This window comes from Streptomyces sp. NPDC005551 (genome assembly GCF_042871785.1).
Lineage (GTDB): Bacteria > Actinomycetota > Actinomycetes > Streptomycetales > Streptomycetaceae > Streptomyces.
Map to the genome: position 1 here is coordinate 242,946 of NZ_JBIAJE010000010.1, position 56,322 is coordinate 299,267.

General features: G+C 72.0%; 50 protein-coding genes and 2 pseudogenes (1 of these 52 cut by a window edge). 11 read left to right on the plus strand and 41 right to left on the minus strand.

What is annotated here, in order from left to right:
* Window positions 1-141 precede the first annotated feature (141 nt).
* A pseudogene (locus ACFYP4_RS28270) lies at window positions 142-468 on the minus strand (methyltransferase domain-containing protein); the annotation flags it as partial.
* Between the two features lie 147 nt (window positions 469-615).
* Between ACFYP4_RS28270 and ACFYP4_RS28275 the strand changes: the two are divergent.
* Window positions 616-750, plus strand: a complete 135-nt coding sequence (locus tag ACFYP4_RS28275; protein ID WP_358855575.1) for a hypothetical protein — start codon at window positions 616-618, stop codon at window positions 748-750.
* Window positions 751-823: 73 nt separating this feature from the next.
* Here ACFYP4_RS28275 and ACFYP4_RS28280 read toward each other — a convergent pair whose 3' ends face one another.
* The gene (locus ACFYP4_RS28280) at window positions 824-1,294 is read right to left on the minus strand and encodes a GNAT family N-acetyltransferase (RefSeq protein ID WP_388789113.1); all 471 of its coding nucleotides are present in this window, start codon (window positions 1,292-1,294) and stop codon (window positions 824-826) included.
* 176 nt (window positions 1,295-1,470) lie between these two features.
* Between ACFYP4_RS28280 and ACFYP4_RS28285 the strand changes: the two genes are divergently transcribed.
* Window positions 1,471-2,523 carry a lytic polysaccharide monooxygenase gene (locus ACFYP4_RS28285; protein ID WP_358855573.1) on the plus strand — a complete coding sequence of 351 codons (1,053 nt, stop codon included), beginning with the start codon at window positions 1,471-1,473 and terminating at the stop codon, window positions 2,521-2,523.
* Between the two features lie 117 nt (window positions 2,524-2,640).
* Here ACFYP4_RS28285 and ACFYP4_RS28290 read toward each other — a convergent pair whose 3' ends face one another.
* Together ACFYP4_RS28290 and ACFYP4_RS28295 are read right to left on the minus strand one after the other, a co-directional pair.
* On the minus strand, window positions 2,641-3,501 hold the full coding sequence (locus ACFYP4_RS28290; protein WP_388789116.1) for an esterase/lipase family protein: 861 nt from the start codon (window positions 3,499-3,501) through the stop codon (window positions 2,641-2,643).
* Window positions 3,502-3,662: 161 nt separating this feature from the next.
* Window positions 3,663-4,109, minus strand: a complete 447-nt coding sequence (locus ACFYP4_RS28295) for a MarR family winged helix-turn-helix transcriptional regulator (RefSeq protein WP_358855571.1) — start codon at window positions 4,107-4,109, stop codon at window positions 3,663-3,665.
* Window positions 4,110-4,198: 89 nt separating this feature from the next.
* Here ACFYP4_RS28295 and ACFYP4_RS28300 point away from each other — a divergent pair, with 89 nt between their 5' ends.
* The gene (locus ACFYP4_RS28300) at window positions 4,199-4,573 is read left to right on the plus strand and encodes a cupin domain-containing protein (protein ID WP_358855582.1); all 375 of its coding nucleotides are present in this window, start codon (window positions 4,199-4,201) and stop codon (window positions 4,571-4,573) included.
* 21 nt (window positions 4,574-4,594) lie between these two features.
* Here the strand turns inward: ACFYP4_RS28300 and ACFYP4_RS28305 are convergent, their stop codons facing one another.
* Both ACFYP4_RS28305 and ACFYP4_RS28310 read right to left on the minus strand, forming a co-directional pair.
* Window positions 4,595-5,569, minus strand: coding sequence for a hypothetical protein (locus ACFYP4_RS28305; RefSeq protein WP_358855570.1), 975 nt, complete (start codon window positions 5,567-5,569; stop codon window positions 4,595-4,597).
* Window positions 5,566-9,078 carry a DNA polymerase III subunit alpha gene (locus ACFYP4_RS28310; RefSeq protein ID WP_358855569.1) on the minus strand — a complete coding sequence of 1,171 codons (3,513 nt, stop codon included), beginning with the start codon at window positions 9,076-9,078 and terminating at the stop codon, window positions 5,566-5,568. Before ACFYP4_RS28310 ends, ACFYP4_RS28305 begins: the two co-directional genes overlap by 4 nt.
* Window positions 9,079-9,234: 156 nt before the next feature.
* On the opposite strand from ACFYP4_RS28310, the pseudogene ACFYP4_RS28315 reads away from it, so the two are divergent.
* Window positions 9,235-10,297, plus strand: a pseudogene (locus ACFYP4_RS28315) (DUF3533 domain-containing protein).
* Window positions 10,298-10,496: 199 nt separating this feature from the next.
* On the opposite strand, the gene ACFYP4_RS28320 reads toward ACFYP4_RS28315, so the two are convergent.
* From ACFYP4_RS28320 to ACFYP4_RS28360, 9 genes are all read right to left on the minus strand, one after another.
* Window positions 10,497-11,399: a S1 family peptidase gene (locus ACFYP4_RS28320; protein WP_358855608.1), complete on the minus strand. Its 903-nt coding sequence runs from the start codon at window positions 11,397-11,399 to the stop codon at window positions 10,497-10,499.
* 235 nt (window positions 11,400-11,634) lie between these two features.
* Entirely contained in the window at window positions 11,635-12,417 is a 783-nt protein-coding gene (locus tag ACFYP4_RS28325; RefSeq protein ID WP_358855607.1) for a DUF1684 domain-containing protein, read from the minus strand.
* A 4-nt stretch (window positions 12,418-12,421) separates the two neighbouring features.
* Window positions 12,422-13,732, minus strand: coding sequence for an NtaA/DmoA family FMN-dependent monooxygenase (locus ACFYP4_RS28330; protein WP_358855606.1), 1,311 nt, complete (start codon window positions 13,730-13,732; stop codon window positions 12,422-12,424).
* Window positions 13,729-14,808, minus strand: a complete 1,080-nt coding sequence (locus tag ACFYP4_RS28335; RefSeq protein WP_388789122.1) for an LLM class flavin-dependent oxidoreductase — start codon at window positions 14,806-14,808, stop codon at window positions 13,729-13,731. The genes ACFYP4_RS28330 and ACFYP4_RS28335 overlap by 4 nt, the downstream gene beginning before the upstream one ends.
* A gap of 104 nt (window positions 14,809-14,912) precedes the next feature.
* Complete coding sequence (locus tag ACFYP4_RS28340) at window positions 14,913-15,884, minus strand: ABC transporter substrate-binding protein (RefSeq protein WP_388789125.1); 972 nt, start codon at window positions 15,882-15,884, stop codon at window positions 14,913-14,915.
* A 54-nt stretch (window positions 15,885-15,938) separates the two neighbouring features.
* Window positions 15,939-16,691 (minus strand): amino acid ABC transporter ATP-binding protein, encoded by a 753-nt coding sequence (locus tag ACFYP4_RS28345; RefSeq protein WP_358855609.1) that lies wholly within the window; start codon window positions 16,689-16,691, stop codon window positions 15,939-15,941.
* A gap of 47 nt (window positions 16,692-16,738) precedes the next feature.
* Window positions 16,739-17,629, minus strand: a complete 891-nt coding sequence (locus tag ACFYP4_RS28350) for an amino acid ABC transporter permease (RefSeq protein WP_358855603.1) — start codon at window positions 17,627-17,629, stop codon at window positions 16,739-16,741.
* A gap of 243 nt (window positions 17,630-17,872) precedes the next feature.
* Window positions 17,873-19,648: an FAD/NAD(P)-binding protein gene (locus tag ACFYP4_RS28355; RefSeq protein ID WP_388789128.1), complete on the minus strand. Its 1,776-nt coding sequence runs from the start codon at window positions 19,646-19,648 to the stop codon at window positions 17,873-17,875.
* Window positions 19,645-20,490 (minus strand): amino acid ABC transporter permease, encoded by an 846-nt coding sequence (locus tag ACFYP4_RS28360; protein WP_358855601.1) that lies wholly within the window; start codon window positions 20,488-20,490, stop codon window positions 19,645-19,647. Before ACFYP4_RS28360 ends, ACFYP4_RS28355 begins: the two co-directional genes overlap by 4 nt.
* A gap of 522 nt (window positions 20,491-21,012) precedes the next feature.
* On the opposite strand from ACFYP4_RS28360, the gene ACFYP4_RS28365 reads away from it, so the two are divergent.
* Window positions 21,013-21,972: an ABC transporter substrate-binding protein gene (locus ACFYP4_RS28365; RefSeq protein ID WP_358855600.1), complete on the plus strand. Its 960-nt coding sequence runs from the start codon at window positions 21,013-21,015 to the stop codon at window positions 21,970-21,972.
* Window positions 21,973-22,100: 128 nt separating this feature from the next.
* On the opposite strand, the gene ACFYP4_RS28370 is transcribed toward ACFYP4_RS28365, so the two are convergent.
* The gene (locus ACFYP4_RS28370) at window positions 22,101-23,306 is read right to left on the minus strand and encodes a DUF5685 family protein (RefSeq protein WP_358855599.1); all 1,206 of its coding nucleotides are present in this window, start codon (window positions 23,304-23,306) and stop codon (window positions 22,101-22,103) included.
* 291 nt (window positions 23,307-23,597) lie between these two features.
* On the opposite strand from ACFYP4_RS28370, the gene ACFYP4_RS28375 reads away from it, so the two are divergent.
* Window positions 23,598-24,035: a cell division protein SepF gene (locus tag ACFYP4_RS28375; RefSeq protein WP_355793185.1), complete on the plus strand. Its 438-nt coding sequence runs from the start codon at window positions 23,598-23,600 to the stop codon at window positions 24,033-24,035.
* Window positions 24,036-24,089: 54 nt separating this feature from the next.
* Here ACFYP4_RS28375 and ACFYP4_RS28380 read toward each other — a convergent pair whose 3' ends face one another.
* Window positions 24,090-25,280, minus strand: a complete 1,191-nt coding sequence (locus ACFYP4_RS28380) for an acyl-CoA dehydrogenase family protein (RefSeq protein WP_358855598.1) — start codon at window positions 25,278-25,280, stop codon at window positions 24,090-24,092.
* 102 nt (window positions 25,281-25,382) lie between these two features.
* Complete coding sequence (locus ACFYP4_RS28385; protein WP_388789133.1) at window positions 25,383-26,999, minus strand: MFS transporter; 1,617 nt, start codon at window positions 26,997-26,999, stop codon at window positions 25,383-25,385.
* 501 nt (window positions 27,000-27,500) lie between these two features.
* On the opposite strand from ACFYP4_RS28385, the gene ACFYP4_RS28390 reads away from it, so the two are divergent.
* The gene (locus ACFYP4_RS28390) at window positions 27,501-28,523 is read left to right on the plus strand and encodes a phosphatase PAP2 family protein (RefSeq protein ID WP_358855596.1); all 1,023 of its coding nucleotides are present in this window, start codon (window positions 27,501-27,503) and stop codon (window positions 28,521-28,523) included.
* A gap of 99 nt (window positions 28,524-28,622) precedes the next feature.
* On the opposite strand, the gene ACFYP4_RS28395 is transcribed toward ACFYP4_RS28390, so the two are convergent.
* Window positions 28,623-28,841, minus strand: a complete 219-nt coding sequence (locus tag ACFYP4_RS28395; RefSeq protein WP_358854141.1) for an I78 family peptidase inhibitor — start codon at window positions 28,839-28,841, stop codon at window positions 28,623-28,625.
* Window positions 28,842-29,241: 400 nt separating this feature from the next.
* On the opposite strand from ACFYP4_RS28395, the gene ctaD reads away from it, so the two are divergent.
* Window positions 29,242-30,972, plus strand: a complete 1,731-nt coding sequence (gene ctaD / locus ACFYP4_RS28400) for a cytochrome c oxidase subunit I (RefSeq protein ID WP_358854140.1) — start codon at window positions 29,242-29,244, stop codon at window positions 30,970-30,972.
* On the opposite strand, the gene ACFYP4_RS28405 is transcribed toward ctaD, so the two are convergent.
* The 5 genes from ACFYP4_RS28405 to ACFYP4_RS28425 all read right to left on the minus strand — a co-directional run bounded on the left by ACFYP4_RS28405 (window position 30,881) and on the right by ACFYP4_RS28425 (window position 35,758).
* Window positions 30,881-31,891: a YafY family protein gene (locus ACFYP4_RS28405; RefSeq protein ID WP_358854139.1), complete on the minus strand. Its 1,011-nt coding sequence runs from the start codon at window positions 31,889-31,891 to the stop codon at window positions 30,881-30,883. The two genes, ctaD and ACFYP4_RS28405, sit on opposite strands and share 92 nt — an antisense overlap.
* Before the next feature lie 192 nt (window positions 31,892-32,083).
* Entirely contained in the window at window positions 32,084-32,473 is a 390-nt protein-coding gene (locus tag ACFYP4_RS28410) for a hypothetical protein (protein WP_358854138.1), read from the minus strand.
* A 353-nt stretch (window positions 32,474-32,826) separates the two neighbouring features.
* A complete protein-coding gene (locus ACFYP4_RS28415; protein WP_388789138.1) occupies window positions 32,827-33,657 on the minus strand; it encodes a hypothetical protein in 831 nt (276 codons plus the stop codon).
* A complete protein-coding gene (locus ACFYP4_RS28420; RefSeq protein ID WP_358854136.1) occupies window positions 33,654-34,922 on the minus strand; it encodes a glycosyltransferase family 4 protein in 1,269 nt (422 codons plus the stop codon). Before ACFYP4_RS28420 ends, ACFYP4_RS28415 begins: the two co-directional genes overlap by 4 nt.
* A gap of 38 nt (window positions 34,923-34,960) precedes the next feature.
* Entirely contained in the window at window positions 34,961-35,758 is a 798-nt protein-coding gene (locus tag ACFYP4_RS28425) for a transglycosylase family protein (RefSeq protein WP_358854135.1), read from the minus strand.
* Between the two features lie 408 nt (window positions 35,759-36,166).
* Between ACFYP4_RS28425 and ACFYP4_RS28430 the strand changes: the two genes are divergently transcribed.
* The gene (locus tag ACFYP4_RS28430) at window positions 36,167-36,955 is read left to right on the plus strand and encodes a hypothetical protein (protein WP_358854134.1); all 789 of its coding nucleotides are present in this window, start codon (window positions 36,167-36,169) and stop codon (window positions 36,953-36,955) included.
* Between the two features lie 130 nt (window positions 36,956-37,085).
* A complete protein-coding gene (locus ACFYP4_RS28435; protein ID WP_358854133.1) occupies window positions 37,086-37,511 on the plus strand; it encodes a hypothetical protein in 426 nt (141 codons plus the stop codon).
* Window positions 37,512-37,566: 55 nt separating this feature from the next.
* Here the strand turns inward: ACFYP4_RS28435 and der are convergent, their stop codons facing one another.
* The 5 genes from der to aroH all read right to left on the minus strand — a co-directional run bounded on the left by der (window position 37,567) and on the right by aroH (window position 42,104).
* Complete coding sequence (der, locus tag ACFYP4_RS28440) at window positions 37,567-39,042, minus strand: ribosome biogenesis GTPase Der (protein WP_358854132.1); 1,476 nt, start codon at window positions 39,040-39,042, stop codon at window positions 37,567-37,569.
* 103 nt (window positions 39,043-39,145) lie between these two features.
* The gene (locus tag ACFYP4_RS28445) at window positions 39,146-39,856 is read right to left on the minus strand and encodes a lysophospholipid acyltransferase family protein (RefSeq protein ID WP_358854131.1); all 711 of its coding nucleotides are present in this window, start codon (window positions 39,854-39,856) and stop codon (window positions 39,146-39,148) included.
* Entirely contained in the window at window positions 39,814-40,509 is a 696-nt protein-coding gene (cmk, locus tag ACFYP4_RS28450) for a (d)CMP kinase (protein ID WP_358854130.1), read from the minus strand. The genes ACFYP4_RS28445 and cmk overlap by 43 nt, the downstream gene beginning before the upstream one ends.
* A 150-nt stretch (window positions 40,510-40,659) precedes the next feature.
* Window positions 40,660-41,745, minus strand: a complete 1,086-nt coding sequence (locus tag ACFYP4_RS28455) for a prephenate dehydrogenase (protein WP_388789144.1) — start codon at window positions 41,743-41,745, stop codon at window positions 40,660-40,662.
* Window positions 41,742-42,104 (minus strand): chorismate mutase, encoded by a 363-nt coding sequence (gene aroH / locus ACFYP4_RS28460; RefSeq protein WP_358854128.1) that lies wholly within the window; start codon window positions 42,102-42,104, stop codon window positions 41,742-41,744. The genes ACFYP4_RS28455 and aroH overlap by 4 nt, the downstream gene beginning before the upstream one ends.
* Window positions 42,105-42,347: 243 nt before the next feature.
* Here aroH and ACFYP4_RS28465 point away from each other — a divergent pair, with 243 nt between their 5' ends.
* Window positions 42,348-43,112: a DNA polymerase beta superfamily protein gene (locus ACFYP4_RS28465; protein WP_388789148.1), complete on the plus strand. Its 765-nt coding sequence runs from the start codon at window positions 42,348-42,350 to the stop codon at window positions 43,110-43,112.
* Here the strand turns inward: ACFYP4_RS28465 and ACFYP4_RS28470 are convergent.
* From ACFYP4_RS28470 to ACFYP4_RS28525, 12 genes are all read right to left on the minus strand, one after another.
* On the minus strand, window positions 43,017-43,787 hold the full coding sequence (locus tag ACFYP4_RS28470) for a DNA polymerase beta superfamily protein (RefSeq protein ID WP_388789151.1): 771 nt from the start codon (window positions 43,785-43,787) through the stop codon (window positions 43,017-43,019). The genes ACFYP4_RS28465 and ACFYP4_RS28470 overlap by 96 nt on opposite strands.
* Window positions 43,788-43,790: 3 nt before the next feature.
* Window positions 43,791-44,813 (minus strand): ADP-ribosylglycohydrolase family protein, encoded by a 1,023-nt coding sequence (locus tag ACFYP4_RS28475; protein WP_388789154.1) that lies wholly within the window; start codon window positions 44,811-44,813, stop codon window positions 43,791-43,793.
* Window positions 44,810-45,568, minus strand: a complete 759-nt coding sequence (locus ACFYP4_RS28480; protein ID WP_388789157.1) for an NUDIX domain-containing protein — start codon at window positions 45,566-45,568, stop codon at window positions 44,810-44,812. The genes ACFYP4_RS28475 and ACFYP4_RS28480 overlap by 4 nt, the downstream gene beginning before the upstream one ends.
* 268 nt (window positions 45,569-45,836) lie before the next feature.
* Window positions 45,837-47,072, minus strand: coding sequence for a pseudouridine synthase (locus ACFYP4_RS28485; protein WP_388789160.1), 1,236 nt, complete (start codon window positions 47,070-47,072; stop codon window positions 45,837-45,839).
* Window positions 47,072-47,728 (minus strand): SMC-Scp complex subunit ScpB, encoded by a 657-nt coding sequence (gene scpB, locus ACFYP4_RS28490; protein ID WP_358854122.1) that lies wholly within the window; start codon window positions 47,726-47,728, stop codon window positions 47,072-47,074. Before scpB ends, ACFYP4_RS28485 begins: the two co-directional genes overlap by 1 nt.
* Complete coding sequence (locus tag ACFYP4_RS28495) at window positions 47,725-48,828, minus strand: segregation and condensation protein A (RefSeq protein ID WP_388789163.1); 1,104 nt, start codon at window positions 48,826-48,828, stop codon at window positions 47,725-47,727. The genes scpB and ACFYP4_RS28495 overlap by 4 nt, the downstream gene beginning before the upstream one ends.
* A gap of 18 nt (window positions 48,829-48,846) precedes the next feature.
* Window positions 48,847-49,413, minus strand: coding sequence for a hypothetical protein (locus ACFYP4_RS28500; protein ID WP_388789166.1), 567 nt, complete (start codon window positions 49,411-49,413; stop codon window positions 48,847-48,849).
* Entirely contained in the window at window positions 49,398-50,534 is a 1,137-nt protein-coding gene (locus ACFYP4_RS28505) for a ParA family protein (RefSeq protein ID WP_388789169.1), read from the minus strand. The genes ACFYP4_RS28500 and ACFYP4_RS28505 overlap by 16 nt, the downstream gene beginning before the upstream one ends.
* A gap of 434 nt (window positions 50,535-50,968) precedes the next feature.
* On the minus strand, window positions 50,969-52,093 hold the full coding sequence (gene ald, locus ACFYP4_RS28510) for an alanine dehydrogenase (protein WP_388789172.1): 1,125 nt from the start codon (window positions 52,091-52,093) through the stop codon (window positions 50,969-50,971).
* Between the two features lie 221 nt (window positions 52,094-52,314).
* A complete protein-coding gene (locus tag ACFYP4_RS28515) occupies window positions 52,315-54,339 on the minus strand; it encodes a tetratricopeptide repeat protein (protein ID WP_388789175.1) in 2,025 nt (674 codons plus the stop codon).
* Window positions 54,340-54,508: 169 nt separating this feature from the next.
* On the minus strand, window positions 54,509-55,135 hold the full coding sequence (locus tag ACFYP4_RS28520) for an NUDIX hydrolase (RefSeq protein WP_358854116.1): 627 nt from the start codon (window positions 55,133-55,135) through the stop codon (window positions 54,509-54,511).
* Between the two features lie 132 nt (window positions 55,136-55,267).
* On the minus strand, window positions 55,268-56,322 hold the 3' portion of the coding sequence (locus ACFYP4_RS28525; RefSeq protein WP_358854115.1) for a CTP synthase. The gene runs 613 nt beyond the window's last position; 1,055 of the gene's 1,668 nt are visible here — the last part of the coding sequence; its start codon lies beyond the right edge, outside the window — the gene reads right to left on this strand; it ends in the stop codon at window positions 55,268-55,270.

Here is a 56,322-nt window from a genome sequence, read left to right on the forward strand (position 1 = left end):
GGACCCCCGCTTCGGCCTGGACGGCCTCGGGCGCAAAACCCCGCCCGGGGGGGCTCACCCCCCCCGGCCACAAAAACCCCCCCCCCCCCCCCCCCCCCCCCCCCCCCCCCACAACCCCCCCCCCCCCCCCCCCCCCCCCCCCCCCACGGGCGGAAGCGCAGCGTCACCGGCCATGAACACCGCGTCGCGTCCCGCGAGTTTCGCGCGGGACTGCGAGACCATGTACGGGGAGAGGCCGCCACCGGTGACCCCGTGCCCCTGCCCAGAAGCGAGGAGTGACAGGCTTCCCGCCCCGCATCCCAGGTCAAGGACGTCCGAGGCCCGCTCCGGCAGCCACTTCCGCAGCCGGGCGGCCCGGGAATCGCGCACCGGGGGATCACGCGGACCGTGATCCGGCGCGACGTCGAAAGTGACGGACTCCGCTACCCGATCGACGCCCGACGTTTGGCTGTGGCCGTTAATGGTCATGTGGCCAGGGTGACACCCACCACTGACAGTCCGACGGACCGTCGGATCGTGACCACCGCCACTGACAGATTCCGACCGATGAGGAACGCTCCCCAGCAGGGTCTACCTCCGTGGAGTCACGGAACCCGGTAGGCCAAGGAGGCAGCCATGCGCCGCGTGACCGTGCAGAAGCCCCTGAAGAGGTCGGACTCCCGTCGCGTGCGGGACGAGGCCGACGAGCGCCCCACGGAGCGCCCGGAGGTCCGCAAGGACATCCACCGCACCTGGTGGCCCGACGGCTGATCCACGCCGTCCGGACGCCCGCCCCTGCTGAGCCCCGCCGACCGTCGACCGCCCCGGACAACTACGGAGAGCGTCAGAGAAGCCGCTTTCGGTAGTGGACGCGGTCATAGGGACCGTCGACCCGACGCTCCACGACCTCGTAGCCGAATTTCGGATAGATCTTCTGGTTCTCCCACATCATCGCGTTGGTGTAGAGCCTGACCTCGGACAGCCCGAGCGCACGCGCGTGTGCGTCGACGAAGGCGAGCAGCCGTCCCCCGACGCCCTTCCCGTGGGCGTCGGGATGGACGGCGATGCTGTCGAGGAACAGATGGTCCGCGTGCGCCTCGATCACCACGAGGCCCGTGACGGGCTCCCCCGTGACGAACACCCGCCCCGCCGCCACCTGCGCCGCGTGGTCCGCCTCCATGGGCTGCGGCACCACACCGATGCGCGCGATGTACGGCCGGTACGCCGCGTCGGTCACGGCCGCGACGGCGGCCACGTCCGCGGCACCCGCCGGCCGGATTTCCGGCACCCCTGCGTCTGTCGAAGCCTCGTCCATATCCGGAACGGTACCTACCTGATCACCCGGAACGGTACCTACCTGATCGCAGTCTCAGCGCTCCCTTAACCGCACCATAAAGATCGCCGTCCCCCGCTCCCAGCAGGGGATTCGGCGGATTCCTCGGGCTAGCTTGCTGAACGCCCCACAGTTCAGGACCGTTTCGAGGAGTCTTCATGCCCGCTCGCCGCACGGCCGCCGCGGTCGCTTCCGCCGGTGTCGTCCCCCTCGCGCTGACCGTGCTCGCCACCGCGCCGGCCGCGGCGCACGGCACGATGGGCGACCCGGTGAGCCGGGTGTCCCAGTGCTACGCGGAGGGCCCGGAGAGCCCGGAGTCGGCTGCCTGCAAGGCGGCCGTCGCGGCCGGCGGCACGCAGGCGCTGTACGACTGGAACGGCATCCGGATCGGCGACGCGGACGGCCGGCACCAGCAGCTGATCGCCGACGGCACGCTGTGCAGCGCCGGCAACGACGAGTTCAAGGGCCTCGACCTGCCCCGCGCCGACTGGCCGGCGACGAGCGTCCGCAGCGGCTCGTACACCTTCAGGTACCGGGTGACCGCCCCGCACCGGGGCACGTTCAAGGTCTACATCACCAAGGACGGCTACGACCCGTCGAAGCCGCTCGGCTGGGGCGACCTGGACCTGGCCCACCCGGTCGCCGCGAAGACCGACCCGGCCGCGGCGAACGGCTACTACACCTTCTCCGGCACGCTGCCGCAGCGCTCCGGCAAGCAGCTGCTGTACGCGGTCTGGCAGCGCTCGGACAGCCCGGAGGCCTTCTACTCCTGCTCGGACGTCACCTTCGGCGGCGGAGCCGGAAGCGGCGAGGGCAGCCGTTCCACGGGGAGCGGCGGCGGTTCCGTCCCCGCCCCGTCGGCCTCCGCGCCTTCCGAGGAGCAGATCGAGGACGGTGCCGGCAAGTCGACCGTGGAGCACCACGGCCACGGCGACGACGACGCCGGCACATCGGCGGACCCCACCGCGGTCTCGGGCGCGGACGACGCGGAGCCCACCGCGGCCTCGGGCGCAAAGGACGCCGGGCCGGCCGCCGGCACCGTGAACCGGCCCGCCGCCGCGGGGACTTCGGAGAACCTGGCGGAGACGGGCGGCGATCCGAGCACCTCGTACCTCGCGATCGGCGGGGCGGCCGCCCTGGCCGTCGGCGCCGCGGCGCTGTTCGCCTCGGTCCGGCGCCGCGCGGCGGCCGGAGGTCGCCACGGCCGCTGACGCGAGGCGACTTCGCGCCCGGTCGCGCACGGGTCCGGGGTCCGCCCGGCGGCTCAGGCCGGGCGGACCCCGTTCACGGCGGCCGGACTGCCCGGCCGGGGTGGTCAGTCGAGCACGTCAGTCGAGCACGGACGCGCAGGTGGTCGCGGTGGCGTGCGCCGGATCGAGGGCGTTCGCCACCTCGTGGTACGCGACCCGGTCGAGGAGGCCGATCGCCACGTGCTCGGAGAAGTCGGCGGCGCACAGGTTCTGCACCAGCACGTTGCGGACGCCGGAGCCGCTGAGGAACTGCGAGGCGTACGGCGTGACCACCTCGTCGTACTTGGTGGCGATCACCGTGTAGTGGACGCCCGTGACGGTGTCGCCGCCCGCGTTGAGCTTGGTGAGGAAGGCGGAGCCGGCCACCTGGTCGGCCAGTCCCGGCGTGCTAGCGGACAGCAGGGCTTCGGCACCCGGGAAGTACGGGAGGAGCTTGGCGAGTCCGTTGAGGGTGGTGCCGTGGTTGTCGGGCGCGATTCCGACGAGGGCGTTCACCTTGGCGGCGCCGCCGAGGAACTTGAGGTAGTAGCGGGGCATCATGCCGCCCTGCGAGTGGCCGACGAGGTCGGTCTCGGCGGCGCCGGTCGCGGCGAGCACCTTGTCCACGAAGACCCGGAGCTGTCCTGCCGACTTGTCGATGGGGCCGAGGCCGTGGAACAGCGGGACGCCCGGCAGTTGGCCGTAGTCGAGTGAGTAGACGCAGTAGCCCCGGTTCACCAGGTAGGGGGCGAGGGTCAGCCAGTTGTCGACGGAGTTGCCGAAGGTGCCGTGGACGAGGACGACGGGGCGCGGGTGGGCGGCCGAGGGCTTGCAGGAGTAGTCGTTCCAGCCGCGGCCGGAGGCGGTGTCCGCCTGGGCGGTGGCGGCGGGGGCGGCGGTGGCGGCGGCGGCCAGGAGCAGGGCGGCCAGGGGTCTGAGGGCGCGCTTCCAGGGCAGCATCGGGTGATCTCCTTGCGGCTCAAGGGAGTTGCGGCGACGTACGCCCTGTGATCCGGATCACGAGGATGCTGTTCACTCATCAAGTTACGAGCGAGTAGTGCAAGAGTGAAGTTACGCGTCGGTAAAAACTCGCACGGGTGGCCGGGCCCTGTGGTTCGGCCTCACCACGTGGGGCGGATGGGGCCCCGGGGCGCGATGCGTGTCAACTGCGCGCACAGCCGGTCGGCTTCGTCCTCGCCGAGCAGTTCGGCCCACGGCCGCACGGCCTCCGCCGCCGCCTCCTCCGCGGCTCGCGTGCAGGCCCGCCCCCGCTCGGTCAGCACGAGCAGCCGGGCGCGGGCGTCCCCGGGGTGCGGCCGGCGCTCGACGTACCCCTTGCGGACCAGTTCGTCGACGAGCTGGCTCGCGGCCTGCTTGGTGATCCCCAGATGGGCGGCGACATCGGTGGCCGTCGCGCCGTCCGGGGCGATCCGGGCGAACGCGAAGCCGTGCGCGGGCCGCAGCCCCTCGAAGCCGCGCGCGACGACACCGGCGTGGATGCGCTGCGTCAGCTCACCGGCGACGGCGAGCAGGGCGGCGGACAGGGCCATGGCCTCGGAATTGTGCACGGGAGCATTGAAACACCCTTGACGAAGTGGTCAAGCTGCCTGACCATATAGTCAAGAAGCTTGACCATGTGGTTCCAGTGGAGGTCGCCATGCCCGTCGTCCGTTCGTCCGAAGCCGTCGTCCACGAGATGCACGGCGCCCGTTTCCTGTCGTACGCCGCTCCCCGCAGCGGCAGCCGGGAGCTGTGCGCCTGGCGCGGTGAGATCCCCGCGGGCACCAGAGCCCCGCTGCACACCGTGAACCGCGAGGAGATCTTCCACCTCGTCTCCGGAGAGCTGCTGGTCACCCTCGACGGCCGCACCGAGCGGATCACCGCGGGCGACGTCCTGATCGTCAACGCCGGTGCGACTCTCGGCGTGGAGAACCCCACGGGGCAGCCGGCGGTCTCCTGGGTCACCACGTCCGTCGGCCTGGAGGCCGAACTGGCCGACGGCACCCGGATCACACCTCCTTGGGCCAACTGAGGCCGCGGCGGGCGGGTTCGGCTACGCGGCCAGCGTCCCCGGCACGATCACGTGCGGTCCGAATCGGGCCCGCGCCCGGTCCGCCGCCTCCTCGACCCGGCGGACCTTCTCGTCCACCGGATCGAAGGTGAGCTGGTAGGAGGCCTGCTCGGCGGGGACCAGCCCCTCGGCGCGCAGGACGACCGCGCGCACCCGGGCGCGTTGCAGGCCGAGCGCCTCGTACATGCGGTACGCGGTGGCCGTGAGTGCCGACGAGTGAGCGGTCGGCTCCTTCAGCGTGCGGCTGCGGGTCGTCGCGGAGCGGTCGGCGTAGCGCACGGTGAGCGTCAGCGTGCGGCACACCTGCTCCAGCGAGCGCAGCCGGGTGCCCAGCTCCTCGGTCGCGGAGAGCAGCGCCCTGCGGTGCCGACCGGGATCCAACTCGTCCCGGGCGAAGGGGCGTTCCGCCGCCAGGGAGCGCGCCGCGGCGTTCGGGACGACACGGCCGCGGTCGACGCCGGAGGCCTTCTCGTGCAGTTCGCGGCCGGCCCGGGCGCCGGTGAGCCGCTGGAGGGTGGACAGGGGTGCGGCGGCGACCTTGCCGAGGGTGTCGAGGCCGTACTCGCACAGGGTGCGGGCGGTGGCGGCGCCGACGCCGGGCAGCGCCGCGACCGGCTGGTCCGCGAGGAACTCCCTGACGGAGCCGGGATCGCCGGACACCACCCGGGTCCCACCGCGCGTGGCCTGCCGCAGGGCCATGCGCGCCAGCACCGGGCCGGGGCCGGCCCCGATGACACAGTCCACGCCGTGGCGGGCGAGGGCCCGCACCCGTATCACCGAGGCGAGTTCCACGACGCCCCGGCCGAAGTACCGTTCGGCGCCCCGCAGGTCCACGAGCGCCCCGTCGGGCGGCAGCGCCTCGACGACCGGAGTGAACTCCTCCAGCAGGCCGATGAGTTCGGGCAGGGCGGCCTCGGACATCGGAGGCAGCTGGAAACGTACGCAGAGGATGGTCATCCCGCACTCCCCGGAGACTGGTGCCACAACTTCTTTCCTCCCGCGGGCCCGTCGCCCGCGGGTTTCAGATCGGCCCAGGGGTGCATCCGGAACCCCGTGGGCAGGCGGATGCTCCGGTCGGCCATCGGGTCCTGGGCGGCGGAGCCTGCCGGGCGGGGCCGTCCTTCCGAACCCGCGAGCCTGGCCCGGGACGGCCCGTCGCCGTCCCGCGGAGAACCGTCGGAGCCGTCCCCGGCCGCCCTGTCCGCCTCGGCCAGCCGTGCGGCCACGCCGTCCAGGCCCTCCTCCCGGCGCACCTCCAGCAGGTCCGCGAGGTTCCAGGCGGCGGCCCCCACCACGCTGAAGCCGCGTGAGCCGCGGCGCTGGACCACTCCGCGCACGAGGAGCAGCCAGGAGTGGAAGACGGTGTGCGCGCAGGTGTCGTGGGAGTCGTCGAAGAAGGCGAGGTCGACCAGGCCCGTGCCGTCGTCCAGCGTGGAGAAGATGACGCGTTTGCCCGAGCGGATCGGCGGGGTCTGGGTGGCCGCCTTGGCGCCCGCCACCAGGACCGTCTCACCGTTGCGCGCCTCCCGCAGCCGGCGGGCCGTGACCACGCCCAGCTCCTGGAGGAACTCCCGGTGGTCGTCCATCAGGTTGCGGGAGGTGTCCATGGAGAGGATGCCCAGCTCTGCGCTGAGCTTCTCCGCCTCGTCGAGGTCCGGCAGCCCGGCCGACGCCGTCCGCCGGCCGCCTGCCAGCGGAAGCTGGGCGCCGCGCCCGCCGCGCGCGCCCCGGTGCAGCTCCGTCAAGTGCAGTTGCAGATCACGGCGGTTGGCGCCGAACGCGTCGAGGGCGCCGACCTGCGCGAGCCGCTGGGCGAGCGGCCGGCTCGGCCGGGCCCGCTCCCAGAAGTCGAGCAGTGAGGCGTACGGCTGTCCGTCCGCGATCCGTGCCGCCTCGGCCTCGCTGATGCCGTGCACGTCGGAGAGTGCCAGCCGCACGCCCCAGACGTCCTTGACCCCCCTGTATTCAGACACCAGTTCGATACGATGGGCGACCGCCGACCGGTTCACGTCCAGCGGCAGGATCGGCACCCCTCTGCGCCGCGCGTCCGCCAGCAGCAGCCGCTTCGGGTACATCCCGGGGTCGTGCGTGAGCAGCCCCGCGTAGAAGGCGGCCGGGTGATGCGCCTTCAGCCACGCCGACTGGTACGTCGGTACGGCGAAGGCGACGGCGTGCGCCTTGCAGAAGCCGTACGAACCGAAGGCCTCGACGATCTCCCAGGTGCGCGCGATCGTCTCCGCGTCGTAGCCCTTCGCCGCCGCGTGCTGGGCGAACCAGATGCGGATCCGCCCCTGCGACTCCATGTCGGACAGCCCGCGCCGCACCCGGTCCGCCTCGTCCCGCCCGCACCCGGTCATGATGTCGACGATGTCGATGATCTGCTCGTGGAAGACGACGACTCCGTACGTCTCCTTCAGCGGACCCTCCAGGTCCCGGTGCGGATAGCGGGCGGGCGCGCGGCCGTGCCGTGCCTCGATGAACGGCCGCACCATGTCGGCGGCGACCGGCCCCGGCCGGAAGAGCGAGATGTCGACGACGAGATCGTGGAAGGTCGCGGGCTGCAGCCGCCCGACCAGGTCCCGCTGGCCCGGCGACTCGATCTGGAAGCAGCCCAGCGTCTCGGTGGACTGCACGAGCCGGTACGTCGCCGGGTCGCCCTGCGGTACGGCGTCCAGGTCCACGGAGCCACCCGTCGCCCGCTCCACCTCGGACACGGCGTGCGCCATCGCGGACTGCATCCGCACCCCGAGGACGTCGAGTTTGAGCAGTCCGAGGTCCTCGACGTCCTCCTTGTCGAACTGCGACATGGGCAGGCCCTCGCCGCTGGTCGGCATGACCGGCGTACGGGCGAGGAGGGAGGCGTCGGAGAGGAGCACCCCGCACGGGTGCATGGCGACGCCGCGCGGCAGGGCGTCGAGCGCCTCGACCAGCTCCCACAGCCGCCCGTACTTCTCCTTCTCCCCGGCCAGCTGCCGCAGTTCGGGCAGTTCGTCCAGGGCGGCGCGGGCGTCGCGGGCGCGGATGTGCGGGAAGGACTTGGCGATCCGGTCGATGTCGGCCGGGTCCATGGACAGCGCGGCGCCCACGTCGCGGATGGCGTGCCGGACGCGGTAGGTCTCGGGCATCGCGACGGTCGCGACCCGCTCGGTGCCGAACCGGCCGATGATCGCCCGGTAGACCTCGATCCGGCGCGCGGACTCCACGTCGATGTCGATGTCGGGCAGCACCGGGCGGCGCTTGGACAGGAACCGCTCCATCAGCAGCCCGTGCTCGACGGGGTCGGCGTGCGCGATGCCGAGGAGGTGGTTGACCAGCGAGCCGGCGCCGGAACCGCGTGCGGCGACCCGGATCCCCATCTCCCGGACGTCGTCCACGACTTGAGAGACTGTCAGGAAGTAGGAGGCGAAGTTGTGATGGGCGATGATGTCGAGTTCCCGGTGCATCCGCTCCCAGTAGTCCCGGCGTCCGGCGTAACCGCGCAGCACCATGCCCGCCGCCGCCCGGGAGGCCAGGGCGCGCTGGGCGGTGCGGCGGCCGGCCCCGACGAGGTGCGGCTCGGGGAAGTGGACGGCGCCGATGCCGAGGTCGTCCTCGGGGTCGACGAGACACTCGGCGGCGGTGGCCTGCGTCTGTTCGAGCAGCCGGTACGCGGTCTCGCGGCGGAAGCCGGCGGCCTCGACGATCCGCTCGGCGGCGCCCAGCATGGCGCCCGGGTCCTTGAGCCAGGCCTCGCCGCTGTCCAGCCCGCGCCGGGGGTCGACGGGGACGAGACGGCGGGCGGCGTCCAGGACGTCGGCGACCGGGCCCATGCCGGGGTCTGCGTACCGGACGGCGTTGCTGAGCACCGGGCGCACCCCCTGCTCGGCCGCGAAGCCGACGGTGCGCGCGGCCAGTCGCAGGGAGCCGGGGCCGGTGCCCTCGCGCCCGTGCCAGACGGCCTCCAGGCGCAGGGCGTCGCCGTACCCCTCCCGCCAGGGCACGAGCAGTTCCGCGGCCCGGTCGGGGCGCCCGGCGGCGAGCGCGCGGCCGACGTCCGAGGCGGGGCCCAGCAGGACGGTCAGCCCCTCGGCGTGGTTGTCCGCCCGGGGCAGCAGCGGCGGGCCCTCACCGGCCTGCGATGCCGTAACGATTCTGCAGAGGTCCGCCCAGCCGGCCGCACCGTCCCGGGCGAGGAAGGTCGCGCGGGGTGCCGACTCGTCGACGAAGGCGCCGCCGCGGACCGGGGTGCGCCGTTTCTCCCCGCGTCCGGGCCCGCCCACCGCGAGCTCGGCGCCGAACAGCGGACGGACGCCCGCCTTCGCGCACGCCTTGGCGAACCGGACCGCGCCCGCGACGCTGTCCCGGTCGGTGAGCGCGAGGGCGTCCATGCCCCGCTCGGCGGCGCGCTCGGCCAGCCGCTCCGGGTGCGAGCCCCCGTACCGCACGGAGAACCCGGAAACGGTGTGCAGATGCGTGAACCCTGGCACACGCACCTCCCGCACCCGCGAGCCCCTGGCCGGGCTCTCGAACATTAGTTCCCAACTGCCTCACCTCCACCATAGACCAATTTTCGAACAAGCGTGCTACATCCATTCGGGCCCGTCCCACCTGCGCAAACACCGTGCCGCCCGGAGCGTGGGGGCATGACGCAGACAGCCGGTGCCGGTACCCCGCGTACGTCCTTCCTCACCGAGGTGAGGGACGCTGTCACCCCACGGGCCACGCTCCTCGTCATCGGAGTGATCGCCCTCCAGCTGCTCTTCGTCGCCTCCTACGTGGGCGCGCTGCACGACCCGAGACCCCGGGACGTGCCCTTCGGAGTCGTCGCGCCCCGGGCGGCGGCCGAGCAGACGGTGAGCAGGCTGCGGCAGATCCCGGGCGGGCCGCTGGACGCGCGGACGGTCACGGACGCGGCCGCGGCACGCCGGCAGATCATGAACCGCGACATCGACGGCGCACTGGTGGTCGACCCGTCCGGCACCACCGACACACTGCTGGTGGCCTCCGGCGGGGGCGCGGCCCTCGCCAACACGCTGGGCGCCCTCACCACCGCCCTGGAGAAGAGCGAGCGGCGCACGGTCCGGGTGGTCGACCTGGCCCCGGCCTCCGACCAGGACTTCGACGGGCTCTCGTCCTTCTACCTGGTCGTCGGCTGGTGCGTCGGCGGCTATCTCGCCGCGTCGATCCTGGCGATCAGCTCGGGCGCCCGGCCTGCCAACCCGCGCCGCGCGGCGATCCGGCTCGCGGTGATGGCCCTCATCGCGATCACCGGCGGGCTCGGCGGCGCGGTCATCGTCGGTCCGGTCCTCGGCGCCCTGCCCGGCAGCGTCTGGGCGCTGTGGGGTCTCGGGGCGCTGATCACCTTCGCGGTCGGCGCGGCCACGCTGGCCCTTCAGGGGCCTCTTCGGGATCGTCGGGATCGGGCTCGCCATCCTGCTGATCGTGATCGCGGGAAACCCGAGCGCGGGCGGCGCCTTCCCGCTGCCCATGCTGCCGCCCTTCTGGAAGGCGATCGGGCCGGCCCTGCCGCCCGGCGCCGGCACCTGGGCCGCCCGCTCGATCGCCTACTTCAGGGGCAACGACGTGACCGTCTCGCTGCTGGTGCTCTCCGCCTGGGCGGTGGCGGGAAGCGCGGTGGCCCTCCTCGCGGCGTCCCTGCGCGAGAAGCGCCATGCCCCGGCCGAGGTCTCCCCCCGGCCCGTGTGACCGGCCCGCACCCCGGCGGGAGTCCCGCCCCACGACCGGTGGGTGCGGGACTCCCGCCGCAACGATGCGCCGTCAGCCGATCCGGGCGCCGGTCGCTCAAAGCACCCCGGTGACCGGCGAGCCCCCGCACGCCGGTTGCGTGCGGGGGCCCGGATGCCGCCGGCTGCAGTCCGGCCGTACGGGTGCGGTGCGCCTCGTCTCAGTAGACGTGGACGCCGTAGGCGCTGAGGGCCTCGGTGACCGGCTGGAAGAACGTCGTACCGCCGGAGGAGCAGTTGCCGCTGCCGCCGGAGGTCAGACCGTAGGCGGTGGAGCCGCCGTACAGCGGGCCGCCGGAGTCTCCGGGCTCGGCGCAGACCGTGGTCTGGATCATGCCGTAGACGACGTCGCCACCGCCGTAGTTGACCGTCGCGTTGAGCGCGGTGACCCGGCCGCTGTGCGTGCCGGTCGTGGAGCCGCGACGGTAGACGGTGGTGCCGACGGACGGCGTGGCCGCGCTGGCGATGTCCTGGCTGCCCACCGCGCCGGACTTGGTCACCGACGAGTTGGTGTACCGGACGATGCCGTAGTCGTTGGTCGGGAAGCTGGAGCCCGTGGTCGTGCCGAGCGTGGTGGTGCGCCCGGAGTTCGAGTACCAGGTGCCCGCGCCGTCGGTGCAGTGACCGGCGGTGAGGAAGTAGTAGTTCCCGCTGTTGTCCTGGACGTTGAAGCCCAGTGAGCAGCGCCAGCTACTCGCATAGATGGCGTCGCCGCCGGAGATCAGCTTGTTGAACTTGCCCGGGGTGTGCTTGATGACGAGGGCGTCGGCGTTGCTGCCGGCGTCCCGCTTGATCTGCGCGATCTCGGCCTTCGACACCGTGCTGTCGACGGTGACGACGACGCGGTTGGTCTTCTGGTCGACCGCCCAGGCGGTGCCGGCGATGTCGGAGGCGAGCACCGACTTGTTCACCTTGCTCAGCTGGGTGGCGCTGAAGGTGTGCACGTCGGACGCGCTCGCGTTGGGGACCGCGAACGACGCGGCGGCCACGAGTCCGGTGCTCACGGCGATCAGCCGGGACCGTCTCGATATACCGCTGCGGGGGGTGGTGCGCTTGATCCTCACGTGTCGTTCCTCCGAAGGGAAGTCGGGGGCCCGCGTGGGGTCGGGGCCCGTGAGGCGCAGCCAGGGGTCCGTCCGGATTCCGAACAAGGCGTGCCCCTGACAAGCGCTGTGGGGAATATTCGGCTGCACGGCCGACCGGCGCAAGGGCGCCTTTCGGCCGTGCAGCGTTCAACTTGCCCTCACCACAACGGAGTTGATCAGCGAACCCGCCGGACCCCGGCTTCCCCGAGCGGGTTCACCGCAGCCTGCGCTCCCCCGCCTCGATCGCCGTGCCCAGCGTGTTCCCGGGCGGCGGGAAGGGGCAGACGAAGTGGTCGGCGAAGGCACACGGCGGCAGCAGGGAGCGGTTGAAGTCCACCGTCGTACCGCCGTCGGCGTCCGGTGCCGCGGGGCGCAGGAACCGGAAGCGGTAACTGCCGTTCCCGCTGGTGGTGTCGGCGAAGACGGCCCAGAGCGAGCCGTCGTCCTCGACCGACACCTGGAGGGTGAGGTCCTGACCGTCCAGCGTGAAGGCGAGCACTCCGCCGAGCCCCAGACCCCGGGTCCGGCCGTCCACGTTCTCGACCCGCACGGTGCGGCTCTCGCCGTACGGCGTGAAGTGTCCGGGCACCGACCAGCGCGCGTCGTACGGGGTGGCGTCGATGCCCTGGAAGGCCCGCCGCGCGGGAGATGCCGGGTCGAAGTCGCGTACCCCCCAGACCCCTTCGCGGGCGAGGACGACGAGCCGGCGCTCACCGTGGCCGACCCGGGCGGCGGCGGCCGGTCCCGAGTCGGCCACCAGCCGGATCTCGCCACCGAAGGGCGCTCCGTCGACGGTGAGGCCGTCGGCTTCCCGGGCCGTCAGCACGACCGCGTCACCCTCGGCGGCCCACCGCCCCGGGATGTCCGGAAGTCGACCCTCCGGATAATCCTCCAGCCAGTACGTGCCCGTCAGGGAGAGCGGGCCGTAGGGCGCCGTCACCGTCTCGGTGCGCTGCTCGTGCCAGTGCTTCCAGTCCTGGGATGCGTCCGTCGTCATGTGCTCAACCCTTCCATACCGGATCCGGCAACCCGAGGTGCGAGCGCAGCGTCGTCCCGGTGTATTCCGTACGGAACGCGCCCCGCTCCTGGAGCAGCGGGACCACCCGGTCCACGAACTCGTCGAGCCCGCCCGGTGTCAGGTGCGGCACGAGGATGAAGCCGTCGGCGGCGTCGGTCGCCACGAACTCGTCGAGATCGGCGGCGACGGCCTCCGGGGTGCCGATGAAGGACTGGCGGCCGGTCGCCTCGATCACGGTCTCCCGGATGGACAGTCCCTTCGCGCGCGACAGGGCGCGCCACCTGGCGGCGATGGCGAAGGGATCACCGAGCCGGGTCCGGCCCTGCGCGAGCTCGGAGTCCGGCACCGGGTCGAGGTCGGGAAGGGGCCCGTCCGGGTCGTACGAGGAGAGGTCGACGCCCCAGATCTGCTCCAGCGCGAGGAGCGCGTTCTGCGGGGAGACCTGCCGGCGGCGGATCCCGTACGCCTTCTCCTGGGCCTCGGCGGCGGTGTCGCCGAGCACGACGGTGACGCCCGGCATGATCTTGAGGTCCTCGGGTGCGCGCCCGTACGCCGCGAGCCGCCCCTTCACGTCGGCGTAGAACGCACGGCCCGCCTCCAGGGTGCCGTGCCGGGTGAAGATGACGTCGGCGGCGGACGCGGCGAACTCCCGCCCCTCCGGCGAGTCCCCGGCCTGGATGACGACGGGGTGCCCCTGCGGGGAGCGGGGCACGGTGAACTCACCCGCGATGTCGAAGTGCCGGCCCCGGTGGGCGAACGGGCGCGGCACGCCGTCCGGTGTCCAGGAGTCCCACAACTCCCGTGCCGTGGCCACGAATTCGGCGGCGCGGGTGTACCTGTCGGCGTGGTCGAGGTAGCCGCCGCGGCGGAAGTTCTCGCCGGTGAAGGCGTCGGAGGAGGTGACCACGTTCCAGGCGGCCCGGCCGGCGCTGAGGTGGTCCAGCGTGGCGAGCCTGCGGGCGAGTTCGTACGGCTCGTTGAAGGTGGCGTTGACGGTGGCGGCGAGCCCGAGCCGCTCGGTGACGGCGGCGAGGGCGTTCAGGACGGTGAGGGACTCGGGCCGGCCCACGACGTCGAGGTCGTGGATGCGCCCCTTGTGCTCCCGCAGCCGCAGCCCCTCGGCGAGGAAGAAGAAGTCGAACAGACCGCGTTCGGCGGTGCGGGCGAGGTGCTCGAAGGAGGTGAAGTCGATCTGCGACCCCGACCGCGGGTCGGCCCACACCGTGGTGTTGTTGACGCCGGGGAAGTGGGCCGCCAGATGGATCTGTTTGCGCGTGGACGGACGGACGGTCATGACGCTTTCCCTGCCACCGCGTACTGGTTGACGGGCCGCGTCAGTCCCAGGTGTTCCCTGAGCGTGCTGCCCGGATAGAAGGTGCGGAACAGGCCGCGGTGCTGGAGCAGCGCGACCGTGCCGTTCACGAGCCGTTCGAGGTCACGGCGCGGCGCGAGGGGTGTGAGGTGGAAGCCGTCGACGGCACCGGCCTCGTGCCAGGCGGCGATCAGTTCGGCGAGGTCCACGGGACCGCCGCGGTACAGGGGACCCTGCGCGGTCTGCCGGGGCCCTCCCCCGCCGTGGCCGGGGTCCGCCGCGTGCTCGCCGTCACCGAGGTCGACGGTGAGACCGGCGAGGACACGCAGCGTGTCCGGGTCACGGCCCGACCGCGCCGCGGCTTCCCGCAGTTCGGTGCGGAGCGCGCCGGCCCGGGCGGCGTTCACGGCCCGGACGATCGCCACGTCCGCATGGCGGGCCGCGACCCGCCGGGCGTGTTCCCCGGTCGCGTCGACGACCCGGACGGGATGGCCCTGCGGGGGCCGCGGCACGATGGAGGGGCCCTTCACGGAGAAGGCGGTGCCCTGGAAGTCGACGTGATGCAGCTTGTCCCGGTCGATGAAGCGGCCGGTCTTCCGGTCGCGTATCTCCGCGTCGTCCTCCCAGCTGTCCCAGAGCCGGGCGGCCACGTCGGCGACCTCGCCGGCCTCCTGCCACAGCGCCTCCGCGGGCGCGGCGCGGCGCCGCCCGAACAGCCGGGCCTCGCCCTCGGTCGTCGACACGTCGAGGTGCCAGCCGGCCCGGCCGCGGCTGACCCAGTCGAGGGTCGCCACGGCCGCCTGGACGTGGAAGGGCTCGGTGTGCGTGGTCGTCACCGTCGGCACCAGGCCGATACGGGTCGTTGCGGGCGCGACGCGGGACAGGACGGCGAGCGCGTCGGGCCCGGGGCGCGCGAAGGTGTCGCCGAGCGTCACGAAGTCGAGGGCACCGCGCTCCGCGAGCCGGGCCGACTCCACGTACGGGGCGGCGTCGTGGGCCGCCTCCTGGTCGAGGGCTGCGGCCAGGTGCAGGAGCCCCCGGCCGTTCGGTGCGGTCATGGGTCGGGCCTTTCTGGTGGGGGGACAGCCGGCCGCCGTGGCGGCGGGCTGAGGAGGCGAGGGGGACCGGCAGCCGCGCGGGGCGCGCGGCCGCCGGGACGGGTTCAGGTCTTCGGCAGCCCGGGCGGGTTGATCTCGGACTTCTTCACGGCCTCGCTGCTCAGTCCCCAGCGCTTGAGGACCTTCGCGTAGGAACCGTTCTCGATCACGTGGTCGAGGGCCGCCGCGTAGGCGTCGACGAGGCCGCTGCCCTTCTTGGTGGTGGCGGCGATCTTGCCCTGGAGCTTGTCCCCGGCACCGGAGAGCGTGCCGACGATCTCGCTCTGGCCCGCGGAGGCCACGTGGTAGGCGGCGGACGGGCTGGGGCCGAGATAGGCGTCGATGCGGCCGGACTGGAGTGCCAGGTAGTAGTCCGTGTCCTTCTGGAAGTACTTGATGGAGACGGGCTCGCGGCCCGCCTTCTCGTTCTGTCTGCTCCAGTCGACGAGGATCTTCTCCTGGTTGGTGCCGGAGGACACGGCGACGGTCTTACCGGCCACGTCCTTGGGCCCCTCGACCTTCCAGGACGTGCCCTTCTTCGCCTCGAAGGCGATGTTGTCGAGGCGGTAGGTCGCGAAGTCGTACTTCTCCTTGCGCTCCTCGGTGACGGTGACATTGGAGAAGACGGCGTCGAACTTGCCGCTGTCGAGGCCGACGAAGAGGTTCTCCCAGGAGACCTCGTCGTTGTCGAGCTTCAGCCCGAGGGTGTCGGCGACCAGCGTCGCGAGGTCGATCTCGGAGCCGATGCGGGTCTTGTCGTCGGTCGCGTAGAAGCCGAGCGGCGGCGAGGCGTCGGCGCTCTGGCCCAGCTTCAGCGTGCCGCGCTTCCGGATCGCCGCCGGCACGAGCGCGGCGATCCTGTCGACCTTCTCGCCGCGGACGCGGTGCTGGTCGGGGCCGATGTTGATGTTGCCGACCTTCTTGGTGCCGGCGGCGCCCGTCCCCGTCGCCGCGTCGCTGTCACCGCCGCAGGCGCTGAGCAGCGGGGCGGCGACGAGAGCGGCGAACGAGGCGGCGAGGACGCGTCGGGACAGCATGGTGGAACTCCTCATGGATGAAAGGGGACTTGGCGACAAAGGAGGAAGGGGTGGTCACAGGACCTTGGAGAGGAACGCGCGGGTGCGCTCGTGCCCCGGGCGGTCGAGTACGTCGCCGGGCGTGCCCTGCTCGACGATGCGGCCGTCGTCCATGAAGACGACGGTGTCGGCGACCTCGCGGGCGAAGCCGATCTCGTGGGTGACGACGATCATCGTGGTGCCCTGGTGGGCGAGGTCCTTGATGACGTCGAGCACCTCGCCGACCAGCTCGGGGTCGAGTGCCGAGGTCGGCTCGTCGAAGAGCAGCAGCTTCGGCTCCAGGGCGAGTGCGCGGGCGATGGCGACGCGCTGCTGCTGGCCGCCCGACAGTTGCTTGGGGTAGGCATCGGCCTTGTCGGCGAGCCCGACCCGGTCCAGCAGCGTCCGGGCACTCGCCACGGCGGCCTTGCGCGGGCGCTTCAGCGCGGACACCGGCGCCTCGACGACGTTGTCCAGCACGGTGAGGTGCGGGAAGAGGTTGAAGTTCTGGAAGACGAAACCGATCCGGGTGCGCTGCCTGAGGATCTCGCGCTCGCGCAGCTCGTACAGCTTGTCGCCGGAGCGCCGGTAGCCGACGAGCGCGCCGTCGACGCTGATCCAGCCCTGGTCCACCTTCTCCAGGTGGTTGATGGTGCGCAGCAGCGTCGACTTGCCGGAGCCGGAGGGGCCGAGGATCACGGTGACCTCCCCCGCCCGTACTTCGAGGTCGACGCCCTTCAGCACCTCGAGCGAACCGAAGCTCTTGTGGACGGACTTGATGTCGACCATGGCGGTGTCCGGACCGGCGGGGGTGCCGGCGGACTTGGCGGGCGCGCTCATCGGGCGGTTCCTTTCGCGAAGTGACGTTCGACGTAGTGCTGGAGGATCGAGAGCGCCGTGGTCAGGAGGATGTACCAGGCGGTGGCGACCATGAGCAGCGGGACGACCCGGCCGTTGCGTCCGTAGATCACCTGAACCTGGTAGAAGAGTTCGCCGATCGCCATCACCGAGACGATCGAGGTGCCCTTGAAGAGGGAGATCACCTCGTTGGCCGCGTTCGGCAGGATCGAGCGCATGGCCTGCGGCAGGACGATCCGCCGGATCTGCCGGAGCCGCGGGATACCGAGGGCGGCGGCCGCCTCCAACTGGCCGCCGTCGACGGCCAGCACGCCGCCCCGGACGATCTCGGCCGCGTACGCCGCCTGGTGCAGGGCGAGCCCGAGCACGGCCGCGCTCATCGCCCCGACCAGCCCCATCGTGTCGAAGGAGAAGAAGCCGGGCCCGAACGGGATGCCGAACTGCAGCTCCTTGTACAGGTAGGCCAGGTTGAACCAGAAGAGCAGCTGCACGATGAGCGGGATGGAGCGGAACGCCCAGATGTAGGCGAAGGCCACGGCCTTCAGGAACGGGCTGGCCGACAGCCGCATGAAGGCGAGCACGATGCCGAGCGCGAACCCCAGCGCCGTTCCGTAGAAGGTCAGTTGCAGAGTGACCCAGACCGCCTTGAGGACCACGTCGGCCGTGAAGAACTCGGCGAACACCTCCCACTCCCAGCCGGAGTTGGTGGCGAGCCCGTGCACGAACTGGGCGAGCAGCACGGCGGTCACGACGACGGCGGCCCAGCGCCAGGGGTGGCGCACGGGCACGACCTCGAGCGTGCCGGGATCGTCCGGCTCGGCAGCCGGGGCGGCAAGGGACGGACGGGGTGGATCGCTGGTCAGGGACATGGGTTCCTCGGACGTGGTGGACGTGGGCGGAGCTTCGGGCGAGGGGCCGGGCCGGCCTGGCGTGCCGTCGGCCAAGGAGCCGGGCGAGCACGCCCTCGGCCGCGGGAGCGGCTGGTCCCGGGGCGTTCGTAGGACTGCGCGGGACCGGCGGGCGGGCGCCGTGCGGGTACCACCCCGTCAGGGGCGTCCGGTACGGACGGGCCTCGGAACCTCAGGGACGCGGCGTCCCGGTCGGCGGCGCAGTCAGGCGGCGACGCGACAGGACAGGGCGCGCAGGAACGCCAGCGCGGCGCGGGCGGCGGCGTCGTTCTGCCGGAAGGCGGGACCGCCGGTACGCGGCCGGGTGAAGGCGCCCGAGCCCCGGGCGTCGGTGTGCGGGCCGAGCGCGAAGCGCCGGGGGTGCGGGGTGCCCGAGCGGTCCAGGATCCGGCCGTCGCCGGGGTGCACGGCGAGCAGCCCCTCGGGGGTCGCAGCGGCCCCCTCGGCGTACAGCGCACGCAGCAGGGAGTCACCCGTGCGCTCGGCCGTGGGATGCGGCAGCCGCGCCTCGACCAGCGCGCGGGCCTCGGTCACCGAGCCCGGCACGGTGGCGCTGCGCGCCCGGAAGACACCGTCCTCGGCGACGACGGTCATGTCCGCGCCCACGAAGGAGAGGATCCCGGCCCGGGACAGGGCGAGCAGCTGCCGGAGCCGGGGCCCGGGCGGCCCGGACGCCAGGTGGCTGAAGAAGCCGTGCCACCAGGAGCCGATGTCACCGAGCCGGACCAGCTGACCGTAGACGGAGAGCAGCCCGAGGAAGACGGCCAGGTCCGGGCTGTGCGCAGCGTCGTGACGCCGCGTCAGGTCCTCTTCGATGTAGGTGCGCAGTCCGTCCTGGAACTCCTCGGGCGAGGAGTACCGCACCCCGTCGAGCGGACGGTCGAGGGCGGCGAGGTCCAGCCGGTCGGCGGGATCGGGTACGGCGGACGCCACCAGAGCGCTGATCCCGGCGCCGTCCCCGGCCGCGTACTTCTCCTCGAAGTCCGTCCAGGCCATCCGGGTCCTGTCGGGGTGGGCCGTGAACAGCCGGTGGTAGTGCGCGAACCCCAGTTCCTTCTCGACCAGCGGCCACACGTCCCGGCGGAAGTCGAATCCTGCCGGGCGCGCGAGGAGTCCGTCGATCTCGGCGGGGCCCAGGAAGCGCGGCAGCGGCGGGCGTTCCCCCTCCCAGGCGTAGCCGATCTTGGAGTGGTAGGGGACACCGCGCCGGGAGCCGACGTGCAGGACCGGCTCGCGCCCGGACGGCACGTACTCCCCCCGCTCGAACCGCCCGCCACGCCCCTCGGTGAGCAGCACGACCAGGTCGACGAAGGCCAGCCCGAAGCCGCGCACGAGGACGGGCTCGCCGGGCGCGAGGGCGGACAGATCGCTGTCGGCGGTGAAGTCCGGCGGCAGGTGGACCAGTCCGTGGTCGTGTGCGTAGGCCGACAACGCGCTCTGTTCAGGGTCCAGTTCGGCATCGAGGTGGCCCAGGGCGAGGACGACGACGTCGGCCGGGAGCGGGCGGTCCCGGCCCGCCAGCCACACCTGCTGGCGGCCCTCGCGCGGGCCGTCGACGCGTACGGCCCGCCGCGGGTGGTGGTGGACGTGGATTCCCGGCGGCAGGGCGGCCACGGCCTGCTCGAACACCCAGCGCAGGTACGCGCCCTGCCGCCGCCGGCCGGCGAAGGTCCGTCCGTCGATGCCGGCCCACTCGTGCAGCGTGGGCCCCTCGCGGACGGGTCCCGCCATGGCGACGGTCTCGTCGGTGTACATCGTGACGTCCTGGGCCTGCGAGTTCATCCAGAGCAGCGGCGACTGCTCCTCCCGCCAGATGCGTCCGCCGCCCGGCGGATAAGGGTCGACCAGATGGATGTCGAGTTCCGAACCGGCGTACAGCTCGGGCGCGTTGGCGGCGATCCGCTCCAGCAGTCCGGTTCCGCGGGGTCCGGCACCGACGATGACGAGGGACGGGCGCGCCGCAGGGTCCTGGGCGCTCATCGGACACGCTCCGAACCGCGGGCGTAGTGCTTCTCCACGTAGTACTGGCCGACACCGAGCACCGAGGTGACGACGACGTACCAGAGGGTGGCCACCATCAGCAGGGGCATGACCTGGTAGGTGCGGTGGTAGACCAGCTGCACCGAGTAGAGCAGGTCCTGTACGGCGATGACGCTGACGATGGAGGTGCCTTTGAGGGTGCCGATCAGCATGTTCCCGGCGGGCGGCACGATGGCGCGCATCGCCTGCGGCAGCACGATCTTCCACCAGCGCCGCCACCGGCTCAGGCCCAGCGCCTGCGCGGCCTCGATCTGCCCGCGGTCGACGGAGAGGATGCCGCCGCGCACCACCTCGGCCGCGTAGGCCGCCTCGTGCAGGGTGAGGCCGACGATCGCGACGGTGACCGGGCCCAGCAGATCGACCGTCCGCACGCCGAGGATGTGCGGGTACAGCGCACCGATGTTGAACCAGAACAGCAGCTGCACCAGGATCGGCATCGACCGGAAGAGCCAGACGTACCCCCAACTCACCGAGCGCAGCACGGGGTTCGCGGACAGCCGGCCCGCCGCCAGCAGGGTGCCCAGCGCGAAACCGAGCGCCATCACGAGCGCGGTCAGCCAGAGGGTGAGGCCGAGGCCGCGCAGTACGGAGGCCGAGGTGAAGTAGTCGCCGACGACGTCCCACTGGAACGCGTCGTTGCGGGCGACGGAGTTGAGTGCGAGCCCGAGCAGGACCAGGACGGCGACGGCGGCCGCCCACTGACCGGGGCGGCGTCGCGGGACGATGCGCGGGGGCGCCGCTCTGTGCGGTGCGGCCACCTGGGTGAGGGTGTCGGAGGACATGCGAAGGCTCCGTGATGCGTCGAGTCGAACACGGGTGATGCCTTCACACAAGGTCACTCGGGCGCCGCGAGGGCGCCGCACGGCCGAGCCCCTCAGCAGGGCCGTGCGCCGAGAGTACGGGGGCATTTCCCCCCGCTGTCAAGGCTGTCCACACTGTGAGCGGTACGTCTCAGGCCGGTTGACGCGGAAACGGATGCCTGTTCCACTTGGGCCCATGCATTCGCAGCAGTGGCTGGTCACGCGCTCCCACATCGACTTCGGTCGAGTGTGGTCCTCGTCCTGTTGAGCTGACCGCCGGCGCCCTCTCTCCTGGGCGCCCTCTGCGTTTTTCCGGCGCCTGAGCGCCGTCCACCGACGCCTTCACACGCGTACCCGGCGCCTCCCCTCGCGCCTGCACCCTTTCTGAACGGTCAGCCGTGCTGCCCGCCTGCCCGCACGCCGGCCGGCGAGCCCGGCCGGCCGCCCGCGCCCAGGCGCCCCAACACCCAAGTGCCATCTGCCAGTTCAGGAGATCCGTACGCCATGAGTACGTCCGCGCAACCCCGCCGGCACCTCTTCCTCCCCTTCGCCCTGATCACCTCCGCGGCACTGCTGCTGACGGCGTGCGGTTCCGGCGACCCGGCCGGCGCGGGTGCCGGCGGCGACGCCGAGGCCGCGGCCGACAGCGGCACGATCCCGACGACGGACGTCGTCTCGTCCGTCACGAAGGACCCGGCGGCGGCCAGGCTGCTTCCGTCCGGCGTCGACAGCCTCACCGTCGCGATCAGCGTCTCCGGCCAGCCGCCGGGCACCTCCTACCTGGAGGACGGCAAGACCCTGTCCGGCCAGGACGTCGACTTCGCGAACGCGGTCGCAAGGACACTCGGCATCAAGCTGAAGCACGAGGCCGCGAGCTTCGAGGCGATCCTGCCGGCGCTCGACAGCGGCAAGTACGACTTCGGGGCGAGCAACTTCGGGGTGACCGACGAACGCCGCAGGACGATCGATTTCGTCACCTACGTCAACGACGGCCAGGGCTTCGCCACCCGCGAGGACAGTGAACTCGGGAAGGTCACCGACCTGAAGCAGCTCTGCGGACTGAACGTCGCGACGAGCGCGGGCACCACCTTCGAGACGACCCTGGAGCAGAACAGGAAGCTCTGCACGGACGCGGGCGAGAAGGCGTACAAGGTGCAGACCTACAGCGAGCAGGGGGCGATCTGGTCCTCCCTGCAACAGGGGCGCAGCGACGTCGTGATGAGCACCATCAACGGTCTGCGCTACGCGGTCGCCCATCAGAAGGGCGTGAAGTTCCTCAACGAGTTCCACCGGCTGGACGTCGGCTTCGCGTTCAAGAAGGACACGAAGCTGGCGCCCGCCTTCCAGGCCGCGGTGAACCGGCTCATCGCCGACGGGACCTACCAGAAGATTCTCAAGAAGTGGGGGACGACCGGCTCGGGCATCGAGAAGTCGCGGATATCGCCGCCGGAGATCAAGGACTGAGATCGGTAGACCGAGGGCTGAGCACGCGGCGTACCCGGGTTCCCGTCCTCGCAGCTGCTGAATCGTCGCTTCCAGGCCCGACGCGGGCGACGAGACCCCCTCCGGTCACCCGGAGGGGGTCTCACGCGTCAGCAGTCGCAGGAGCAGCACTCGCAGCACGAGCAGCCCTCGCAGCAGTCACAGCAGTCGCAGCCGTCGCAGTTGCTGCACCAGCCCTCGCGCCGCTGCCGCGACCACGGCCCCTCGTACTCGTCGGCGCAGCACACCTTGCAGGTGCAGCACAGACCGATCGCCACGGCGCACCCGGTCAGCAGGCCGCGCCTGCCCGGTCCCGGCGGCGGGAGCGAGGGCCCGCCGCCGAAGGGGTTGCCGGGGTTGTACGGATTCCGTGTGTCGTACGGTCCGTGCGGGCCCCGCTGCGGCGGCGGTCCGAACGAACCGTCCGTCCCGCCGGGGTCTCCGGACGCGTGACCGCAGCCGGCCGTCCCGAAGGCGCGGTCCACCGACCGCGCCAGCTCGTGCGCGAGCAGCTCGTGGGCCAGCCTGGCGTCGGTGAACTCGACCTCGCGCAGCGCGAGCCGGATCCCGTGCAGCGCGTCGTCGGCGAGCCGTCGTGCCTCGGTGAGCGGCGTCCCCGTGGCCGTCAGCGGGTTCCACGCACCCGACGCGGCGTCAGTTTCCCGGTCCTCCACGGCGTCCAGCAGATGCGCGAGCCGCCCGAAGAGGCGCCCCGCCTCGGCCAGGGGCGCCGCGTTGCCGGGCCGGCCGGCGAGGACGGCGGTGTGCGCGAAGGCGGCGGCGGTCGCGGTCTCGGTCGGTTCGGTGACGGTGAGCAGCGGCGTCCCGGGCCCCGCGAGTGCCTCGATGCCGACCTGACGGTCGACGGCGTCGACGAGGACGGCGGTGTCGAAGCCGACGGCCGAACCGCTGCGCGCGCCGGCCCTGCCCCAGCCCGCGGCGACCCTGCGTGCGGCGAGCGCCACGGGCTTGCGTGCCAAAAGTCCGTCACCGTCCGCGACATGGTCACGCACCTTGGCCGCGGCCAGTACCAGGGAGACGGCCGCCGCGAGCCGTGCTCCCTCACCCTGTGCGACGGACGCCGTGCGCATTCCGCGCAGCGGACAGGGCCCCGCGGTGCGCCGCCATCCCGTGGCGCGCTCGGCCTGAGCCTCCGTCAGCACCGATATCAGCAGTCCGTCGTAGTTGGTGACGACTCTGGCGAACTGACCGTGGTCCCCGCGCAGCGCAAGGCAGAGCCCGCACAAATGCGCCATCCACTGGCTTCTCAGACCCTCTGTCAGGCGATGCCTGCAGGGCCGGACGATTCCGAACATGACGTTCCCCCGTGCCTCGTACGACGTTGAGCTGCGGCATCGTATCCGCCCCCGTCGTTCACCCGTACGCACCCTCCGTCACCCGTACGCCGTGAAGAATCATATTTCACTCCTAGTCAGCAGCTGTTTACATCACGACCCTTGGGAAACGTGGGCTCTCGACGGATTCGCTGTGCACCAGTACCGTCACGAAACCCCCGCACGGCGTCTATCCACTTGGCGCGACATCCGCATCATGGACGACCATGGGGATGCGGAAAGCAATAAAGACCGCTGTGAGAGGAGGCGTCCATGGGATCGGTGCGCAAGGCGAGTGCCTGGCTTGGCCTCGTCGACGACAACGATGACGAGCGCTACTACGACGACGACTACGCCGAAGGACAGGAGTCCGGCGATGCCTGGGTCACCGACCCGCGCGTCAAGGTCGCTTCCGAGACGGCCGAGGAGAAGGGCCGCCGGATCGGCACGGTGACCCCGGACAGCTTCCGGGACGCCCGCGGCATCGGGGAGCTCTTCCGGGACGGAGTCCCGGTCATCATGAACCTCACGTCCATGGAGCCCGCCGACGCCAAGCGCGTGGTGGACTTCGCGGCCGGCCTGACCTTCGGCCTGCGGGGCACGATCGAGCGGGTCGCCAACCGGGTCTTCCTGCTGACTCCCGCCCACACGGAGATCGTGAGCGGTGAGGCCGCGGGCCGTCCGGCGGACGGCTTCTTCAACCAGAGCTAGGGCAGGGCCGCTCACCGGCACCGCCTTCCGGCGCGCCGGTCACGGGGACCGGGTTCACCGGAAGGCGTCGAGACCGGTGAGCGCCTTGCCCAGCACGAGCTGATGCATCTCCACGGTGCCTTCGTAGGTGAGCACCGACTCCAGGTTCGTCGCGTGCCGCATCACTGGGTACTCGAGCGAGATCCCGTTGGCGCCGAGGATCGTCCGCGCCGTACGGCAGATCTCGATCGCCTCTCTCACGTTGTTCAGCTTGCCGAAGCTGACCTGCTCGGGGCGCAGCCGTCCGGCGTCCATGCGCCGTCCCAGGTGATGGGCGAGCAGGATCCCCTTGTGCAGCTCGACCGCCATGTCGGCGAGCTTGGCCTGGGTGAGCTGGAAGCCGCCGATGGGCCGGCCGAACTGCTCGCGCGTCCTCGCGTACGCGAGGGCGGACTCGAAACTGGACCGCGCGGCGCCCATCGAGCCCCACACGATTCCGTAGCGCGCGTGCGAGAGGCAGCTGAGCGGCCCCTTCAGCCCGGTGACCTCGGGCAGCACGGCGTCGGCGGGCAGCCGTACGTCGTCGAGGACCAGTTCGCTGGTGACGGACGCCCGCAGCGACCACTTGTGCTTGATCTCCGGCGCCGAGAAGCCGGGCGTGCCGGTGGGCACCACGAAGCCGCGGATCCCGTCGTCTGTCTGCGCCCACACGACGGCGACCCCGGCGACCGATCCATTGGTGATCCACATCTTTCGCCCGTTGAGCACCCAGTCCCCGCCGTCGCGCCTGGCGTGGGTCCGCATGCCGGCCGGGTCGGAGCCGTGGTCCGGTTCGGTCAGCCCGAAGCACCCGATGACCTCGCCGGCCGCCATCGGGGGCAGCCATCGCTCCTTGTGCTCCTCGGACCCGAAGCGGTGGATCGCGTACATGGCGAGGGAGCCCTGCACGGAGACGAGCGAGCGGATGCCGGAGTCGGCGGCCTCCAGTTCCAGACAGGCGAGGCCGTACTGCACGGCGCTCGCCCCCGCGCAGCCGTACCCCTGGAGCGACATCCCGAGCGCCCCGATCCCGCCCAGTTCCCGGGCCAGCTCGCGGATGCCCGGCAGCTCCCCCTTCTCGTACCACTCGGCCACGTACGGCAGCACCCGGTCCGCCGCCCAGGTGCGCACGGTGTCGCGGATCGCCAGGTCCTCCGCGTCCAGGAGGTCGTCGATCCCCAGCGGATCGGCGGGGTCGAACGACGGCAACGTCGAGGACGCGGTCATGGCAGAACCTCCGGCACGCGAAAACTAGCAGTGTTAACCAAACGTCGGGCCCGACGTTACGAGCCCCCGCCCCGCAAGTCCAGAGCTCACGGCCCGGGACCCCTAGGCGGTCACGCGGGACGTCCGCGCGTCGGCGGCCTCACGCGGCGAAGGCACGTCCGTCGGCCCGGCCGCGGCCGCCCCGCACTCCATGACCCGCGGCAACCGCAGCGCCATCACCGCCCCGAGCAGCAGCAGCCCGGCACTGACCAGCAGGGTCACATGCAGTCCGTGCACGAACGAGTCCCGCGCGGCGTCCCGCAGGGCCGCACCCGAGGGACCGCCGAGCCGCGCCGCGACCTCGTACGCCTCGCCCAGCGAGTGCCCCGCCGCGGCGGAGTCGGCGGCGGGGACACCGGGCACCGAGGACAGTCCGGGGGTGTACGCCGCGTTCATGACGCTGCCGAGCAGGGCGATGCCGATGCCTGCGCCCAGCTGGTACGAGGTCTCGCCGATCGCGGCGGCCCCGCCGGCCTGCGCGGGAGGCGCCTCGCTGAGCATGGACTCGTAGGCGCCGAAGAGTGTGGTCTCCAGGCCGAAGCCGAGCAGGACGAAACCGAGGAGCAGCAGGCCCGTGTTGTCGTGCTCACCCATGGCGGTGAGGCTGATCACCGCGGCCGCGGTCACGCAGAAGCCGACGCAGACCATCGCGCGGGGTCCGAACCGCCGCAGCAGGTTGGCCCCGGCCAGCCCCGCCGCCATCGCCGCGACGGTGAGCGGCAGCAGCCGCAGCCCGGTCTCCAGCGGTGAGAGGTCCAGCACGAGCTGGAGGTACTGCGCGGCGATCAGCTCCAGGCCGACCAGCGCGAGCATGGCGAGGACGATGCAGCCCACCGAGGTGCTGAACGCGGGCCGGGCGAACATCCGCAGGTCGACGAGCGGTTTCTCGCGCCGCCGCTGCCGTCGTACGAAGGCGGCCAGCAGCGCGCCGCCCACCAGCAGCGGCAGCAGCGTGACCGGGCTGAGGGGCGGCTCCCCGCCACCGAGCCGCTTCACACCGAACACGGCCCCGAAGAGTCCCGCGGCCGCCATCAGGGCGCCCACGACATCCCAGGGACCGTCGCGGTCACCCGTCGACTCGGGCAGCAGCCGGCGGCCGACCGGGAGGCTGACCAGCATCAGCGGGATGTTCACCAGGAAGACGGAGCCCCACCAGAAGTGCTCCAGGAGGAAGCCGCCGAGCAGGGGCCCCACGGCCGCGCCAACGGCGGCGACCGCGCTCCAGATGCCGATCGCGAGCGCGCGCTCACGCCGGTCGGGAAAGACCTGGCGCAGGATCGACAGCGTCGCGGGCATGATCATCGCGCCGCCGACGCCGAGCAGGGCGCGGGCCGCGATCAGTACCTGTGCGGTGTCGGCGAAGGCGGCGACGGCGGAGGCGACGCCGAAGAGGGCGTAGCCGAGGAGCAGGATCCGTCTGCGGCCGACGCGGTCACCCAGCGTGCCGAAGAGGATGAGGAGCGAGGCGCAGACGAGCGGGTAGACGTCGACGATCCAGAGCAGTTCGATCCCGCCGGGCCTGAGGTCCTCGGTGACGGCCGGCACCGCGACGTGCAGCACGGTGGCGTCGACGGCGACGAGAAGCAGACTGACGCACAGCACCACGAGGACGACCCAGCGGTTGGCACCGGCCCCGGCCTCCCGACGGCGACGCGCGGCGGCCGTGGTCGTCCCGGACATGTTCGTACCTCCCAGATGTTCCCTCGCCTCGGCGGAAACCGCGGGGTGGGGACTCCCTGCGGCTGCGGCGCGGAAGGAGCGGCTCCCGGGCCCACGCAACGAAAGGCGAGTGAACGGTCAGCGTACGCGAGTTCCGCCGGGTGTCACGTGGCGGACCTCTCACGTTTCCGGCGCCGACCGTGTGGCGTGTGCCACGCCGCATGCCGCCGTTCCCCGAGGTCAGCGACGCGGTGTGCCGGCCCGGTCACCGCGAGGGGCGCGGCGGCGGTCCCGGCCGCCGGTGAGCACGCGGGGAATTCCGCCCCAGCGTCCGGTGAACGAATTCATAAGAGCCGCAAAACAGCGTCAAGGAATGATCAAAGGAATTGAAGGCCGAGCCAGGCTGCGAATAGGCAATCCGCAGCAATAAACGCCCTGTTGAGAGCAATCCCACATCACATCGTCATCACAAAGCCGGTGAATCGCGCGGGAACACAGCTCACTCGCTGTAACGTCGAGTGAGTGCGTACCGAACGAAACCTCACCCGTCTGGAGCGGGTCTTCGCCCGGCTGGACCGTGAGCCGGAACGGCCGGCCCACATCCCCGTACCGAGGATGAGCCGGCACAGGGTCGTGCTCCTCAGCGCGACCCTGGCCTTCTACGTGGCCATCGTGTGGGCCGTCGCGATCACGTCCTGGCTGGTCCGCTTCGACTGGCAGGTCATGTTCTTCCGGCCGTACCAGCAGTGGCCGGAGATCCACGCCTTCCTCGACTACTACGTGGTGCTCGGCCAGCGCGGCCCCACCGCCGTGATGGTCTGCGCGTGGCTCGGCTGGCGCTCCTGGCGGCAGCACACCCTGCGCCCGCTGCTCACGCTCGGCGCGTCCCTGCTCCTGCTGAACATCACGGTCGGCGCCGCGAAGATCGGCATGGGCCGCCTCGGCCCGCACTACGCCATCACCATCGGTTCGAACGAGATGGGCCTCGGCGGCGACATATTTCCCTCGGGCCACACCGCGAACGCCGTGGTGACCTGGGGAATCCTGGCCTACCTCGCTTCGACCCCGCGCGCCAGGCGCTGGCTGTCCGCGCTGTCGGCGGTGACCTCGCTCGGTGTCGGACTCACCACCGTCTACCTCGGTACGCACTGGCTGAGCGACGTGCTCCTGGGCTGGGCCGCGGGTCTGCTGATCCTGCTGGCGCTGCCCTGGTTCGAGCCGTTGATCGCCCGCGCCGAAGCCTGGATCTTCACCCTGCGCGACGCCTGGCGCAGCCGCCGCGGCACCGCGGTCCCGGCCGCCTCCCCGGCGCCGGTCGGCGCGCCGGTCATGGTCACGCGGCCGACCGCCGACGACGGGCAGGCCCCGGCCCACGCGACGGCCGCCACCCGGCCGCCCCGGACGCCCGCCCATCTGGCTCCCGGTCCGCACTCCGCCCGCTCGGAGCGCACACCCGTCACGCCGGTGGGCAGCCGCCGGCCGCCGCACGCCGACCGCGTGCCGCGCACGACGGGCACCTCGGCCCGCCCCCTGACGGGCGGCTGAGCACAGAACGGCGGGGCCGGTACGCACAGCCGCCCCGCACGGCGAAGGCCCCCGGTTCCTGACGAGCCGGGGGCCTTCGCCGTGCGGGGAGCGGTGCGGTCAGCCCTTCCAGCAGCGGGTGACCGTGCCGTCGGTGACCTCGAGGTTCAGCCGGCCCACGCGGTACTCCATGGTGATGATCGAGCCGGGCGGCAGGGAGCGCACCGTGGACCAGCCGCGTTGCCTGGCCCGTTCCTCGGCGCTGCTCGCCGCCAGCCCGACGTAGGTCTCCGGGCTGTCCTCGGGCTCTTCGGGCGGGGTGGTGGGTATGGGTGCCATGACGCCACGTTAGGCGGCCCGCCGCGGCCGGGGAAGCCCGGACCGGACACCATGCGTCACGTGTCCCTCTCCGGTCACGCTTCTGTCACAGGATCACGACACGCGTTTCGGCCCGCCTCCGTCACACCTTCGAGGGGTTCTGTGTGTGTCCGGCGAGCCACCGCGGACAATTCCCGAGGCGCCCCGCGACGCTCCGAATTGACCGCCGAAAGGCCTGACACGCGCGTACGGCGACGTCATCGCGAGCGGAATCCGAAGCCGCCCGGAGAAACCGCGGCGGCCCGGCAATATGCGGTTCCCGGACAGAGCCCCGCGCGCCCTCTGTCGGAGCCCGGGCGGCGCGAGCATCATTGCGTCAGCTTCAGCAGGGCCCGGGGCGCGACGAGTGAAGGGGCGAGCGATGGGCACGGACACCGCGCGGGCGGCGGCGCGACCCGTACCGGCGAGGCGGCCGGGCCGGCTGGCCGTGGACTGGCTGACCACCACCGATCACAAGAAGATCGGTCACCTCTACCTGATCACCTCCTTCGTCTTCTTCCTGGTCGGCGGGCTCATGGCGCTGCTGATGCGCGCCGAGCTCGCCCGCCCGGGGCTGCAGCTGATGGACAACCACGAGTACAACCAGCTGTTCACCCTGCACGGGACGATCATGCTGCTGCTCTTCGCGACCCCGACCTTCGCGGGCTTCGCCAACGAGATCATGCCGTTGCAGATCGGCTCCCCGGACGTCGCGTTCCCGCGGCTCAACATGCTGTCGTACTGGCTGTTCCTCTTCGGCGGCCTGATCGTCCTCGGCTCGCTCGCGGTGCCCGAGGGTCCGGCGGACTTCGGCTGGTTCGCCTACGCTCCGCTCAACAGCCTGGAGCGGTCACCGGGCATCGGCGCCGACCTGTGGATCATGGGGCTCGCGCTGGCCGGCTTCGGCACCATCCTCGGCGCGGTCAACTTCATCACCACCATCGTCGGGATGCGCGCCCCCGGGATGACGATGTTCCGGCTGCCGATCTTCACCTGGAACGTCCTCTTCACCTCGATCCTCGTCCTCTTCGCGTTCCCGGTGCTCGCGGCGGCGCTGCTGGTCCTGGAGGCGGACCGGCGGTTCGGATCGGTGGTGTTCGAGGCGGCCAACGGCGGCGCACTGCTGTGGCAGCACCTCTTCTGGTTCTTCGGGCATCCCGAGGTCTACATCATCGCGCTGCCGTTCTTCGGGATCATCACGGAGATCATCCCGGTCTTCAGCAGGAAACCGATCTTCGGCTATCTCACGCTCGTCGGCGCGACGATGGCGATCACCGGTCTCTCGGTGGTCGTGTGGGCGCACCACATGTTCGCGACGGGCGCGGTGCTGCTGCCGTTCTTCTCCTTCATGTCGTTCCTGATCGCGGTCCCGACGGGCGTCAAGTTCTTCAACTGGACCGGGACCATGCTGAGGGGGTCGCTGTCCTTCGAGACGCCCATGCTGTGGGCGACGGGCTTCCTGGTGTCGTTCCTGTTCGGCGGTCTGACCGGGGTGATCCTGGCGTCGCCGCCCCTCGACCTGCACGTCACGGACACGTACTTCGTCGTCGCGCACTTCCACTACGTCGTGTTCGGCACCGTCGTCTTCGCGACCTTCGCCGGCTTCCACTTCTGGTGGCCCAAGTTCACCGGGAAGATGCTGGACGAACGCCTCGGGAAGATCCACTTCTGGACACTGTTCGTGGGTTTCCACACGACGTTCCTGGTGCAGCACTGGCTGGGCGCCGAGGGCATGCCGCGCCGGTACGCGGACTATCTGGCCGCCGACGGCTTCACGGCCCTCAACACCGTCTCGACGGTCGGCGCCCTCCTGCTCGGCATGTCCACGCTGCCGTTCCTCTACAACGTCTGGAAGACGGCGAGGTACGGCACCCCGGTCGACGTGGACGACCCCTGGGGTTTCGGGCGCTCGCTGGAGTGGGCGACCTCGTGTCCGCCGCCGCGGCACAACTTCGTCGCGCTGCCCCGGATCCGCTCCGAGGCCCCGGCCTTCGACCTGCACCACCCGGCGTTCGCGGCGATCACTCCCCCGCAGACCCGCTCCGGGCAGGAGGAGAGCCCGCAGCTGCGCTTCGGTCAAGAGCGGCCGTCAGACGGTCCCGGGCCGTCCTGAGCGCGTCGACCAGCTCGGCCGGTTCGAGCACCTCGAACGGGAAGCCCATGATCAGCACGTGAACGACCATCAGCTCGATGCTGGCGGCCCCGGCGCGCAGCAGACAGCTGTGCTCGCTCTCCGCCTCCAGCGTCCCGGCGGACGGTGAGACGCGTTCCGCGGCCTCCGCCAACGGCACGAGCAGCCGGACGACCGCGTGGGAGGCGTACGCGCGCGTGGAGACGCCCCGGGAGACGTGGGCGGCCAGATCCCCGGCGGGCGGGGTGCGGGGCGTGAAGCGCGGTCCGTGCGGGGGTCTGGGCGTGATGCGGTCCACGCGGAACGTGCGCCAGTCGGCGCGGTCGACGTCCCAGGCGAACAGGTACCAGCGGCGCTCGGAACAGACCAGGCGGTGCGGCTCCGCCGTGCGCCGCGTCGGGGTGCCGCCGTGGTCGAGGTAGTCGAAGCGCAGCCGCTCGCAGTCCCGGCAGGCGTGGGCGAGTTCGGTGAGCACGGCGGGGTCGACGGCGGAGGCCTGAGGACCGCGCAGCATCGGCACGGTGAAGGCGTTCAGGGCGCCCACGCGGCGGCGCAGCCGGTGCGGCAGCACCTGTTCCAGCTTGGCGAGAGCGCGGACGGACGTCTCGCCGATGCCCTCGATCGCCTGTCCCGCGGCCTGTCGCAGCCCGACGGCCACGGCCACCGCCTCGTCGTCGTCCAGCAGCAGGGGCGGCAGTTCGGCGCCCGCGCCGAGCCGGTAGCCGCCGCCCGTGCCCGGGCTGGCGTTGACGGGGTAACCGAGCTCGCGCAGCCGGTCCACGTCGCGGCGGACGGTCCTCGGCGTGACTCCGAGGCGGTCCGCCAGGTCGGCGCCCGACCACTCGCGGTGGGCCTGCAGCAGTGACAGCAGACGCAGCAGTCGTGCCGATGTCTCCAACATGGCGCCGAGTCTGCCAGCCCTTGCGGACAGTGACGGTCCGCGAGGGAGCTCCGGGCGCCCCGCCGCACCGGGGCCCCGTGACGCTCGACCTGTGACAGCGAAGCTGGACCGCTCGTCATCGAAGTCGGACGGACGGCTGTTTACGCCGGCGAAGATGGAGATCTGCACCGGACCAGGTTCACGTCGAGAGCGTCAGCACTTCTCCTTCCGCGCCTGCTGGATCAGCGGCTCGGCCTCGTCCAGCGTGAAGGTGACCTGCCAGGTCTCGGCCGCCCGGTGCAGGGTGTCGGCGAACTCCCGGTAGCCGTGGTCCTGTTGAGCCGCGTCGGCGGCGCGGTTGGTCGCCGTGTTCAGGTACTGCTCGGCGGTCTGGTAGTAGGGGTCGGTCAGATTTGACGGCCGGGGGCGGGCGAGTTGGTCGGTCAGCTGCTGCAGGGAGGCGCAGGCGGACTTGGCAGACTCGCGCGCCGCCACCGTGGCCTTGGAAGGCGTCGAGCTGCAGGCCGCCAGGGAGAGCGTGGACGCCAACAGCAGGGGCAGGGGCAGTGACAGGCGAAGTATCAGCTGACGTCGACTAGTCATGGGCCAATCCTAGTTAGCTGACGGCCCGACCTCCCGGAAATCCGGTGGGCCCGCAGCCACCGTCCCGCCCGGCCCACATCTGGGCCTTGTCCGCTCTGGCCTGCAACGCGGCCATCAACGACGGCACCGCTTCCGCCCACTCTCGCCTCAACGCCCGCGCACCTCGGCGGGCTCGTCACCCGCGACGGTAGAAGCCAACCACACGATCACATACCAAGACCCCGCGAAGCACCCCAGCGAGGCACCCGCACCGAGCATGCACCCACCCCAATCGGTCCAACTCTTCCGTCGCTGAACAGCGTTGGTCCAACTTCGGTGGCAATCCCTCCAACTTCGCTGTCACAGGTCAACGCTCAGCCGGCCGCGGTGACCGCGACGGACAGGTCGTTGTCCCGGGTGTAGTAGGGCCCGGCCTGCACCGGGCCGTGCTCCGTCTCCAATTCCACCGCGGGGTAGGCGAAGATGCCCTTCTTGTCGGCGACGTCGTCGAGCAGCCGCGCGATCCGCACCCGCGGTCCGGTCTCCCCCGCGGACCGCAGCCACAGATCCCAGATGCCGGGCGCCAGTGCTCCGTACGGCAGGGTGAGGGCGAACCGGGCCTGCTCCGCGCGTACTTCGGCGCGCACCACGGAACCCGCGGGGTGCCGGTGGCGCAGCTCGGCGTGGGCGTCGGGCCCGAGCGCGGTGCCGAACACCCGGCCGCGCACCGTCAGTTCGTCCTTCTCTATCAGCAGTTCACCGGCCTCGGCGTGCGGTGCGCGCAGCCAGCTGCGGACGGTGAGGTTGCCGTGCTTGGTCGCGTACGGGATGCGGACCGCGACGTGGCCGAGGGAGCCGCTGGGCATCCGGTCGACGAGGGAGCGCAGGTCGTTGACGCCCGGCGTCAGGCGCCGCGGTTCGCCCCCGGCGACCTGGGCGTACGCGTCCCAGCGGCCCTCGGGCAGGGCGACGCCGCTGGGCAGGGCGGCGCGCAGCCGGCCGTCCGCGGCCGGGCTCAGCGGCAGACTGACCTCCTCGGTGCCCTCCCGGCGGCGCAGCACCAGCAGCGCGTCTCCCGGCTCTCCCGTCTCCGTCACGTCGAAGGTGAGCCCGCCTGCGGAGTCGGCGATGCAGTCTGCACGGGGCGGCATGGCGGTGTCCTCGTCGGATCGCTGGGGTGTGGTCTGCGGAGCCGGCGTTCTCATGCGGTGCGCCCCTTCGTCGCGGCGACGCGTCCGGCATCCCGAACGGCATACGCACCGCTGAGCAGCGCTCCGCGCGTACGGTGCAGCGATCCGCGCACCCGGCCCCCGAGGGTGGAGCCGCCGCGGCCCGCGAGACCGGCGAAGATCGACTCGTAGCGCTCGGCGATCCGGGCCGGGTCGAAGCGCGCGGAGTCCTTCAGCGCCGCGTCGGCCATCCGCAGCCGCAGGCCGTCGTCGTTGATCAGTTCCAGGAGTCCCGCGGCGATGGCCTCCACGTTGCCGACCTCGACCAGGCGGCCGTCGACACCGTTGTCGATGATCTCGCCGGGACCGTGCGGGCAGTCGGTGGACACCACGGGCAGACCGCAGCGCATGGCCTCCACGATCGTCATGCCGAACGACTCCAGGCTGGAGGTGACGGCGGCGATGGATCCCTTGGCCCATTCCGGTTCGATGGGGTTGACCGGGCCCATCAGGTACACGTGGTTGTAGAGGCCGAGTTCGTCGATCAGGGTCCGCAGCTTGTCCCGCTGCCGGCCGCCGCCGTAGATCCGCAGGCGCCAGTCCGGCCGCTGGGCGCGCACCCGGTCGAAGGCCCTGATGAGCAGGTCGTACCGCTTCACCGGGGCGAGCCGTCCCGCCGCGACGACCCACTTGCCCGAGCCGTCCGCGGGCTCGACGCCGGGGGCGGGCACCGGGTTGGGCACGGCCTCCACCCGGACCCCGGGCAGCCGCATCCTGCCGCGGTAGGCGCGGGCGTCGGCCTCGGTGGTCGTGGTGAGGGCGTCGAGCCGCGGGTAGGCGCCGCGCAGCTGGGCGCGCAGGGCCGCGGAGTGGCTGTCGAGGGTGAGGTGCTCCTGTCCGACGCGGAGCGGACCGCGGCGGGTCTGGCGGGCCAGATGGACGTTCAGGCCGGGCCTGGTGCCGACCACGACGTCGGCGTCGACCTTCGCCAGGTGCTCGGCGATGCGCCGGTCGGTGAGCGCGCTGTACTGCTCGTAGCGGCCCTCGGAGCGGGGGAAGACCTTGGCGGGACGGCTCAGGTCGGGATCGTCGCCGTCGCGTGCCCCGGCGCCCTCACGGACGTCGACGAGATGCCGCAGCCGTACGCGCGGATCGGGCGCGAAGGCCGGCTCGTCCCGGTGGCGGAAGACCGAGACGATCTCGACGTCGTGCTGCTCGGCAAGGGTGTTGGCCAGGTTGTACGTCGTCCGGATGGTCCCCCCTATGCCGTACGCGTTGTGTATCAGGAAGGAAATATGCATGCGTCCCCGAATCTGCTGTGTTCCCCTGTCTCGTCCACCTACCGCATGGTTAGACCCGGAGGTTCATCAAGAGGTTGGGTCCCCTTACCGTGTTGTTCCCGAACAGTTGCCCGATCGGTAGGCGAATCGGGGAACCCTTGTTCCGCGCCCTGCATCAGGGCCGCCGGGGCGGGGAGGGACGGCACCGACGAGGGCGCGGGGGCCGGGGGCGCGAGCGGGGGCCCGAAGAGTTCGCGGTCCGCATGCCGAGTGGTGGCGGAACCCTGCGGGATGACCAGCATCGTGCCCGGGTTCAGCCGGCCGGGATGGGGGCCGAGCATCAGCTCGTTGGCCTTCTGGAGAGCTGCCTTGCCGCCCTTGACGCCGTACTTGCGGGCGATCGACGACAGCGTCTCCCCGGACTTCACCACATGCACCCGGCCCGCGAGCCCGTACTTTTTGGAGCAGTACGGCCAGGCTCCCCACCCCTGGGTGGCCAGCACCTCCCGGGCGACCTTGATCTGCTGCTTGCGGGTGGCGAGATCGGCGCGCGGAGCGTACGCGAGGCCGCCGAACTCCTTCCAGGTGGACTGCCGGAACTGCAGCCCTCCGTAGAAGCCGTTCCCGGTGTTCGCGTGCCACCGCCCGCTGCTCTCGCACTCGGCGAGACACCCCCAGGGCCAGTCCTTCGCCGCACAGTCGTACAGGCCTCCCTGCGATCCGGGAAGCGTGGATCCGGGAAACGGCGGCCCGGGAAACGGCGGGGGCGCGGCGGTCGCCCGCGACGGGAGGAGTACGGCCAGGGCGGCGGCGGCCGCGGCCGCGTACCGGATGCGCTTGATCGACGAGGCGAGCATCGGCCCACGCTAGGCCGCGGACGGCCGCCGGGCCGCCGACCGCGCCCGGGGGCGGCCGGGGTCCCACCCGGTCGGAGGACCGGCGGGCCGGGCCGGCCGCCCTCGGGAGCTGCGGCGGAATGCACGTCGGCCCTCACATACGTCGATGTCCGGATTTGTCGAGTTGTCGGCCCGACGGTCGACGGCTCGCCGGACCGGCGCAACTCACGCTGTTCGCCCAGGAGTTGGCAGGCAGGAGTGCATCCGGTGCGTATGTCACCCCGCGCGCCGGCCGGTTCGATTCCGTTCGCCCCCGGGCGTGACCCCGGCCACGGATCGCCCGTTGTCTTCTTCATGAGCCGGGGACCCCCGGTTCATGGGCCGGGAGCCACCCGGCATCGCCACGTACCGCATCCCGAGGAGCCACCCGTGCCGCGCATGCTCGACGTCAGCGACGACGTACGCGCCGAGATCGGCGACGAAGAAGCCGACCGGCTGCTCGCCGGAGAGAACGCCCCGGGCAGTTACGACTGCACGTCCTGCCGCACCCCGGGCGACTCGGAACAGGAGCGCACCAGCACCGTCCTGTTCATCGGCGAAGAGACCGCCGTCCTGGCCTTCGCCCACGCCACCTGCCTGCCCTCCCAGGTCGTCCAGGTCACCGAGGAGCAGCTCAGGGGAGCCGCCCGCTCCATCGGTGCCGACGACACGCCGGCCCAGGCCGCACCCCCGCAGGCAGCGCCCGAGCAGGCCGTGCTCGGCGTCACCAGCGGACTCGTCCTGATCAGCGGCGAGCTGCACCCGGCGCTCGTCGTCGAGCCCACCGGACCCATCGCCCGCCCGGGTACGAACGGCCCGGGGGACGACTTCCTTCCGCTGCTCATCGAACAGGGGTTCATGCCGGTGACCGAGCTGAGCTCGGCGCCCTCCGTGCTGCACGGCTGGTCCGTGCTGCTCGCCATGGGCCAGCTGCACGCGGTGCTCCAGCCGGGCACCGGCGGCGGCTCCCCGGTCGCCTGGTGGCAGGCGCACCAGCCGCTCCAGGTCACCGAGAGCTGGCGGACCGCCGCCAACAAGCACCAGCAGGTGCTGCTGTTCGCAGCCCCGGTCGGCTCGATCGGGCGGCAGCCGCGCGAGGACCTGCTGCGCGACGCGCTCGACAGGGCCGCCGCGGGCGGCCTGCTCGTCGCCGCCGCCCTGCCGCTCGCGGGCACCTGAGCCGTCCGGGACGGGAGCCGGGGCGCCACCGGTCGCGCCCCGGCTCCCCCACGCTGCCCCACATGACGGTTGACCTGCGAAAGCGGCGGGGCGACCGCATCCGTTGGGCGACCGGGTCGTTGGCACAGACGTGCACACCTACGACTCCCCCCGCCGCCGGCCCTTCCAGCCGATCCCGTCCGCGCGACCGGCCCAGGACCCGCCGGGCGGCCCATCGGCCACGCCGATCTACGACGCGCTCTACGCGGAGTGGGTCAGGTCCTTCAGGACGCTGCCCGGCGACCGCCACGGGGAGGAGGAGGCGGTCTTCACCCCCTTCGGGAGCCTGCCGCGGGGGGCGAGTTCCTACACCTCGTACAGCACGTACAGCTCGTACAGCGCGGGCGCGCACTCCGCGCTCCAGGACGGCGGCCAGCACACGGACCCGCACCGGAGCGCACACGAGACGCACACCGCCTCGGCGCCCGCCGTCTGGCAGGCGGGCGTACGGCAGCACGGCACCGGGATGCACCACGTACCGGCGGCGCTGCCGCCCGCGCCCCGCAAGGGGATCTGAGGCGGGACCCACGGGAAAGGGGCGGCTCCTCGAAGGAGCCGCCCCTTTCCCGTGATCACTTCTTCTTGGCGCCGCGCTTCTCGCGCACCCGCACGGAGATGTGGATCGGGGTCCCCGCGAAACTGAACTCCTCGCGCAGCCGGCGCTCGATGAAGCGCCGGTAGCCGTGCTCGATGAAGCCGGAGGCGAAGAGCACGAAGCGCGGCGGCTTGGTGCCCGCCTGGGTGCCGAAGAGGATGCGCGGCTGCTTGCCGCCGCGGATCGGGTGGGGGTGGGCGGCGACCAGCTCACCGAGGAAGGCGTTCAGCCGGCCCGTCGGGACGCGGGTCTCCCAGCCGGCCAGCGCCGTCTCGATCGCCGGGACGAGCTTCTCCATGTGCCGTCCCGTGCGCGCCGAGACGTTCACGCGCGGCGCCCAGGCCACCTGGAGGAGTTCGGTCTCGATCTCCCGCTCCAGGTAGTAGCGGCGCTCCTCGTCGAGGGTGTCCCACTTGTTGAACGCCAGGACGATCGCGCGGCCCGCCTCGACGGCCATCGTGACGATGCGCTGGTCCTGCACCGAGATGCTCTCGGACGCGTCGATGAGGATGACGGCGACCTCGGCCTTCTCGACGGCGGCGGCCGTGCGCAGCGAGGCGTAGTAGTCGGCGCCCTGCTGGAGGTGGACGCGCTTGCGGATGCCCGCCGTGTCGACGAACTTCCAGGTCACGCCGCCGAGTTCGATCAGCTCGTCGACCGGGTCGCGGGTGGTGCCCGCGATCTCGTTGACGACCACCCGGTCCTCGTTCGCCACCTTGTTGAGCAGGGACGACTTGCCGACGTTCGGGCGGCCGATGAGGGCGATGCGGCGGGGGCCGCCGACGGCGCCGCCGAAGGTCTGCGCCGGCGCCTCGGGCAGGGCCTCCAGGACGGCGTCCAGCATGTCACCGGTGCCGCGGCCGTGCAGCGCGGAGACGGGGTGCGGCTCACCGAGGCCGAGGGCCCACAGGTGGGAGGCGTCGGCCTCGCCGCTCTGGCCGTCGACCTTGTTGGCGCACAGCACGACGGGCTTCCCGGCCTTGCGCAGCAGGCGCACGACGGCCTCGTCGGTGTCGGTGGCGCCGACCTTCGCGTCGACGACGAAGACGACCGCGTCGGCCGCCTCGATCGCGTACTCGGCCTGCGCGGCCACGGAGGCGTCGATGCCGAGGACGTCCTGCTCCCAGCCGCCGGTGTCGACGAGCTTGAAGCGGCGGCCCGCCCACTCCGCCTCGTAGGTGACCCGGTCACGGGTGACGCCGGGCTTGTCCTCGACGACGGCCTCACGGCGGCCGATGATGCGGTTCACCAGTGTCGACTTGCCGACGTTCGGGCGGCCGACGACGGCGAGGACGGGCAGCGGGCCGTGGCCCGCCGCGTCGAGGGCGCCCTCGACGTCCTCGATGTCGAAGCCCTCTTCCGCGGCGAGCTCCATGAACTCCGCGTACTCGGCATCGCCAAGCGCCCCGTGCTCGTGCTCGGCCGAGCCCTCGGGCTGGATGTGGTCGTTCATGAAGTGCGTACCTCGTCGTTCATCGTGGTGATCGGTGGACACGCCCGGTGCCGGGTGATCCACTACTCAAGTGTCGCCCATCGCTCGGCGGGGCGCCCGGCGTTCATCGCGTCGGGCGTCCGGTGAGACGTCTGGCGTGGTCCAAGTGCCTACTGAGCTGCTTCTGGATGCGCAGGGTCGCCTCGTCCAGCGCCTTGCGTGTCCGTCGTCCGCTGCCGTCGCCCGCTTCGAAGGGGTCGCCGAAGACGACGTCGACCCGGCTGCGCAGCGGTGGCAGCGCCTTCGTCAACCGGCTTCTCCCGCCGGAACTTCCCAGCACCGCCACCGGGACGACGGGTGCGCCCCCGCGGAGGGCGAAGTACGCGAGCCCGGCCCGCAGCGAGGCGAAGTCGCCCTCGCCCCGGGTGCCCTCCGGGAAGATACCGAGGACGCCGCCGTCGTGGAGGACGCCGAGCGCCTGCGTGACGGCGGTGCGGTCGGTGGTGGTGCGGTCCACCTTCACCTGCCCGATGGCGAGCAGGAACGGGTCGAGCGGTCCGACGAACGCTTCCTTCTTGATCAGGAAGTGCGTGGGCCGGGGCGCCACGCCCATGACCATCGGGCCGTCGATGGCGTGCGAGTGGTTCACGGCGAGGATCGCCGGCCCGGTCGCGGGCACCCTCCAGGCGCCGAGGACGCGCGGCCTCCACAGGCCGTACATCAGACCGACGCCGATACGGCGGCCGACCTCGGCACCGCGGACGGACGGCGCCTGCGCCGGGAGGGCTCGGCTCACTTCGCGGCCCGCTTCTCCTCGACGAGGGTGACGACGCACTCGATGACCTGCTGGAGCGTGAGGTCGGAGGTGTCCACCTCGACCGCGTCGTCCGCCTTGGCGAGCGGGGAGGTCTTGCGGCTGGAGTCGGCCGCGTCCCGCTTGATCAGTGCCTCGCGGGTGGCGTCGACGTCGGCGCCCTTGAGCTCGCCGCTGCGGCGGGCGGCCCGCGCCTCCGGGGACGCGGTGAGGAAGATCTTCAGGTCGGCGTCGGGCAGCACCGTCGTGCCGATGTCCCGCCCCTCGACGACGATGCCGCGCTCCGCGGTGCCGGCGATCGAGCGCTGCAGCTCCGTGATCAGGGTCCGGACCTCGGGCACCGCGCTGACCGCGCTGACCTTGGAGGTGACCTCCTGGGTACGGATCGGGCCGGCGACGTCGGTCCCGTCGACGGTGATCGTCGGCGCGGACGGGTCGGTCCCGGAGACGATCTCCGGCTTCCCGGCGACGGCGGCGATCGCCGTGGGGTCGGTGATGTCGATCCCGTTGTTCACCATCCACCAGGTGATCGCCCGGTACTGGGCACCGGTGTCCAGGTAGCTGAGCCCCAGCTGCGCGGCGACGGCCTTGGAGGTGCTCGACTTGCCCGTGCCGGAGGGGCCGTCGATGGCGACAATCACTGCCGGGGCGGTCCGGGCGGCGCCGTTTTCCACGGTGGGGACACCTTCCTGGTGCGTGGTGGAGGTCTGTGCGGGGCACGAGGGCGCCCCGCACAAGGTTACTGGCTCCGCGGACCCCGTATTACTGGCCCGTCCCGGCGCCCCGCGGCCGGCCCGTCACCGCGCCCCGCGGGGCGGGGGCGGCTACTGCCGCAGCGCCCAGCCCCGCTCGCGCAGGGCCGCGCTCAGCACCGGCGCCGCCTTCGGCTCCACGAGCAGCTGGACCAGACCGGCCTGCTGACCGGTGGCGTGCTCGATGCGCACGTCCTCGATGTTGACCCCGGCCGCGCCCGCGTCCGCGAAGATGCGGGCCAGCTGGCCCGGCTGGTCGTCGATCAGGACGGCCACGACGTCGTACGTCCGCGGGGCGGAACCGTGCTTGCCGGGCACGCGGATCTGGCCCGCGTTGCCGCGGCGCAGGACGTTCTCGATGCCGGTGGCGCCCACCCGGCGCTTCGACTCGTCGGAGGACTGAAGGGCGCGCAGCGCCTCGACCGTCTCGTCGAGGTCCGCCGAGACGTCGGCGAGGAGGTCGGCGACCGGGCCCGGGTTCGCGGACAGGATGTCGATCCACATCCTGGGGTCGGAGGCCGCGATGCGGGTCACGTCGCGGATGCCCTGGCCGCAGAGCCGTACCGCCGCCTCCTCCGCGTGCTCCAGGCGCGCGGCGACCATGCTGGAGACGAGATGCGGCATGTGGGAGACGAGGGCCACGGCCCGGTCGTGGGCGTCCGCGTCCATGACGACCGGCACGGCACGGCAGTGCGACACCAGCTCCAGGGCGAGGTTGAGCACCTCGGTGTCGGTGTCGCGGGTGGGCGTCAGGACCCAGGGGCGGCCCTCGAAGAGGTCCCCGGTGGCGGCCAGCGGGCCGGACTTCTCCCGGCCCGACATGGGGTGCGTCCCGATGTACGAGGAGAGGTCGAGGCCGAGCGCCTCCAGCTCACGGCGCGGGCCGCCCTTGACGCTGGCCACGTCGAGGTAGCCGCGCGCCACGCCCCGCCTGAGCGCGTCGCCGAGGGTCGCCGCCACATGGGCGGGCGGTGCCGCGACGATGGCGAGGTCGACGGGCCCGTCCGGCGCCTCGTCCGTGCCGGCGCCGAGGGCCGCGGCCGTACGGGCCTGCTCCGGGTCCCGGTCGACGAGGTGCACGACGACTCCGCGGGCGGTCAGCGCCAGCGCGGCCGACGTACCGATGAGGCCCGTTCCGAGGACGAGTGCGGTCCTCACTGGGCGATGTCCTTGCGCAGCGCGCCCGCGGCACCCAGGTACACGTGCGCGATGTCGGCGCGGGGCTTGTCGGACTCGATGTGGGCGAGGATCCGCACCACCCGGGGCATCGCGCCCTCGATGTCCAGTTCCTGGGCGCAGATCAGCGGCACGTCGACGATGCCGAGCTTGCGGGCCGCGGCGGCCGGGAAGTCGCTGTGCAGGTCGGGCGTCGCGGTGAACCAGATGCTGATCAGGTCGTCCGTGGTGAGGCCGTTCCGCTCGAGGACCGCGGTGAGCAGCTCGCCGACCTGCTCGTCCATGTGGCCGGCCTCGTCCCGCTCCAGTTGGACGGCGCCCCGGACCGCTCGTACCGCCACGGTGATGCTCCTCGCTGATCTGCGTACACGTCGTGTCACCAGCGTAGTCAGCCCGCGCCGGGTCGGTGCGCGGCGCCCGCCTGCCGAGACGGCCGGACGATCCGGTACTTCCGCGCCGGACGTACCTCGCAGCCGTGGCCCGCCGGCCCGCCCGGCGCCGTGGGCCCGGGCTCCCCGCGAAGAGGATCACGGGGACGGGAAATTCGATTCGCCGGGGCGGGGACGGCCCGTACGCTCCGGGGCATGCACTCCGAGGCCCTGGTACGCGACCACACGATCTACGCCTGCGTGATGGGCTCGCGCGCCTTCGGTCTGGCCACGGACGGCAGCGACACCGACCGCAGGGGCGTGTTCCTCGCCCCGACTCCGCTGTTCTGGCGTTTCGACAAGCCCCCGACCCATGTCGAGGGGCCGGCGGACGAACAGTTCAGCTGGGAGCTGGAACGCTTCTGCTCCCTCGCCCTGCGCGCCAATCCGAACATCCTGGAGTGCCTGCATTCCCCGCTGGTGGAGCACGTCGACGACACCGGCCGCGAACTGCTCGCCCTGCGCGGGGCGTTCCTGTCCCGGCAGGTGCACGAGACCTTCGCCCGTTACGCCCTCGGCCAGTACAAGAAGCTGGAGGCGGACGTGCGCGGGCACGGGGTGCCGCGCTGGAAGCACGCCATGCACCTGCTCCGTCTCCTCATGGCCTCCCGCGACCTCCTGCGCACCGGCACCCTGACGACCGACGTCGGCGACCAGCGCGAGCCGCTGCTCGCCGTGCGGCGCGGCGAGGTCTCCTGGGCCCGCTTCGAGGCCTGGATGTCCCGCCTGGCGGCGGAGGCCGACGAGGCGGCCACCCGCAGCCCCCTGCCCGCCGAGCCGGACCACGCCCGCGTCGAGGACTTCCTCGTCCGCACCCGCCGTGCCTCAGCCCTGCGGGCCGTCCCCGAGGCCCTCCCGTCGCACCCGGACGACGAACTCGTGCAGGAGGTCGTGGACGGACGGGGCGTCGGGCAGTTCTGAGGCGTCCTGCGCCTCGTCCAGCCGGGCGTGCAGCTTCTCCACGTCGTCCCTCACCCGCGCGCGGTCGACGTCCGCCGCTCCGTGTTCCCGTTCGGCCTTCGCCGCGATCAGGTCCGGCAGATACGCGGGCGCCCTCACCTGCCCGACGAGCGTGGGCAGGTCGGCCTGCACCTCACCGCTGCGCATTAGGTGGATGCCGGTGAGCAGCACCCGGAACGTGTAGAGCAGCGGCTTCAGTTCGCCGGTCTTCTCGAAGAGCCGCCACTGCGTCGTCGCGAATCCCCGGTAGTGGTGGGCGTGGTGGCTGGTCAGGGTGCCGGGTGCGAGCGCGGCCAGCTCCCGGTGCGCGTCGCTGGTGTGCACGACCAGGGGCGAGAGCAGCTGTTCCAGCACATAGCCGTTGCGCCGCAGCATCAGGCGGACGAACTTGCGCAGGTCGTGGGTGACCAGGTCCATCTCGACGCCGTCCCGGTCCCACATCCGGGACCGGGTCTCCTCCGGCTCGCGCAGGCCCACCAGGGCGGCCGTCGGCAGCAGGTGGACGCCCCGGAGGTCCACGTCCGAGTCGCGCGACGGGAAGCCGTAGAGGTGCGCTCCGCTGACGGTGGCGAAGAGCACCGGGTCGGGCTGTTCCGCCACCACGGGGCCGAGATCGAGTTCCAGGACGTCTCTCATGCCTCAAGCGTCCCAGAGCGCTCCCAGTGACATGAGGTCGCTCTGGTATTCGATGCGGTCGGCCCATTCCCGCGGCCAGGCGTCCGAGCCGTGGTGGGCGCCCGCGAAGGCGCCGGCCAGGCACGCTATCGAGTCCGAGTCGCCCGAGGTGCAGGCGGCCCGGCGCAGCGCGGTGACGGGTTCGTCGACGAACATCAGGAAGCACAACAGGCCTGTGGCGAGCGCCTCTTCGGCGATCCAGCCCTCCCCGGTGGCCAGGCAGGGATCGGTCTCGGGGGAGACGGTGTGCACGGCGTGCCGGAGGCGGTCCAGGACGTCCAGGCACTCGTCCCAGCCGCGCGCGATGAAGCGCTCGGGCGTCGGGTCCTGGCCGCGGGTCCACAGGTCACCGAGCCACCGCTCGTGATAGCGGCCGCGGTTCTCGAAGGCGTAGGAGCGCAGGAGGCCGATCAGCCCCTTCGGCTCGGCGCCCTGGGCGAGCAGTCGTACCGCGTGCATGGTGAGGTCCGAGGCGGCGAGCGCCGTCGGGTGTCCGTGCGTGAGCGCCGCCTGCAGCTGGGCGGCGCCCGCCCGCTGTTCGTCGCTCAGTCCGCGGATGAGACCGAGCGGCGCGACCCGCATGTTCGCCCCGCAGCCCTTGGACTGGACCTGGCTGGCGTCCTGCCAGGGGCGTCGTTCCGACGTGAGGAGATCGCAGGCGACGAGGCAGGTGCGGCCGGGCGCGCGGTTGTTGTCGGGCGACTGGTACCAGTCCACGAACTCCCCGCGCACGGCCCGCTCGAGCCGCTTGGGCTCGAGCAGCCCGCGGTCCATCGCCGTACGCAGCCCGCGTCCCAGTGCCAGCGTCATCTGGGTGTCGTCGGTGACGAGGGCGGGCCTGGGCAGGTCCATCTCTCGCCACGGGCCGCACGTGGCGAGGATGGCGGGCACGTCGTTGAACTCGGTCGGGGAGCCCAGCGCGTCGCCGAGGGCGAGGCCGATCAGGGAGCCGGTGGCGGCGCGTTTCGCGAGCGTCGTGGTGGTCATGGGTTCCGTCCTTCCGAGGCGGGGCGCAGCAGGGGCGGGTGCAGGGCGGTGGCGCCGCCCGCGCGGTAGAGGGCGGCCGGTTTCCCGCGGCCGCCGGTCAGGCGCGCGGCGCCCGGGACCGGTTCGACGAAGCCCGGCGTGGCGAGGACCTTGCGCCGGAAGTTGGGCCGGTCGAGGGCCGTGCCCCACACGGTCTCGTAGACCTGCTGCAGCTCTCCGAGGGTGAACTCGGGCGGGCAGAAGGACGTGGCGAGACAGGTGTACTCGAACTTGGCGCCGACCCGGTCGTGGGCGTCGGCGAGGATCCGGTCGTGGTCGAAGGCGAGCGGGCCGAGGGCGTCGGAGCGCACCCACCGGGCCTGGGATGCGTCGCCGCCGCCCCGCGGCAGGGGCGGGTCGGGGAGCAGCGCGGCGAAGGCGATGGAGACGACCCGCATCCTCGGGTCGCGGCCGGGTTCGCTGTACGTCCGCAGCTGCTCCAGGTGGAGTCCGGAGACGTCCGACAGTCCGGTCTCCTCGGCGAGTTCGCGCCGGGCGGCGGTCTCCGCGGACTCGTCCGGGAGCACGAACCCCCCGGGCAGCGCCCAGCATCCCCGGTACGGCTCCTGTGCCCGCTCCACGAGGAGGACCTGGAGCGCGCCGGCGCGGACGGTGAGCACGGCGAGGTCGACGGTGACCGCGAAGGGCTCGAACGCGTACTTGTCGTAGCCCTCGGGTGCCCTGCCGCCGGGTGCCCTGCCCTCCTGCGCACGCACGTCCGCCCGCCCCCTTCCTGGTCGGCACGACCAATGGTCAGGACGACTAATAGTCAGTACGACCATAAAGGCGGGGACGTGGCCCCCACAAGCCCCATGGCCCTACCGATTCCGCGGAGCGCTCGGGGTTCGGCGGTTCAGGGGTTCGGGGCTTCGGGGGTTCGCCGGCCGGAGATCGACTCCGGCCCGGTCCGCACCGCACGAACGCGTCGGCCGGCCCCGGAACAGTTCCGGGGCCGGCCGAGGAGTACGCGGTGACGCGGGGTGACTAGAGGTCGACCTCCTGCATCAGCATCCCGACCTCGGTGTTCGACAGGCGGCGCAACCAGCCCGACTTCTGGTCGCCCAGGGTGATCGGCCCGAACGCGACGCGCACGAGCTTGTCGACCGGGAAGCCGGCCTCGGCGAGCATGCGGCGCACGATGTGCTTGCGGCCCTCGTGCAGCGTCACCTCGACCAGGTAGTTCTTACCGGTCTGCTCGACGACGCGGAAATGGTCCGCCTTCGCGTACCCGTCCTCGAGCTGGATGCCGTCCTTGAGCTGCTTGCCGAGGTCCCGCGGGATGGGGCCCACGATGTGCGCGAGGTAGACCTTCTTCACGCCGTACTTGGGGTGGGTGAGGCGGTGCGCCAGCTCTCCGTGGTTGGTGAGCAGGATGATGCCCTCGGTCTCCGTGTCGAGACGCCCCACGTGGAAGAGCCGGGTCTCCCGGTTGGTGACGTAGTCGCCGAGGCACTGGCGGCCCTCCGGGTCCTCCATGCTCGACACCACACCGGCGGGCTTGTTCAGCGCGAAGAACTGGTACGACTGCGTCGCGACCGTCAGTCCGTCGACCTTGATCTCGTCGTGCTCGGGGTCGACCCGCATGCCCTGCTCGACGACGATCTCGCCGTTGACCTCGACGCGCGACCGCTCGATCAGCTCCTCACAGGAGCGCCGCGAACCGTAGCCCGCACGCGCGAGCACCTTCTGCAGCCGCTCGCCCTCCTGCTCGGCCCCGGGGAACGTCTTCGGCGGCTTCACGTCCGGCTTGCCGGCGTACCGCTCACGGTTGCGCTCCTCGGCCCGCGCCTCGTACTCGCGCGAGCGCGCCGGAGCCGTACGGCCGCCGCGCTGCTGGCTCTGCTTGGGGCCGCCCTTGGCGCCACCGCGGGCGCCGTTGCCCCGGCCGGACTTCGGGCCCTCGTGGGAGGCGCCGGGGCCTACGTCGTAGCGGCGCTCCTCGGGACGCGGCCTGCCCTCGCGCTTCGGCCTGTCGTCGCGCCCCGCTCCGCTCCTGGGCTGGGAGGCGCTCCCGCGGGCGCCGCTGCTCCCGCCGGCCCCGCGGGCGCTGCCGCCCCCGCCGGCCCCGCGGGCGCCGCCGCCTCCACCGGCTCCGCGGGCGTTGCCACGCCCACCGGCCCCGCGGGGGTCGCCGCCGCCGCGGGCGCTGCCGCCCCCGCCGGTCCCGCGGGGGTTGCCGCGCCCGCTGTTCCTGCCACTGCCGCTGCCACTGCTTCGCATCAAAGTTCCGTCGTCGTCGTGTCGTCTGCGTCTGGGTCCGGTGCGTCCGGATCGAACGACGGAACCCCTTCCAGCGTCTCAGCCTCGATCGCGTCCGCCTCCGGAAGGAAGGGCGCGAGCTCCGGGAGCTCGTCCAGGCCGCGCAGGCCCATTCGCTCCAGGAAGTAGTTCGTCGTCCTGTACAGGATCGCACCTGTTTCGGGTTCCGCGCCCGCCTCCTCCACCAGACCCCGCTGAAGGAGGGTCCGCATCACGCCGTCACAGTTCACTCCGCGGACCGCGGAGACGCGGGAACGGCTGACGGGCTGGCGGTACGCGACGACCGCGAGGGTCTCCAGAGCCGCCTGGGTGAGCCGGGCCTGCTGGCCGTCGAGGACGAAGCGTTCGACGGCCGCCGCGTAGGCGGGCCGCGTGTAGAAGCGCCAGCCGCCGGCGATCAGCCGCAGCTCGAAGCCGCGGCCCTGGACGGTGTACTCGTCGGCCAGCTCCCGCAGCGCGTCCGCAATCTGCCGCCGGGGCCGCTCCAGGACCTTCGCGAGGTGCTCCTCGGTCGCGGGCTCGTCCACGACCATGAGGACGGCCTCCAGGGCGGGCCGCAGATCGAGACCGGCGACGGTGCCCGGCCCGGCCGGGGACTCGCTGTGCTGCTCGCTCACGCCTTCTTCTCCTCCTCGGCGTCCTCCGGAGGCCGGTCGAACTCGTCCGTCCCCCTCGGCTGCTCCTCGCCGTCCCCGCCCGTCCAGCGCACGAGCAGCTCTCCGAGGGCCACCTCCTGGTCCAGTGCCACGGCCTTCTCGCGGTACAGCTCCAGCAGCGCGAGGAAGCGGGCGACGACGGTCAGGGTGTCGTCGGTGTCCTCGACGAGGTCCCGGAAACTCGCCTCCCCCCGCTCCCGCAGCCGCGCGACCACGATCGCGGCCTGCTCCCGCACGCTGACCAGCGGTGCGTGGATGTGATCCACGTACACCTGTGGCGTGGGCTTCGGCTGCATCGCCTTCACGGCGAGCGTGGCGAATCCTTCGGCCCCGATGGTGATGACCACTTCGGGGAGCAGCGCGGCGTGCTGCGGTTCGAGGCCGACGGTACGGGGGTAGCGGCGGCCCTCCTCCAGGAGGCGGGTGTTGAAGATGTCCGCGATCTGCTTGTAGGCGCGGTACTGGAGCAGCCGCGCGAACAGCAGGTCCCGTGCCTCCAGCAGCGCGAGGTCCGCCTCGTCCTCGACCTCGGCGGTGGGCAGCAGCCGCGCCGCCTTGAGGTCCAGCAGGGTGGCGGCGACGACCAGGAACTCGGTCGTCTGGTCGAGATCCCAGTCCGGCCCCATGGCCCGGATGTGCGCCATGAACTCGTCGGTCACGCGGGACAGCGCCACCTCGGTGACGTCCATCTTGTGCCGCGAGATCAACTGCAGCAGCAGGTCGAACGGCCCCTCGAAGTTCGCGAGCCGCACCTTGAACACGCCGTCACCGGGCTCGTCACCCGCCCCGGCGGAGCCGGCGGGCGACGCGGGCGCCGCGCGCAGCGGCCGCTCGGGCTCCGGGGCCGGCGGTACGGCCACCGCCGGCGAGCCCGTCGCCGGCGCGGACGGATCGGCCGCAGGCGGCTCGGGCTCGGGCTCGGGTCCACGTTCGGGGGCGCCCTCCACAGGGGGCGGAACGAACTCCTCGGCGGGCGCCGGCGCTGCCCCGGGTCCACGTCCGAGCGCACGCCGGCGCCCGGCGGGGCCACCGGTGGAGGCGGGGACGTCGTTCGAGGTCATAGCCGTCGCAGGCTACCGCTACCGCCCGCGAAGTCGTCGTACGAGGATGCTCGCGTCCCCGCGGGACTCGAGATCGGCCAGCACCACCGCGACCGCCTCGCGGACGATCCGCCCGCGGTCGACGGCGAGCCCGTGCTCACCCCGGAGCACGAGACGCGCGTGCTCGAGGTCCATCAGCTCCTCGGCGGACACGTACACCGTGATCTTCTCGTCGTGCCGCTCGCGCCCGCTGGGCCGGCGGTTCGCGGCGCGGCTCCGCTTGCGGGAGGACTGCCCGGCGGAAGAACCTTCCTGCGGCGTCTGACGCTGTCCGGAGCGGTCGCCGCCGGTGCCCCGGCTGCGGGACTCCCCGGTGCCCGACTCGTCACCGGCCGCCACATGCTCGTCACCCTCGCCGTCGCCGCCCCGCACGGGCACCGACTGCGGCCCGTCCTCCGCCGCGGCGGCCGCGTCGCTCTCACCCGCCGGGGCGGGCACCCTGGCCTCGCCGTTGGTCCGGCGCGAGGGCGAGGACGCCTGGAGCGCCATTCCCCCGGTGGTACGGAACAGTTCGTCGGCCCCCGGCAGACTCACTCGGCGTGACACCGGGCGAGCACCTCCCTGGCGAGCTGGCGATAGGCGGCGGCGCCCACGGAGTTGGAGGCGTACGTGGTGATCGGCTCACCGGCGACGGTGGTCTCCGGGAAGCGGACGGTGCGGCCGATGACCGTGTGGTACACGTGGTCGTCGAAGGCCTCGACGACACGGGCGAGCACCTCGCGGCTGTGCACCGTGCGCGAGTCGTACATCGTGGCGAGGATGCCGTCGAGCTCCAGGTCGGGGTTGAGCCGCTCCTGGACCTTCTCGATGGTCTCGGTGAGCAGCGCGACCCCGCGCAGCGCGAAGAACTCGCACTCGAGCGGCACGATGACCTTGTGCGCCGCCGTCAGGGCGTTCACGGTGAGCAGGCCGAGCGAGGGCTGGCAGTCGATCACGATGTAGTCGTAGTCGGCCATCAGGGGCTTGAGGGCCCGCTGCAGCGTCGACTCGCGCGCGACCTCGGACACCAGCTGCACTTCGGCGGCGGACAGGTCGATGTTGCTGGGCAGCAGGTCCATGTTCGGGACCGCCGTCTTCAGGAGCACCTCGTCGGCCGCCATGCCCCGCTCCATGAGCAGGTTGTAGACGGTGAGGTCGAGCTCCATCGGGTTGACGCCGAGGCCGACCGAGAGCGCGCCCTGCGGGTCGAAGTCGACGAGCAGGACCCGGCGTCCGTACTCCGCGAGCGCGGCACCCAGGTTGATGGTCGACGTCGTCTTGCCGACGCCGCCCTTCTGGTTGCACATCGCGATGATCTTCGCGGGGCCGTGGTCGGCCAGCGGGCCCGGGATCGGGAAGTACGGCAGCGGGCGTCCGGTCGGGCCGATGCGCTCACGGCGCTGACGGGCAGCGTCGGGCGCGAGCGTGGCCGCGTACTCGGGATCGGGCTCGTACTCGGCGTCAGGGTCGTAGAAGTGACCCTCGGGCAGTTCGTCGTAGTCGGCGAAGTGGGTGCGGTTCTCGCCACTTCCGTTGCCGGCCATGGCGTTCACGTGATGGCCATCCATGCTCGGGTGTGCTGGCTGGGTCAGCCCTGTTCTGGGGGGACTCTGGTGGGCTGCGAAGGTGCGGACAGCGACGGAGCCGACAGCCTCGAGCCCCGTGGGGCCCTGGCCCCGCGTCGGCATTCCTGGTTGACCACCCCCGGGAGTAAATGTCGACTCATTCACAAGTCGTCTTACCTCCTTGGTGACCAGGAAACTTCTAGATAGGTCAGCGTGGCACCATGCCGACGATTGGCGACTCTATGGCGTGTCACCGCTCCGCAGCAACACAATCCGCCGGACCCGCCCCGATGTGTCGGTAACCGAACACCCCGCTGTCAAGGGCGTAAGGCCGTCGCACAGCAGGCTCCGCCGGTGTACGAATCGGTTGAAGCGTTACGTTCGCGGCGAGTTGAACGAGTCCCGCGAAGTGACCCGACACACATCCGGCCGGACCTTGTCCAGCAAGGTCCGGCCGGGTGCGCGGTGTTGACGACCTGTGTTGACGTATCGCCTTTTCCCAGCGGGGAATCCGCCATCGGGCAGCGAGAAAGTCGACTGGTGGTGCGAGTGACCGATCAGCCGAGCAGCGTGTCCAGCTCGACGTGCTCCAGACCGTGCGATTCGGCGACCTCGCGGTAAACGACCTTGCCGTCATGGGTGTTGAGGCCCTTGGCCAGCGCGGGGTCGCGGCGCAGCGCCTCGACCCAGCCGCGGTTCGCCAGCTCGACGATGTACGGCAGCGTGGCGTTCGTCAGCGCGTAGGTGGAGGTGTTGGGCACCGCGCCGGGCATGTTGGCGACGCAGTAGAAGACCGAGTTGTGGACCGGGAAGGTCGGCTCGGCGTGCGTGGTCGGACGCGAGTCCTCGAAGCAGCCGCCCTGGTCGATGGCGATGTCGACAAGAACACTTCCGGGCTTCATCCGCGAGACGAGTTCGTTGGTGACCAGCTTCGGCGCCTTGGCACCGGGGATGAGCACGGCACCGATGACGAGGTCGGCCTCGAGGCAGGCCTTCTCGAGCTCGAAGGCGTTGGAGACGACGGTCTGGATCTTCGTACCGAAGATCTTGTCCGCCTCCTTGAGCTTGTTGATGTCGCGGTCGAGCAGGGTCACGTGGAAGCCCATGCCGATGGCGATCTGCGCGGCGTTCCAGCCGGAGACGCCGCCGCCGATAACGACGGCCTTGGCGGCCAGCACACCGGGGACACCGCCGGGCAGCACACCGCGGCCGCCGTTGGCGCGCATCAGGTGGTAGGCGCCGACCTGCGGGGCGAGACGGCCCGCGACCTCGGACATCGGGGCGAGCAGCGGCAGCGCGCGGCTCGGCAGCTCGACCGTCTCGTACGCGATCGCCGTGGTGCCGGACTCCAGGAGCGCGTCCGTGCACTCCTTGGACGCGGCCAGGTGCAGGTAGGTGAAGAGCGTCTGGTCCTTGCGGAGGCGGTGGTACTCCTCGGCGATGGGCTCCTTGACCTTCAGCAGCAGGTCGGCGGTGGCCCAGACCTCGTCGGCGGTGGGCAGGATCTGCGCGCCGGCGGAGACGTACTCGTCGTCCGTGATCGAGGAGCCGACGCCGGCGTTTCGCTCGATGACGACCTGGTGGCCGTGGCGCACCAGCTCGTGCACGCCGGCGGGGGTGATGGCCACCCGGAACTCGTTGTTCTTGACCTCGCGGGGGATGCCGACCTTCACGTCGATCACGGTCCTTGGCTCAGAGGGTTCTGGGGCTGCGCACGCCAGGGCGGTGCGCATCGGGGCAATGCCCGTCATACCCGGCGCCATGGGGGCACACCGGGAGACACCACGAAACAACGCGGCGGAGCCAGTCTAATGAAGGGATTCTCTCTGTCTAGCCTTTCAAAGCATCAATCTTCGGCGGATGCACTACGGATTTCGCAGGCGTTAGGGCCTTGTTTCATGGCTCACGGGCTGTCCGGCAGCTCATCTCCCAGCATGCGCTCGGCCTGACTGCGGTGCAGCCCGGCCGCGACCGGGTCGCCGAGCCGGTCCAGGGTGTCGGCCAGTCTCAGCTGGAGAGCGGCCTGCAGGCGCACGTCCTCGGCGCGGCGGGCCCACTCCACCGCCTCGTGGCAGGTGTACAGCGACTCCTCCGGCCGTCCCGCGTACTCCTGGACCCGGGCCAGCTCGCTCAACGCCCGTGCCTGGGCCGCGACATCGCCGTTCCTGCGGTGGCCGGTGACGGCCGAGCGCCAGTTGCGCAGCGCCTCCCCGTAGCGGCCGGCGTAGGTGTGCACGGTGGCGATGCGGCCGTAGAGCCGGGCGGCGTCCACCCGCTCGTCGCGCGCCAGGCGCTGCGCCAGCGCCCTGCCGTACCAGTCGGCGGCCCGCTCGTAGTCCCCGAGCTCCTGGTGGGCGCCGCCTACGGATTCCATCGCGCGCCCGGTCGCATACGGGTCGTCCGCCTCACGTCCGGCGTCCAGGGCGGCCCGGTAGCGGGCGAGCGCCTCGGCCGTCCGGCCCGTCTGCGCGTCGAGGTCGGCGAGGTTCAGCAGGGCCGCGGCCCTCTCGCGGGGCAGGTCGCGGCGCTCGGCGACGTCCAGGACGAGCCGGTGGATGCCGTACAGCTCGGGCGCCGCCGCCTGCGTACCGACGTGCGCCACCATGGCCCGGACCAGCGCGGCCATCAGACGGCGGGCCAGCGTGTCCAGCTCGCCGTCGGCGACGGCCGCGCGGGCGGCGGCGAGCAGCGCGGGCTGCCGGATGCGCAGCCAGTCGGCGGCGGCCCGGGGGTGCGGGAAGCGCAGGGCCTGGGGCATGCCGGCGAGCTTCTCGCGGGCGGGCGAGCTGTCCGTCTCGGTGATCGCGCGGCAGGACACCAGCAGCCGGACCGTCCGCTCCAGCATCCGGGCGCGGGCGAGCTGGAGCTCGGCCGGCCGGTCCTGGGTCTCGGTGAGGGCACGCAGCAGGGGCAGCAGGCAGCCGGGCACCTCGTACTGCGGCAGGGGCGAGTCCACCGGCCGCAGGAGGCCCAGCCCGGCGAAGTCGTCCAGGGTGGTGCGGGCCGCGTGGATCGAGCAGCCGGCCAGCGCGGACGCGGTGTGCGGGTCGACGAGACCGGCGGGGGCCAGGGAGAGCAGGCGCAGTATCCGGGCGGCGGCGCTGGGCAGCGAGGCGTACACGAGCCGGAAGACCCGGGCCAGCGGCGTCCCTTCCTCGCCCTCGGCGTGCAGGTGCTTGGCCAGGTCGGCCACGGCGGCCTGCGGCCGGGCGGCGAGCCAGCCGCCCGCCAGCACCAGCGCCGCGGGCTGGCCGGCGCACTCCTCGACCAGCCCCTCGGCGGCGCACGGGTCGACGGTGATGCGGACCGAACCGGTGTGCCGGCCGAGCAGTTCCAGGGCGGACTTGGTGTCCAGGCCGCCCAGCGTGCAGGGGCGGACGTCGGAGATGCCGGTCAGTGGACCCTGCGAGACGGCGACGACCAGGCAGTCGGGGGTGTCCGGCAGCAGGCATTCGACCTGCTCGGCGGTCGCCGCGTCGTCCAGCAGGAGCACGGCACGGCGGTCGGCGAGGGCCCCGCGCAGTGCCTCGGTGAGGTCGTCCTCGGCGGCCCCGGGCGGGGTCGCCTCCGCCAGGGCGGTGAGCAGGTCCCGTGCGGTGCGCTCGGTGGGCACCGGCGTGCCGTCGGGTTCGGTGAGCCGGGCCCGCAGCACACCGTCGGGGTAACTCTCGGCGACCTGCCGTACCAGCTCCTCGGCGAGCGCCGTGCGGCCGAATCCGGGGCGGCCCGCGATGAGCAGCACCCGGGCGCGGGGCGCCTTGCGGCCGGAGAGGGTGTCCAGTCCGGCACGCTCGATGTCGGCCCGGAGTTCCTTCAACTCTCTTGTCCGGCCCAGGAACTGACCCGCCGCAGGAGCGGACTCGGCAACCGGTGGCCGTTCCTGTGCCGACACGTCCGTGCCGTCGGTGTCCACCGCCTGATCCGTCACGGGCCACACTCCCGTCCCACTGCCGCGCAAGCCCGCCGGGACTCCGGACGGGGCGTTTTCAGAGCCTAGTTCACGCTCTGCGACGATCCGGGTGGAGCACGGCGGAAGGGTCCCCCGATCGGATCAGCCGATCGTCACACCGGATCCCCCGGGGAGACGCGGGAGCGGCTCAGGACTCGAAGGGCCGCGCGGGCCAGGGCGCCTCCGCCGGACGCAGCGCGTCGACACCCGCGCCGTTCCGGGCGGCGATCAGCGACAGCACACCGACGACCAGACAGTTGTTGTGCAGCTCCCCGGCGAGCACCCCGCGGGCGAGGTCGCCGACGGACACGCGCGAGAGCTCCATGTCGGCCTCCTCCTCCTCGACCTCGAAGCGCTCGCCCTCGGCCTCGGAGAGATCGCGGGCCAGGAAGATGCGGACGGCCTCGTCGCAGCCGCCGGGCGTCGTGTACACGTCGGTCAGCACCCGCCAGTCCTCGGCCTTGACGTGCGCCTCCTCGTAGAGCTCCCGCTGCGCCGCGTGCAGCGGGTTCTCGCCGGGGACGTCGAGCAGCCCGGCCGGGATCTCCCACAGCTTGTGGCGCACGGGGTGGCGGTACTGCCGGATGACCAGCACCCGGTCCTCGTCGTCGAGGGCGAGGACGGCCACGGATCCGGGGTGGACCTGATAGTCGCGGCGGACGACCGAGCCGTCGGGCATGACCACGTCGTCGGTGCGGACGGAGGTCTTGTTCCCGGTGAACGGGGTCTCGCTCGCCCGGATCTCCCACTCCTCGGCGGTGTCCTTGATCGTCATGCCCTGCGTCCTTCCACACGTACACGAGAGAGCCGGTCACGGCCGAAGGGAATCGGCCACGGTGCGCCGGCGACAGAAACCGGGGCACGCACCTCATAGGACGCGTACCCCGGCAACCGTACAACCCTCGTGTCACTTGCCCGTCTTGCGCTCCACGGCCGCCTTCACCAGGCCCGCGAAGAGCGGGTGCGGGCGCGTCGGACGCGAACGCAGCTCGGGGTGCGCCTGGGTCGCCACCAGGTAGGGGTGCACCTCGCGCGGGTATTCGACGTACTCGACGAGCTTGCCGTCCGGGGAGGTGCCGGAGAACTGGAGTCCGGCCTTCTTCTCCAGTTCGGCGCGGTAGGCGTTGTTCACCTCGTAGCGGTGACGGTGCCTCTCCTCGACGTACTCCTTGTTGTCGTACACCTCGCGCACGATGGAGCCCTCCGCCAGCTTGGCCGGATACATGCCAAGGCGCATCGTGCCGCCCATGTCGCCCTCGCCGGCCACGATGTCGAGCTGCTCGGCCATGGTGGAGATGACCGGGTGCCCGGTGGCCGAGTCGAACTCGGTGGAGTTGGCGTCGGGGATGTCGGCCAGGTTCCGCGCGGCCTCGATCACGATGCACTGCAGGCCCAGGCACAGGCCGAGCAGCGGGATCCTGTTCTCGCGGGCGTACTGGATGGCGCCGACCTTGCCGGACACGCCGCGGTCGCCGAAGCCGCCGGGGATGCAGATCGCGTCCACGTCACCGAGCTGCTTCGCGGCGCCCGCCGGGGTCTTGCAGTCGTCCGAGGCGACCCACTTGATCTTCACGCGGGCCTTGTTCGCGAAGCCGCCCGCGCGCAGCGCCTCGGTGACCGAGAGGTAGGCGTCGGGCAGGTCGATGTACTTGCCGACCAGCGCGAGGTTGATCTCGTGCAGCGGGTTGTGGACGCGGTCGAGCAGGTCGTCCCAGGTCGTCCAGTCCACGTCGCGGAAGGGCAGGTCCAGCTTGCGGACCACGTACGCGTCCAGGCCCTCGGTGTGGAGGACCTTCGGGATGTCGTAGATCGACTTGGCGTCGATCGCCGCCACCACGGCGGCCTCGTCGACGTCGCACATCAGCGAGATCTTGCGCTTGATGGCGGTGGGGACCTCGCGGTCGGCGCGCAGCACGATCGCGTCCGGCTGGATACCGATGTTGCGCAGCGCCGCGACCGAGT

Excerpts from the sequence above, each read along its gene's own strand:
- ACFYP4_RS28355 (WP_388789128.1), bottom strand. The coding sequence starts at position 19,648 with ATGAGCGCCCAGGACCCTGCGGCGCGCCCGTCCCTCGTCATCGTCGGT.
- ACFYP4_RS28350 (WP_358855603.1), bottom strand. The coding sequence starts at position 17,629 with ATGTCCCTGACCAGCGATCCACCCCGTCCGTCCCTTGCCGCCCCGGCT.
- ACFYP4_RS28335 (WP_388789122.1), bottom strand. The coding sequence starts at position 14,808 with ATGACCGCACCGAACGGCCGGGGGCTCCTGCACCTGGCCGCAGCCCTC.
- ACFYP4_RS28345 (WP_358855609.1), bottom strand. The coding sequence starts at position 16,691 with ATGGTCGACATCAAGTCCGTCCACAAGAGCTTCGGTTCGCTCGAGGTG.
- ACFYP4_RS28365 (WP_358855600.1), top strand. The coding sequence starts at position 21,013 with ATGAGTACGTCCGCGCAACCCCGCCGGCACCTCTTCCTCCCCTTCGCC.
- ACFYP4_RS28360 (WP_358855601.1), bottom strand. The coding sequence starts at position 20,490 with ATGTCCTCCGACACCCTCACCCAGGTGGCCGCACCGCACAGAGCGGCG.
- ACFYP4_RS28300 (WP_358855582.1), top strand. The coding sequence starts at position 4,199 with ATGCCCGTCGTCCGTTCGTCCGAAGCCGTCGTCCACGAGATGCACGGC.
- ACFYP4_RS28405 (WP_358854139.1), bottom strand. The coding sequence starts at position 31,891 with ATGTTGGAGACATCGGCACGACTGCTGCGTCTGCTGTCACTGCTGCAG.
- ACFYP4_RS28475 (WP_388789154.1), bottom strand. The coding sequence starts at position 44,813 with ATGACCACCACGACGCTCGCGAAACGCGCCGCCACCGGCTCCCTGATC.
- ACFYP4_RS28420 (WP_358854136.1), bottom strand. The coding sequence starts at position 34,922 with ATGCATATTTCCTTCCTGATACACAACGCGTACGGCATAGGGGGGACC.
- ACFYP4_RS28505 (WP_388789169.1), bottom strand. The coding sequence starts at position 50,534 with ATGCCGACGCGGGGCCAGGGCCCCACGGGGCTCGAGGCTGTCGGCTCC.
- ACFYP4_RS28275 (WP_358855575.1), top strand. The coding sequence starts at position 616 with ATGCGCCGCGTGACCGTGCAGAAGCCCCTGAAGAGGTCGGACTCCCGT.
- ACFYP4_RS28395 (WP_358854141.1), bottom strand. The coding sequence starts at position 28,841 with ATGGCACCCATACCCACCACCCCGCCCGAAGAGCCCGAGGACAGCCCG.
- ACFYP4_RS28340 (WP_388789125.1), bottom strand. The coding sequence starts at position 15,884 with ATGCTGTCCCGACGCGTCCTCGCCGCCTCGTTCGCCGCTCTCGTCGCC.
- ACFYP4_RS28410 (WP_358854138.1), bottom strand. The coding sequence starts at position 32,473 with ATGACTAGTCGACGTCAGCTGATACTTCGCCTGTCACTGCCCCTGCCC.
- ACFYP4_RS28485 (WP_388789160.1), bottom strand. The coding sequence starts at position 47,072 with ATGCGAAGCAGTGGCAGCGGCAGTGGCAGGAACAGCGGGCGCGGCAAC.
- ACFYP4_RS28385 (WP_388789133.1), bottom strand. The coding sequence starts at position 26,999 with ATGTCCGGGACGACCACGGCCGCCGCGCGTCGCCGTCGGGAGGCCGGG.
- ACFYP4_RS28305 (WP_358855570.1), bottom strand. The coding sequence starts at position 5,569 with ATGACCATCCTCTGCGTACGTTTCCAGCTGCCTCCGATGTCCGAGGCC.
- ACFYP4_RS28285 (WP_358855573.1), top strand. The coding sequence starts at position 1,471 with ATGCCCGCTCGCCGCACGGCCGCCGCGGTCGCTTCCGCCGGTGTCGTC.
- der (WP_358854132.1), bottom strand. The coding sequence starts at position 39,042 with ATGAACGACCACATCCAGCCCGAGGGCTCGGCCGAGCACGAGCACGGG.
- ACFYP4_RS28375 (WP_355793185.1), top strand. The coding sequence starts at position 23,598 with ATGGGATCGGTGCGCAAGGCGAGTGCCTGGCTTGGCCTCGTCGACGAC.
- ctaD (WP_358854140.1), top strand. The coding sequence starts at position 29,242 with ATGGGCACGGACACCGCGCGGGCGGCGGCGCGACCCGTACCGGCGAGG.
- ACFYP4_RS28325 (WP_358855607.1), bottom strand. The coding sequence starts at position 12,417 with ATGACGACGGACGCATCCCAGGACTGGAAGCACTGGCACGAGCAGCGC.
- ACFYP4_RS28280 (WP_388789113.1), bottom strand. The coding sequence starts at position 1,294 with ATGGACGAGGCTTCGACAGACGCAGGGGTGCCGGAAATCCGGCCGGCG.
- ACFYP4_RS28495 (WP_388789163.1), bottom strand. The coding sequence starts at position 48,828 with ATGACCTCGAACGACGTCCCCGCCTCCACCGGTGGCCCCGCCGGGCGC.
- ACFYP4_RS28465 (WP_388789148.1), top strand. The coding sequence starts at position 42,348 with ATGCACTCCGAGGCCCTGGTACGCGACCACACGATCTACGCCTGCGTG.
- ACFYP4_RS28470 (WP_388789151.1), bottom strand. The coding sequence starts at position 43,787 with ATGAGAGACGTCCTGGAACTCGATCTCGGCCCCGTGGTGGCGGAACAG.
- ACFYP4_RS28415 (WP_388789138.1), bottom strand. The coding sequence starts at position 33,657 with ATGAGAACGCCGGCTCCGCAGACCACACCCCAGCGATCCGACGAGGAC.
- ACFYP4_RS28425 (WP_358854135.1), bottom strand. The coding sequence starts at position 35,758 with ATGCTCGCCTCGTCGATCAAGCGCATCCGGTACGCGGCCGCGGCCGCC.
- ACFYP4_RS28330 (WP_358855606.1), bottom strand. The coding sequence starts at position 13,732 with ATGACCGTCCGTCCGTCCACGCGCAAACAGATCCATCTGGCGGCCCAC.
- ACFYP4_RS28380 (WP_358855598.1), bottom strand. The coding sequence starts at position 25,280 with ATGACCGCGTCCTCGACGTTGCCGTCGTTCGACCCCGCCGATCCGCTG.
- ACFYP4_RS28520 (WP_358854116.1), bottom strand. The coding sequence starts at position 55,135 with ATGACGATCAAGGACACCGCCGAGGAGTGGGAGATCCGGGCGAGCGAG.
- ACFYP4_RS28290 (WP_388789116.1), bottom strand. The coding sequence starts at position 3,501 with ATGCTGCCCTGGAAGCGCGCCCTCAGACCCCTGGCCGCCCTGCTCCTG.
- ACFYP4_RS28370 (WP_358855599.1), bottom strand. The coding sequence starts at position 23,306 with ATGTTCGGAATCGTCCGGCCCTGCAGGCATCGCCTGACAGAGGGTCTG.